The sequence below is a fragment of the Croceitalea dokdonensis DOKDO 023 genome (genome assembly GCF_001306415.1).
Lineage (GTDB): Bacteria > Bacteroidota > Bacteroidia > Flavobacteriales > Flavobacteriaceae > Croceitalea > Croceitalea dokdonensis.
Genome location: NZ_LDJX01000001.1, coordinates 230,686 through 288,356, shown reverse-complemented (window position 1 = coordinate 288,356; position 57,671 = coordinate 230,686). Strand labels below are relative to the sequence as shown.

Annotated in this window: 56 protein-coding genes (2 of these 56 only partly in view); 18 read left to right on the top strand and 38 right to left on the bottom strand. The window is 41.7% G+C overall.

What is annotated here, in order from left to right; genetic code table 11:
• Positions 1 to 970: the 5' end (the start) of an FAD-binding and (Fe-S)-binding domain-containing protein gene (locus tag I595_RS01225; RefSeq protein ID WP_054558002.1), read on the bottom strand. The gene continues 1,940 nt to the left of window position 1, outside the view; the window shows 970 of its 2,910 coding nt (coding positions 1-970); it begins with the start codon at positions 968 to 970; its stop codon lies off the left edge, out of view.
• Between the two features lie 81 nt (positions 971 to 1,051).
• On the opposite strand from I595_RS01225, the gene I595_RS01220 reads away from it, so the two are divergent.
• Together I595_RS01220 and I595_RS01215 are read left to right on the top strand one after the other, a co-directional pair.
• Complete coding sequence (locus I595_RS01220) at positions 1,052 to 1,546, top strand: hypothetical protein (RefSeq protein ID WP_054557566.1); 495 nt, start codon at positions 1,052 to 1,054, stop codon at positions 1,544 to 1,546.
• Between the two features lie 124 nt (positions 1,547 to 1,670).
• On the top strand, positions 1,671 to 2,789 hold the full coding sequence (locus I595_RS01215; RefSeq protein ID WP_245628200.1) for a TlpA disulfide reductase family protein: 1,119 nt from the start codon (positions 1,671 to 1,673) through the stop codon (positions 2,787 to 2,789).
• 75 nt (positions 2,790 to 2,864) lie between these two features.
• Here I595_RS01215 and I595_RS01210 read toward each other — a convergent pair whose 3' ends face one another.
• Together I595_RS01210 and I595_RS01205 are read right to left on the bottom strand one after the other, a co-directional pair.
• Positions 2,865 to 4,496 carry an LVIVD repeat-containing protein gene (locus I595_RS01210; RefSeq protein ID WP_054557565.1) on the bottom strand — a complete coding sequence of 544 codons (1,632 nt, stop codon included), beginning with the start codon at positions 4,494 to 4,496 and terminating at the stop codon, positions 2,865 to 2,867.
• Between the two features lie 148 nt (positions 4,497 to 4,644).
• Complete coding sequence (locus I595_RS01205) at positions 4,645 to 5,298, bottom strand: rhomboid family intramembrane serine protease (RefSeq protein ID WP_054557564.1); 654 nt, start codon at positions 5,296 to 5,298, stop codon at positions 4,645 to 4,647.
• A gap of 51 nt (positions 5,299 to 5,349) precedes the next feature.
• Between I595_RS01205 and I595_RS01200 the strand changes: the two genes are divergently transcribed.
• The 3 genes from I595_RS01200 (at position 5,350) to I595_RS01190 (ending at position 8,837) form a co-directional block, all read left to right on the top strand.
• A complete protein-coding gene (locus I595_RS01200) occupies positions 5,350 to 6,252 on the top strand; it encodes a lysophospholipid acyltransferase family protein (protein WP_054557563.1) in 903 nt (300 codons plus the stop codon).
• Positions 6,253 to 6,282: 30 nt separating this feature from the next.
• Entirely contained in the window at positions 6,283 to 7,950 is a 1,668-nt protein-coding gene (locus I595_RS01195) for a formate--tetrahydrofolate ligase (protein WP_054557562.1), read from the top strand.
• Between the two features lie 80 nt (positions 7,951 to 8,030).
• Positions 8,031 to 8,837, top strand: coding sequence for a DUF1853 family protein (locus tag I595_RS01190; RefSeq protein ID WP_054557561.1), 807 nt, complete (start codon positions 8,031 to 8,033; stop codon positions 8,835 to 8,837).
• A 145-nt stretch (positions 8,838 to 8,982) separates the two neighbouring features.
• Here I595_RS01190 and hisIE read toward each other — a convergent pair whose 3' ends face one another.
• The 20 genes from hisIE to I595_RS01090 form a co-directional block, all read right to left on the bottom strand.
• Positions 8,983 to 9,597: a bifunctional phosphoribosyl-AMP cyclohydrolase/phosphoribosyl-ATP diphosphatase HisIE gene (gene hisIE / locus I595_RS01185; RefSeq protein WP_054557560.1), complete on the bottom strand. Its 615-nt coding sequence runs from the start codon at positions 9,595 to 9,597 to the stop codon at positions 8,983 to 8,985.
• 120 nt (positions 9,598 to 9,717) lie between these two features.
• Positions 9,718 to 10,473, bottom strand: a complete 756-nt coding sequence (gene hisF, locus I595_RS01180) for an imidazole glycerol phosphate synthase subunit HisF (protein WP_054557559.1) — start codon at positions 10,471 to 10,473, stop codon at positions 9,718 to 9,720.
• Between the two features lie 228 nt (positions 10,474 to 10,701).
• Positions 10,702 to 11,220, bottom strand: a complete 519-nt coding sequence (locus I595_RS01175) for a DinB family protein (RefSeq protein WP_054557558.1) — start codon at positions 11,218 to 11,220, stop codon at positions 10,702 to 10,704.
• 1 nt (position 11,221) lies between these two features.
• Positions 11,222 to 11,992: a 1-(5-phosphoribosyl)-5-[(5-phosphoribosylamino)methylideneamino]imidazole-4-carboxamide isomerase gene (locus I595_RS01170; RefSeq protein WP_054557557.1), complete on the bottom strand. Its 771-nt coding sequence runs from the start codon at positions 11,990 to 11,992 to the stop codon at positions 11,222 to 11,224.
• Positions 11,989 to 12,567 (bottom strand): imidazole glycerol phosphate synthase subunit HisH, encoded by a 579-nt coding sequence (gene hisH / locus I595_RS01165; protein WP_054557556.1) that lies wholly within the window; start codon positions 12,565 to 12,567, stop codon positions 11,989 to 11,991. Before hisH ends, I595_RS01170 begins: the two co-directional genes overlap by 4 nt.
• On the bottom strand, positions 12,567 to 13,745 hold the full coding sequence (gene hisB, locus I595_RS01160; RefSeq protein ID WP_245628199.1) for a bifunctional histidinol-phosphatase/imidazoleglycerol-phosphate dehydratase HisB: 1,179 nt from the start codon (positions 13,743 to 13,745) through the stop codon (positions 12,567 to 12,569). The genes hisH and hisB overlap by 1 nt, the downstream gene beginning before the upstream one ends.
• Complete coding sequence (gene hisC, locus I595_RS01155) at positions 13,738 to 14,790, bottom strand: histidinol-phosphate transaminase (protein ID WP_054557555.1); 1,053 nt, start codon at positions 14,788 to 14,790, stop codon at positions 13,738 to 13,740. The genes hisB and hisC overlap by 8 nt, the downstream gene beginning before the upstream one ends.
• A 158-nt stretch (positions 14,791 to 14,948) precedes the next feature.
• Positions 14,949 to 16,232, bottom strand: coding sequence for a histidinol dehydrogenase (gene hisD / locus I595_RS01150; protein WP_054557554.1), 1,284 nt, complete (start codon positions 16,230 to 16,232; stop codon positions 14,949 to 14,951).
• An 83-nt stretch (positions 16,233 to 16,315) separates the two neighbouring features.
• Complete coding sequence (hisG, locus tag I595_RS01145) at positions 16,316 to 17,170, bottom strand: ATP phosphoribosyltransferase (RefSeq protein ID WP_054557553.1); 855 nt, start codon at positions 17,168 to 17,170, stop codon at positions 16,316 to 16,318.
• A gap of 230 nt (positions 17,171 to 17,400) precedes the next feature.
• Positions 17,401 to 18,216, bottom strand: a complete 816-nt coding sequence (locus I595_RS01140; RefSeq protein WP_054557552.1) for a prohibitin family protein — start codon at positions 18,214 to 18,216, stop codon at positions 17,401 to 17,403.
• 11 nt (positions 18,217 to 18,227) lie between these two features.
• Positions 18,228 to 20,255 (bottom strand): hypothetical protein, encoded by a 2,028-nt coding sequence (locus I595_RS01135; protein ID WP_054557551.1) that lies wholly within the window; start codon positions 20,253 to 20,255, stop codon positions 18,228 to 18,230.
• Positions 20,256 to 20,270: 15 nt separating this feature from the next.
• The gene (gene fabG / locus I595_RS01130; protein ID WP_054557550.1) at positions 20,271 to 21,017 is read right to left on the bottom strand and encodes a 3-oxoacyl-[acyl-carrier-protein] reductase; all 747 of its coding nucleotides are present in this window, start codon (positions 21,015 to 21,017) and stop codon (positions 20,271 to 20,273) included.
• Between the two features lie 27 nt (positions 21,018 to 21,044).
• Complete coding sequence (locus I595_RS01125; protein WP_054557549.1) at positions 21,045 to 24,005, bottom strand: M16 family metallopeptidase; 2,961 nt, start codon at positions 24,003 to 24,005, stop codon at positions 21,045 to 21,047.
• 108 nt (positions 24,006 to 24,113) lie between these two features.
• On the bottom strand, positions 24,114 to 24,986 hold the full coding sequence (gene sucD, locus I595_RS01120; RefSeq protein ID WP_054557548.1) for a succinate--CoA ligase subunit alpha: 873 nt from the start codon (positions 24,984 to 24,986) through the stop codon (positions 24,114 to 24,116).
• 150 nt (positions 24,987 to 25,136) lie between these two features.
• Positions 25,137 to 26,075: a UDP-3-O-(3-hydroxymyristoyl)glucosamine N-acyltransferase gene (locus tag I595_RS01115; RefSeq protein WP_054557547.1), complete on the bottom strand. Its 939-nt coding sequence runs from the start codon at positions 26,073 to 26,075 to the stop codon at positions 25,137 to 25,139.
• Between the two features lie 7 nt (positions 26,076 to 26,082).
• On the bottom strand, positions 26,083 to 26,649 hold the full coding sequence (gene efp, locus I595_RS01110; RefSeq protein ID WP_054557546.1) for an elongation factor P: 567 nt from the start codon (positions 26,647 to 26,649) through the stop codon (positions 26,083 to 26,085).
• 2 nt (positions 26,650 to 26,651) lie between these two features.
• Positions 26,652 to 27,437, bottom strand: coding sequence for an acyl-ACP--UDP-N-acetylglucosamine O-acyltransferase (gene lpxA, locus I595_RS01105; RefSeq protein ID WP_054557545.1), 786 nt, complete (start codon positions 27,435 to 27,437; stop codon positions 26,652 to 26,654).
• 1 nt (position 27,438) lies between these two features.
• On the bottom strand, positions 27,439 to 28,842 hold the full coding sequence (locus I595_RS01100; protein ID WP_054557544.1) for a bifunctional UDP-3-O-[3-hydroxymyristoyl] N-acetylglucosamine deacetylase/3-hydroxyacyl-ACP dehydratase: 1,404 nt from the start codon (positions 28,840 to 28,842) through the stop codon (positions 27,439 to 27,441).
• Positions 28,829 to 29,860, bottom strand: coding sequence for a UDP-3-O-(3-hydroxymyristoyl)glucosamine N-acyltransferase (lpxD, locus tag I595_RS01095; RefSeq protein WP_054557543.1), 1,032 nt, complete (start codon positions 29,858 to 29,860; stop codon positions 28,829 to 28,831). Before lpxD ends, I595_RS01100 begins: the two co-directional genes overlap by 14 nt.
• Before the next feature lie 107 nt (positions 29,861 to 29,967).
• Positions 29,968 to 31,194 carry an HD domain-containing protein gene (locus I595_RS01090; RefSeq protein ID WP_054557542.1) on the bottom strand — a complete coding sequence of 409 codons (1,227 nt, stop codon included), beginning with the start codon at positions 31,192 to 31,194 and terminating at the stop codon, positions 29,968 to 29,970.
• Positions 31,195 to 31,392: 198 nt separating this feature from the next.
• Here I595_RS01090 and porX point away from each other — a divergent pair, with 198 nt between their 5' ends.
• A complete protein-coding gene (porX, locus tag I595_RS01085; RefSeq protein WP_054557541.1) occupies positions 31,393 to 32,937 on the top strand; it encodes a T9SS response regulator signal transducer PorX in 1,545 nt (514 codons plus the stop codon).
• Positions 32,938 to 34,090: 1,153 nt separating this feature from the next.
• Here the strand turns inward: porX and I595_RS01075 are convergent.
• The 5 genes from I595_RS01075 to I595_RS01055 form a co-directional block, all read right to left on the bottom strand.
• On the bottom strand, positions 34,091 to 34,273 hold the full coding sequence (locus I595_RS01075; protein ID WP_054557539.1) for a hypothetical protein: 183 nt from the start codon (positions 34,271 to 34,273) through the stop codon (positions 34,091 to 34,093).
• A 32-nt stretch (positions 34,274 to 34,305) separates the two neighbouring features.
• Entirely contained in the window at positions 34,306 to 34,509 is a 204-nt protein-coding gene (locus tag I595_RS01070; RefSeq protein ID WP_054557538.1) for a hypothetical protein, read from the bottom strand.
• Positions 34,510 to 34,635: 126 nt separating this feature from the next.
• Positions 34,636 to 34,947 carry an HTH domain-containing protein gene (locus I595_RS01065; RefSeq protein WP_054557537.1) on the bottom strand — a complete coding sequence of 104 codons (312 nt, stop codon included), beginning with the start codon at positions 34,945 to 34,947 and terminating at the stop codon, positions 34,636 to 34,638.
• A 156-nt stretch (positions 34,948 to 35,103) separates the two neighbouring features.
• Positions 35,104 to 37,281 carry a peptidase domain-containing ABC transporter gene (locus I595_RS01060; protein WP_054557536.1) on the bottom strand — a complete coding sequence of 726 codons (2,178 nt, stop codon included), beginning with the start codon at positions 37,279 to 37,281 and terminating at the stop codon, positions 35,104 to 35,106.
• Positions 37,282 to 37,285: 4 nt separating this feature from the next.
• Entirely contained in the window at positions 37,286 to 38,449 is a 1,164-nt protein-coding gene (locus I595_RS01055; RefSeq protein WP_054557535.1) for an HlyD family secretion protein, read from the bottom strand.
• 152 nt (positions 38,450 to 38,601) lie between these two features.
• Between I595_RS01055 and I595_RS01050 the strand changes: the two genes are divergently transcribed.
• Positions 38,602 to 38,982 carry a hypothetical protein gene (locus tag I595_RS01050; protein ID WP_054557534.1) on the top strand — a complete coding sequence of 127 codons (381 nt, stop codon included), beginning with the start codon at positions 38,602 to 38,604 and terminating at the stop codon, positions 38,980 to 38,982.
• A gap of 19 nt (positions 38,983 to 39,001) precedes the next feature.
• On the opposite strand, the gene I595_RS01045 is transcribed toward I595_RS01050, so the two are convergent.
• Positions 39,002 to 40,036, bottom strand: coding sequence for a hypothetical protein (locus I595_RS01045; RefSeq protein WP_157449615.1), 1,035 nt, complete (start codon positions 40,034 to 40,036; stop codon positions 39,002 to 39,004).
• 15 nt (positions 40,037 to 40,051) lie between these two features.
• On the opposite strand from I595_RS01045, the gene tsaE reads away from it, so the two are divergent.
• From tsaE to I595_RS01025, 5 genes are all read left to right on the top strand, one after another.
• Positions 40,052 to 40,462, top strand: a complete 411-nt coding sequence (tsaE, locus tag I595_RS01040) for a tRNA (adenosine(37)-N6)-threonylcarbamoyltransferase complex ATPase subunit type 1 TsaE (protein WP_054557532.1) — start codon at positions 40,052 to 40,054, stop codon at positions 40,460 to 40,462.
• 179 nt (positions 40,463 to 40,641) lie between these two features.
• Positions 40,642 to 40,782 (top strand): hypothetical protein, encoded by a 141-nt coding sequence (locus I595_RS17270; RefSeq protein ID WP_157449614.1) that lies wholly within the window; start codon positions 40,642 to 40,644, stop codon positions 40,780 to 40,782.
• An 81-nt stretch (positions 40,783 to 40,863) separates the two neighbouring features.
• Entirely contained in the window at positions 40,864 to 41,433 is a 570-nt protein-coding gene (locus I595_RS01035; RefSeq protein ID WP_054557531.1) for a hypothetical protein, read from the top strand.
• 30 nt (positions 41,434 to 41,463) lie between these two features.
• Positions 41,464 to 42,663, top strand: a complete 1,200-nt coding sequence (locus tag I595_RS01030; RefSeq protein ID WP_054557530.1) for an alanine dehydrogenase — start codon at positions 41,464 to 41,466, stop codon at positions 42,661 to 42,663.
• Entirely contained in the window at positions 42,663 to 43,028 is a 366-nt protein-coding gene (locus tag I595_RS01025) for a hypothetical protein (RefSeq protein WP_054557529.1), read from the top strand. Before I595_RS01030 ends, I595_RS01025 begins: the two co-directional genes overlap by 1 nt.
• Here the strand turns inward: I595_RS01025 and I595_RS01020 are convergent.
• Positions 43,023 to 44,189, bottom strand: coding sequence for a proline dehydrogenase family protein (locus I595_RS01020; protein ID WP_054557528.1), 1,167 nt, complete (start codon positions 44,187 to 44,189; stop codon positions 43,023 to 43,025). The genes I595_RS01025 and I595_RS01020 overlap by 6 nt on opposite strands.
• 99 nt (positions 44,190 to 44,288) lie before the next feature.
• On the opposite strand from I595_RS01020, the gene aroB reads away from it, so the two are divergent.
• On the top strand, positions 44,289 to 45,341 hold the full coding sequence (gene aroB / locus I595_RS01015; RefSeq protein ID WP_054557527.1) for a 3-dehydroquinate synthase: 1,053 nt from the start codon (positions 44,289 to 44,291) through the stop codon (positions 45,339 to 45,341).
• A 92-nt stretch (positions 45,342 to 45,433) separates the two neighbouring features.
• Positions 45,434 to 45,715 carry a hypothetical protein gene (locus tag I595_RS01010; protein WP_054557526.1) on the top strand — a complete coding sequence of 94 codons (282 nt, stop codon included), beginning with the start codon at positions 45,434 to 45,436 and terminating at the stop codon, positions 45,713 to 45,715.
• 9 nt (positions 45,716 to 45,724) lie between these two features.
• Here I595_RS01010 and I595_RS01005 read toward each other — a convergent pair whose 3' ends face one another.
• The gene (locus tag I595_RS01005; protein ID WP_054557525.1) at positions 45,725 to 46,264 is read right to left on the bottom strand and encodes a DinB family protein; all 540 of its coding nucleotides are present in this window, start codon (positions 46,262 to 46,264) and stop codon (positions 45,725 to 45,727) included.
• Positions 46,254 to 46,733 carry an Lrp/AsnC family transcriptional regulator gene (locus I595_RS01000; RefSeq protein WP_054557524.1) on the bottom strand — a complete coding sequence of 160 codons (480 nt, stop codon included), beginning with the start codon at positions 46,731 to 46,733 and terminating at the stop codon, positions 46,254 to 46,256. The genes I595_RS01005 and I595_RS01000 overlap by 11 nt, the downstream gene beginning before the upstream one ends.
• Before the next feature lie 685 nt (positions 46,734 to 47,418).
• Between I595_RS01000 and I595_RS00995 the strand changes: the two genes are divergently transcribed.
• Genes I595_RS00995 through I595_RS00985 form a run of 3 tightly spaced genes read left to right on the top strand, consistent with a single transcriptional unit; the run spans position 47,419 to position 49,039 of the window.
• Complete coding sequence (locus tag I595_RS00995; protein ID WP_054557523.1) at positions 47,419 to 47,796, top strand: helix-turn-helix domain-containing protein; 378 nt, start codon at positions 47,419 to 47,421, stop codon at positions 47,794 to 47,796.
• Positions 47,797 to 47,832: 36 nt separating this feature from the next.
• The gene (locus I595_RS00990) at positions 47,833 to 48,219 is read left to right on the top strand and encodes a hypothetical protein (RefSeq protein WP_054557522.1); all 387 of its coding nucleotides are present in this window, start codon (positions 47,833 to 47,835) and stop codon (positions 48,217 to 48,219) included.
• A 7-nt stretch (positions 48,220 to 48,226) separates the two neighbouring features.
• Entirely contained in the window at positions 48,227 to 49,039 is an 813-nt protein-coding gene (locus I595_RS00985) for a TerC family protein (protein ID WP_054557521.1), read from the top strand.
• Positions 49,040 to 49,241: 202 nt separating this feature from the next.
• Here the strand turns inward: I595_RS00985 and I595_RS00980 are convergent, their stop codons facing one another.
• The 6 genes from I595_RS00980 to I595_RS00960 form a co-directional block, all read right to left on the bottom strand.
• Complete coding sequence (locus I595_RS00980) at positions 49,242 to 50,201, bottom strand: sterol desaturase family protein (protein WP_054557520.1); 960 nt, start codon at positions 50,199 to 50,201, stop codon at positions 49,242 to 49,244.
• A gap of 143 nt (positions 50,202 to 50,344) precedes the next feature.
• Positions 50,345 to 52,963 (bottom strand): DNA gyrase/topoisomerase IV subunit A, encoded by a 2,619-nt coding sequence (locus I595_RS00975; RefSeq protein WP_054557519.1) that lies wholly within the window; start codon positions 52,961 to 52,963, stop codon positions 50,345 to 50,347.
• 33 nt (positions 52,964 to 52,996) lie between these two features.
• Positions 52,997 to 54,847 (bottom strand): DNA topoisomerase IV subunit B, encoded by a 1,851-nt coding sequence (locus tag I595_RS00970; protein WP_054557518.1) that lies wholly within the window; start codon positions 54,845 to 54,847, stop codon positions 52,997 to 52,999.
• Between the two features lie 349 nt (positions 54,848 to 55,196).
• Positions 55,197 to 56,291: a redox-regulated ATPase YchF gene (gene ychF / locus I595_RS00965; protein ID WP_054557517.1), complete on the bottom strand. Its 1,095-nt coding sequence runs from the start codon at positions 56,289 to 56,291 to the stop codon at positions 55,197 to 55,199.
• A gap of 449 nt (positions 56,292 to 56,740) precedes the next feature.
• The gene (locus I595_RS17690; RefSeq protein WP_262485524.1) at positions 56,741 to 56,866 is read right to left on the bottom strand and encodes a hypothetical protein; all 126 of its coding nucleotides are present in this window, start codon (positions 56,864 to 56,866) and stop codon (positions 56,741 to 56,743) included.
• Positions 56,867 to 56,907: 41 nt separating this feature from the next.
• A complete protein-coding gene (locus I595_RS00960) occupies positions 56,908 to 57,261 on the bottom strand; it encodes a 4Fe-4S dicluster domain-containing protein (RefSeq protein WP_054557516.1) in 354 nt (117 codons plus the stop codon).
• An 83-nt stretch (positions 57,262 to 57,344) separates the two neighbouring features.
• Here I595_RS00960 and I595_RS00955 point away from each other — a divergent pair, with 83 nt between their 5' ends.
• Positions 57,345 to 57,671: the 5' portion of an acyl-CoA reductase gene (locus tag I595_RS00955; RefSeq protein WP_054557515.1), read on the top strand. It continues 735 nt past the right edge of the window; 327 of the gene's 1,062 nt are visible here — the first part of the coding sequence; its start codon is at positions 57,345 to 57,347; its stop codon lies beyond the right edge, outside the window.

Sequence of the window (57,671 nt, the reverse complement as noted above, 5' to 3'; positions counted from 1 at the left end):
GTTGTTGCCTATTGTTCTTGGTACAATCCAGAATCACCTTATCCATCATTTCACACATGTGCAATGGATGTTCCATGACAGGGGCAATGTCCGCTAGGCAATCCTCCAAAGTATGGTAGTGGGTGGCCACCAGAGCCGCCTTTTCTGGGGGCAATTCATCTAAGCCCAAAGTGATTTCAGTGGTGAAAGCCAAGGTGCCCTCACTGCCACTTAATAATTTACAAAAGTTGAAAGGTCCTTTATCCGTTCCAAAAACCTCATTGTGTAGCAGTTCATCTATGGCATAGCCGGTATTCCTGCGGTGAATCTCCGGCTTAGGGAATTCGTTTTTTATGCGCAGTTGCACTCCTTCGTCAGAGAGCAGATTGAACACTGTTTGATACAACTTCCCTTCTAAGCCGTCTATTTGCGTTTTTTCTTGAAACTCCCCTTTGCTGATGGGTCCAAATGTTGCTTCGTTTCCATCGGAAAGGATGGTTGTCATCGATACCACTTTATCACGGGTAACCCCGTATTGTATAGAGGTAGTCCCAGAAGAGTTGTTTCCCACCATTCCACCGATCATGCACCTATTGGATGTAGAGGTATTTGGACCAAAAAATAGACCATATGGTTTTAAATACCGATTGAGCTCATCCCGTATCACCCCGGGCTGTACGACAACTTGTCGTTTTTCTACGTCCAAATGCAAAATATTAGTGAAATACCTTGAGGTATCCACAATAATACCTTCACCAACGCATTGTCCTGCTAAGGATGTACCAGCCGTTCTAGGTACAAGACCTATATTATTTTCGTTGGCAAAAGCAATCAGTTTTCTAATGTCACCTATTGTTTTTGGGTAGGCGACCGCCAAAGGAATTTTACGATAAACTGAGGCGTCCGTAGCATAAAGGGCCTTAGTTAGACTATCATCTAAAAAATCACCCTCAAATCCTGATTCTAATGACTGAAATAAAATTTTCTGCAAAGTGAACAATTTTGGCCCCACTTTTGAGTTAAAAAAGCGATGAACAAAATTATCCTTAATTTTTAATTAATAGAACATCTTATGAAAAATACCACAATTTTTATGGTACTCTTGTTTTTAGGAACAATTGGGCTAAGCGCCCAAAGTATCTCGGAACATGCCCTTGGCCTTAGGCTTGGGGATAGTGATGGCTTTGGGGCAGAAATATCGTACCAGAAAGCCATTGGTAGGACAAACAGGGCGGAAATTGACCTAGGTTGGCGAGATAGCCGTGTATTTGATGCCTTTAAACTAACAGGGATTTACCAGTGGGTACAACCGCTGGATGGAAATTTTAACTGGTACTATGGTGCTGGTGGGGGTTTAGGCAGTGTATCTTTTGAAGACCCTTTTGTGGCAGATGACAACGATGGTGTTTTTATATTCGCTGCCGGAAATATTGGGATAGAATATAGTTTCGATTTCCCTTTGCTATTATCGCTGGATTTTAGACCAGAAATTGGTTTGGTAGGGTACGACGGTTTTGATGATGGCTTTGATTTTGATATTGCCCTTGGCATTCGCTATCAATTCTAACCTAATTTTAGTTTTCATCCAAACTTTGGCCAACAAGGGCCGCAATGGAATTAAAGTGTTTTTCTAAGGAAAGCACTTTTTTTTTGCCTACGAAAAGGGCTACCTTTGGTCAAAATCGTATTTTATGTTGAAAAGAATTTTACTGGCAATAGGTTTCTGCTCCCTATTGTTTTTCTCTTGTAACACAGCCCCTGAGGGTTTTACAATCAAAGGTGAAATGACTGGCGATCTTGCCGATGGCACCAAGGTACTATTGCAAAAACCAGATTCATTGAATAGAAGCCTTGTTGCCATTGACACTACCGAGATAACCAACGGACTTTTTGAATTCACTGGGACAGCGGACGAAGCGATGGTGCATTATTTAAGTTTTGATGGTGTGCGAGGCAATGCCCCATTAGTCGTTGAAAACGGTACCATATCCTTTTCTGCCCAAAAAGACAGTATTGGCTTTTCAAAAGTTAAGGGAACGCCACAGAACGACATTTTTATGGCCTATTTGGAAGAAACCAGAAAAATGGGTGCTATTTCCCGTTCTTTTAATGAGGAATTCCGGATGGCCCAACAGAAACAGGATACTGCGGCAATAGAGTCCCTAAGGGCGGAATATCTTGACCTCCAAGAGCGTGCAAAAAGTACGGACGTTGATTTTATCAAAGCAAACCCCAACGGCCTTATCTCTGTACTAATTCTGGAAAGGGCGGTAACCACTAAAGGGTTGCCGGCTAAAGAATTAAAGGAACTTTATGATGGCCTAAGTGCAGAAATGCAGGATACCAAAGCGGGCAAGCGAGTTGGAGAAACCATCACAAAATTATTAAAAACAGCCATAGGAAGTCCCGCGCCGTCATTTTCTGGACCTACACCAGAGGGCCAGACCTTAGCACTCTCTGATGTAAAGGGAAAAGTGGTTTTAATAGATTTCTGGGCAGGTTGGTGCAAACCCTGCCGCTTGGAAAATCCCAATATCGTATCGGTTTATCAAGACTATAAAGACAAAGGTTTTAATGTATTAGGCGTTTCCTTGGATAGAAAGGACTCAGACTGGAAAAATGCGATTGCCGCAGACGGGCTGGAATGGAACCACATTAGTAACTTGCAGTACTTTCAAGGCCCCATAGCACAGTTATACCAAGTAAATGCGATTCCTGCTGCATTTTTATTGGATGAAAATGGCATCATCATTGCCAAGAATTTAAGGGGTTCTGCCTTACGTGAAAAGGTTGCGGAGCTTTTGGATTAAGCCAAAGGATTTAAGAAAAAACAAAAAACGCTATCCGTGAAATGGATAGCGTTTTTTGTTTTCGCTTTAGGAGGACTAAAATTTATCCTGAATGTCATCATAATTACCGGTGACCGCTGCTCCGCTGCCCATTACCACATTTCCAAAGATGTTGGCCCTTGAGGTATCTCCCAAAAATTCCACGGTGGCATTCTCCCCTAAAACCAAATCTCCGTATATGGTAAGATTACCCTCTATTTGTAGTCTGGCATTAGCGCCAACAACTAAATTTCGTCTTCTATTGTTTCTGGCTACAATAAAAGTGCCCCTAATGGCGAAAGAACCATTTGCACTTATGTCCACTTGGTTGTTTACCGTCCAGGTACCACATAGCAATAGTTGTCCATCTACGGAAACATTTCTAAACCTTCTAGAACCACTATAGGCTAGATTCTCGGCCGCACCAACCCTTAGATTCGTACTACCGGCATAGTTTGGGGTATCTGCACATCTGGATGCCAAATCTGCAGAGGGCTTGTTCATTTTTATGATTTGAAGTCCCTCTGTTCCAGAAGCGGCAAAAATATAATCGCCCTTTGTGGCCACATAGTTAATGGAACCATTAAGCTCTATTATTCCGGTAAGGTCCTCTCCTTTTACCTCTTCCGATATACAGAGACCTGCCCCACCATTTGCCATTAATAACACACCATCGTTAAAGGCAGTTGCATTGGTTACCACTTCTTCGGGTAATGCATCGTTAGGGTTAAGGGGTATATCAATATATTGCAACAGGTTTCCTGAATTGGTATCATAAAGGCCAGCACCGCGCTCCCCTTCTGCAACTACCAGAGTTTCATTATAAAAATCCAAGGTACGTTTATCAGCAAGCCTAAAGTCTGAATTGATGGGGATTTGGTTGGTTTCATTTAATTCCGAATCCAGAATACGTACCCCAAAATCTGCATCCAACACCATGATTTTACTGTCTCTAATGGCAATGGACCTTAAATCTTGAAAAGGCGTTTCATTGATAATTTCCAAAGTAGACTTATCAAATTCCGTAACATAACCATCACGGCCACTGGTCATAAACACACTGGTAGCGGTAACGGCCACATCATTTGCATTAAAGCCTTCTTGAAAACCATAGCTGATGCCCGGTGCCAGGTTAAACCTTCCATTCTGTACCATAATTTTTGCCACAAAGGAATTGGATGTTATGGTTGCAGACTGTTCAGAATCAAAACCGCCAACGGCATATAAAAACCCATTACTGAACTTTAAGGAATTGATATCTGCATTGAGATAGTACAATCTGGAAGTAACCCTTGGTCTGTCCGGGTCACTGATATCAACGATATCGAGACCACCTGCATAACCATCTTCAACGGTATTGTATGCCACATAAGCATATTCACCTACAAGGTCTACATGGCTTGCGGTAAGGTTTTCACCTCCGTTAAAAGATGGGGGTCTTATACTGGCCACCAAGCTAAGCGGATAATCCCCAGCTCGCTCCTCTACAAATCTAGCCGATTTATTTGTTGTCAACTCCTCCTCGTAAATATCAAGAACACCGCTATTGTCATAGCTTAAACTGTTTTCCAAAACGGTTGCATTGGTCTCTAACTGAATAAGATTTTCTTCATTTTCAAAAACGGTGGTAGTATCTGAACAGGCTGCAAAAAATAATAGTAATGAGGAATAAAGTAGTATTCGTCTCATAGCATTATAGGTTTTTAAATTTGGGACTTACAAAGAACGGGCAGAATTAAAATATCTTGTAGGAAAAATGCCATATTTCGACAAACTACCTCATTTTAGCAGAATATTTTACAGAAAATAAGAAATCACCTACAAATAAGCAGTTAGTCTAATGAATTTTGCCCATTTTGGTCAACACAAATAAAATGATAATGGGTAACGCCAATAGCAAGACCATAAGGGTGTCCGTAACCAATAGTGCTGGCTTAAAGACGAGGGTGGTCATATATCCCCCAATGGCACCTCCAAAATGTGCCGTATGCCCAATATTGCCCAACCTGCTCTTCATTCCATAAATAGAGTACAATAGATACCCAATACCAAGTACATAAGCTGGTAAAGGTATGGGTATAAACATGATGCCCAATTGCATATTGGGCTGCAGAAGAATAGCAGCGTACAATACACCGGTTACGGCACCACTGGCACCTACCGCACTATACAAAGGTTCATCTTTATGAAAATATAGGGCGAGCAAACTACCGGTAAAAAGACTTATGAAGTAAATGATCAAAAATTGCACGGAACCAAACCAGCCTATGATAACAGGTGCAAAAAAATACAACGTAAACATATTAAAGAACAAGTGGGAGAGGTCTACATGTAAAAAACCTGAAGATATCATACGGTCCTTTTGTCCTGCCTTAATTCCCCCAATACTAAATTTGTAACGCTCAAAGAATCCGTTGTCGTTAAATCCTTTAAATGATGCCAAGGCATTGGCGGCAATCAAAGCTATAGTAACTATATCTAACTGATTCATGAGACAGAATTTGGCTGCAAATATAGCTATATTTGTGTACACGATTTTTCTATGCAATTACTCGTTTATCTCTTGGTTTATCCCATACTGTGGATAATTTCCCGCCTACCTTTCACTATACTGTATATACTGTCCGATGCCCTGTATTACCTGCTTTTCCATGTCATTGGTTATCGAAAAAAAGTGGTGCACGCCAATCTGCAACTCGCATTTCCGGAAAAGGATGGGAAAGATATCATGAGGATTCAAAAAGCATTTTACAGTCATATGTGCGACGTGTTCTTAGAGATCATTAAAACCATGGGGATGACGGCCAAACAAATGGAAGAACGTTTTGAGATGCACAACCATGACATCATCAACCAAATGGCCGCCCAACAAAGGAGCACCGTACTTTTTGCGGGCCACTACGCGAGTTGGGAATGGCTGTTGGCCCTTAACGTGCGCTTAAATCCAAAGGCATATGCCATCTACCAAAAAATAGAAAACCCTTATTTCGACAAATTGGTACAACGTATCCGTGGTACGTTTGGCACTACGTTGTTAAGGACCTATGAGTCCAGGCAACGCATTGCGGATTTGGTGGAGAATGGGCAAACCTTTGTTTTAGGCCTAGCAAGTGACCAATCCCCAATGCTCTCCAAAGCAAAGCACTGGATGGAGTTTATGGGCGTTAGGGTACCCATTCATGTGGGTGCGGAAAAAATGTGTAAAGAGCATGATTTGGTCCCAATATTTTTAAAGGTTGAAAAAAAGAAAAGAGGATATTACAAGGCAACTTTTGAAATTATTACCGAAGAACCAAAAAATATACCGGATTTTGGGATTTCGGAACATTTTATGAAATCGCTAGAGCAGGTAATCCGAAAAAAACCTGAATATTACTTCTGGACCCATAAGCGGTGGAAACATGCCGGCAAAGAACCACAAACAGCTGTAACAAAAACCGACTGATGCCATAACCCCTAACCCATAATTACAAGTATGACCGATTTAGAAATTGCCAGAAAGGCGTCCCTAAAACCTATAGCAGAGATTGCAGCCAAATTAGGAATTCCGCAGCATAGCCTAGAGCCCTACGGCAAATCCAAGGCAAAACTGCCACTTAATCTAATTGACAAAACACAAGCCGCCAAGGCCAAATTAGTACTGGTGTCGGCCATATCCCCTACACCGGCCGGAGAGGGAAAAACTACCATGTCCATTGGTCTGACCGAGGGGTTGAATCTGCTTGGAAAAAAAACTACCGTGGTGCTAAGGGAGCCTTCTCTTGGCCCTGTATTTGGTATTAAGGGCGGTGCTACCGGTGGGGGTCATGCACAGGTATTGCCCATGGAGGACATTAACCTGCACTTTACTGGGGACTTTGCCGCCATTGAAAAGGCGCATAATCTTTTAGCTGCGCTTATTGACAACAATATTCAGAGTAAAACCAATACACTTCAACTAGACCCTAGGACAATTTCTTGGAAACGCGTAGTGGATATGAACGATCGTTCCCTGCGTAACATTATCGTTGGGCTTGGTGGCACGGGTTCCGGAATTCCACGAGAAACTGGGTTTGACATTACCGCTGCCTCAGAAATCATGGCCATTTTATGTTTGGCTGAAGACCTTCTGGATTTAAAAACAAGGTTGGGTAACATCTTTATTGGCTATACTTTTGACAAACAACCTATTTATGCCAAGGATTTAAAGGCTCAGGGAGCTATGACCGCTCTTCTGAAAGATGCGGTAAAGCCAAATTTAGTGCAGACCATGGAAGGCAACCCAGCTATTATTCACGGTGGCCCATTTGCAAATATTGCACAAGGCACCAACTCCGTCATCGCCACAAGGATGGGAATGACCTTGTCTGACTATGTGGTCACTGAGGCCGGATTTGGTTTTGACCTTGGAGCAGAAAAATTCTTTGACATTAAATGCCAAAGTGCTGGTATTTCTCCCAGTGTAGTGGTGTTAACCACCACGATAAGAGCCTTAAAGTATCATGGTGGCGCTGCTTTGTCCGATTTAAAGTCTCCCGATTCGGAGGTGTTGAGAAAAGGGATGCCCAACTTGGAAAAGCACCTAGAAAACATCAAACAATTTAACGTAACCCCCATTATTGCCATCAATAAATTCCTAACGGACAGTGATGAAGAAATAGCCGTTATACAAGCTACGGCCAAGAAATTGGGCGTGGCTGTGGCCATTGCCAATGTTTGGGAACAAGGAGGTAACGGCGCTTTGGATTTGGCGCAAAAAGTAATTGATATTGCGGATGCAGCCCACCAACCCTTTACCCCAATGTATGACTGGAAAAGCCCGGTAAAAGAAAAAATAGAAACCATAGCCAAAAAGATATACGGGGCCAAACACGTAGATTATACCGCACAGGCCAAACAAGATTTAAAAAAAATTGCCGACTTAGGACTGGAACATTTGGCCATTTGTATCGCCAAAACCCAAAAATCCCTTTCTGACAATCCCAAGTTATTGGGTAGGCCAAAGGATTTTATGATAACCGTCCGTCAAATTGAGATTGCCGCTGGCGCAGGCTTTTTGGTTCCCATCACAGGAAACATTATGAGAATGCCCGGATTACCGGCACATCCTGCTTCTGAGCACATTGATATTGACAAAGATGGGGTAATCAGCGGGTTGTTTTAAACTGGTCCGCAAGGTTAAGCAGGCCTGCGACTTAATTACGGCAAAAGACAGAAAGAGGCATAAAAATCAGGATCTTTGTAATGGAAAAGGAACTTTGCCAAGGCTTTTACCAAACACATCCACTGTGGACCAAAGAACAGTTTGGAATCTCCCAATTTAACTTTCCGGAGGTACATCTGGGAAATTTCCTGCCGTATCCCATACCGGAAAAATTACGATTGGGCCACCAAATGGAATATGTTTTTGAACAGCTATTACAGTACTCCCAGACCTGGGAAGTACTGTCCAAAAACATTTTGGTAGACCATGGTAAGACAAGATTGGGAGAACTTGACTTTATTTTAAAAAATAGGCGCACCCAAGCCGTTCACCACGTAGAACTGACCTATAAATTCTATATTGTCAACCCCAATATCACGGAACCTATTCACCGGTTAATGGGCCCAAATAGACGGGATATGTTTTTTTCCAAGTTGGATAAGTTAAGGGATAAGCAATTTCCGTTGTTATTTAGTGCCCCAGTAGATAAGATGCTGCGGCAATTAGGCATTAGTGCGGCATCCGTCCATCAAAATGCTTGCTTTAAGGCACAGTTGTTTACACCCTATGGAGAGGTTACCCCAAAAATTAGGCCTTTGAACACCAACTGTTTTGTAGGCAATTGGTTACCGTTTGATGCCTTTAAGAAAAAAGAGTTTGCAGACGCTCAATACTACATTCCCTTCAAGAGGGAATGGGTAATTTCCCCAGTACCAAACAGAACCTACCTTTCGCATTTTGAAACCTTGATGGAAATTAATCTGCGAATGATACGTGAAAATGCCCCGATGCTCTGGATGAAGAAACCGGATGGAAGCCTTCGCAAAATATTTGTGGTTTGGTGGTAGGCAGAAGTCCTTAACCATAAAAGTCTTCATTTTCAACTAGGAAAACCACAAAAATAAAATAGCTTTTAAACCAAAGCCGTACCTAGGGCTTTGGTAACTAAAACACACTGCCAAACCATCAAATAAAGTGTATCACTTCATGTGCCTATTTCTTTCGTTCCAGTAGCGTAGCTTCTATATCCTTTAGACTAAAACCCTTTGCTTGTAACAATATTAAATAATGAAACAACAGATCGGCGCTTTCGTTCAGAAATAAGGTATCATTATCATCTTTGGCTTCAATAACGGTTTCCACGGCTTCTTCGCCCACCTTTTGGGCTATTTTATTGATGCCCTTTCTAAATAGGGAAGCTACATAGCTGTTATCATCATCTTGATTCGCTTTTCGGGACGCAATGGTTTTTTCCAGCTCCCCAAAAAACCCAAAGCGTCCGCTGTTTTCCTCGTTCCAACAGGTATCCGACCCTTTGTGGCAGGTAGGCCCAGTTGGATTTACGCTCACCAATAGGGTGTCCTTATCACAATCGTTCTTAATACTGACCAAGTTTAAAAAATTACCGCTCTCCTCGCCCTTGGTCCAAAGTCTTTGTTTGCTACGACTAAAGAAAGTCACCTTTTTAAGCTTTAATGTTTTATCTAGGGCCTGGGCATTCATATATCCTAGCATCAACACGCTTTTGGTAGTGGCATCCTGGATGATTGCCGGTACCAATCCCTGTTCCAATTTTTCCCATGCCGGCGTGCTAAAATCCAACCTCATATATTATCATTTTTTATTAATCCTCTTAATCAGCCCAAAAATCAATATCACTTCATGATAATAACCGTTTTGGGCAATGGTATTTTTATGCAAACAAAAACCTCTTGGGTTTACCCAAAACTACAACCTAACGGGTATACCTTGGTCCTTTAACCGCTGCTTTAATTCCACAATTTCAATTTCCTTAAAATGGAAAACACTAGCCGCAAGGGAAGCGTCAGCTTTTCCTAGGGAAAAGGCTTCCTCAAAGTGGGTCATACTGCCGGCACCGCCAGAAGCAATGATGGGAATGTTTACCAATGAGCACAATCTGGCCAGGGTATCATTGGCAAAGCCCTCTTTGGTACCATCATGATCCATACTGGTAAACAAGATTTCCCCCGCTCCACGGGATGCAACCTCTTTGGCCCAATCAAATAACTTAATTTTGGTAGGCACCTTGCCTCCTACCAAATGAACCATCCATTCCCCTTCAATTTCCTTGGCGTCAATGGCCACCACAATACATTGGGATCCAAACTTGGCGACAAGTTCATTGATCAAAGCTGGACGTTTTACAGCGGAAGAATTCACCGAAACCTTATCTGCCCCATTTTTTAGTAGGATATCCACATCTGCAACGGAAGATATACCACCACCCACTGTAAAGGGAATATTCAATTTTTCAGCAACACGATACACCAAGGCTGCCAGGGTCTTTCTTTTCTGCTCCGTAGCTGAAATATCCAAAAACACAAGCTCATCTGCCCCTTCAGAGGCATACCGTTGAGCAAGTTCCACTGGGTCCCCAGCATCCCGAAGGTGCACAAAATTAACTCCCTTCACAGTCCTGCCGTCCTTAATGTCCAAACAGGGTATAATTCTTTTTGTTAACATAGCTTTTGTTATTCCCTACGTGTTTTGAAACCTTTTCAAATTGGTGATTTAAGGTTTCCATGGTTGACATTTTTTGCTTGATTAAATTGGTTTTTCAATTCTAGCAGCAATTTTTTAGTTCTTTTCATTTCCCAATCGGTCTATATGCAAAGTAGTGCTATTCCTGTAAGTCATTCCATACTCCAATTTAAACCGCATCCCGCATCCTAACCTAAAACGGGTTCGGCCTTAGGTTACATTTTTTTTATTCAAATCAACTCCCGCATAAAAGCCAAGCTGCTTATTCTTGAGCAATTTTGCCCAAAAAGCAATTTGCCCGGTATGGTAAGACAAGTGTTCCACTAGGTGAATACAATTGCCAATACCGCTAAATTCAAAACCCTGCACTTTTTGTTTTTGCAAAAAACGTTCTACCGTAGTGGCCGAAATTACTTGTTTGACCTCTGTGACCGTGGTTTCCAATTGTTTGAGCAAGCCTGTTTTGTCATAACCACCGGTTGTGGAGAACTCTATATCTCGGTTCCGGTTGTCTTCCATTTCCGTTAAGGATGCAATTCCGTACTGCCTCATATTGCCACAAAGGTGAAGCACCAAATTACCAACACTGTTTAGGGAAGCGTTTGGTTTTTGCCAAACTTCATCCTCTGTTAGTGTTGAAAGCGAAATGCGTAACATGCGCAGACTTTCATCCATGCGGTAGTGGCAATGCGCTATAAGTTCCTCCTGAAAATGTGTTAATTTGTCCATTCTAAAAGGCGAATTCTTCCAATTGCTTTAAACTTATTTTATTCTCATAAATAGCCTTACCTATGATGACGCCCTCACAACCCAATTCCTTTAATTGTGGTAGTTGGTCAAAGGCAGAAATTCCACCGCTGGCAATTAAACCAATTCCTATTTCCCGGTAATCCTCTACGCCGGCACCCGTTACCTTTGTTTTATGGACCATGGTTTGTTCCAATAGTTTTTGATAAAGCGAAAACGCTGGCCCCTCTAACATCCCATCCTTGGAAATATCTGTACAAATCACATAATTAATGCCCTTTTCCTGATAAGCCTTAACAAAAGGAATCAATTCCAATTCCGATGCTTCCTGCCAGCCCGATACCGCTATTTTTTCGTTCAGTGCATCGGCCCCAAGAATAATTTTATCACTGCCATATTGCGCTATCCAGCGGGTAAAGGTTTCTTTGTCCTTTACGGCAATACTGCCACCCGTTATTTGTTTGGCACCGCTTTCAAAGGCAATATGCAAATCCTTATCGGTTTTTAGTCCCCCACCGAAATCTATTTCCAAAGTGGTTTTTGAGGCAATCCGTTCCAAGACTTTATGGTTAACGATATGTTTTGATTTGGCCCCATCCAAATCTACCAAATGCAAATGGCGTATCCCGTGGTCCTCAAACGACTTGGCCACCTCCAGCGGGTCTTCATTATAAATTTTCTTAGTGGCATAATCCCCTTTGGATAAGCGCACACATTTGCCCTCTATGATGTCTATGGCAGGTATTATTCTCATAAGTCCAAAAAATTTTTTAAGATTTTGGCCCCATAATCCCCGGACTTTTCTGGGTGAAACTGTACGCCATAAAAATTATCTTTTTGTAGGGCAGCACTATATGCCTCTCCATAAGTGCATGTGGCAATAGTTTCATTGCTCTTTGGTGCATAAAAACTATGAACCAAATAAATATAATCTTCTTGAAGCCCTTTAAACAATTCTCCCTCAAGGTTTTCAATCCTATTCCATCCAATCTGTGGCACTTTTACCGCAGCCTTAAATTTCACGACGTCAACATTAAAAATACCAAGTCCTTTGGTGTTGCCCTCTTTAGAGGAATTACACATGAGCTGCATCCCTAGACAAATCCCCAGAACCGGCTGGCTTAAATCCGTAATAACATCTTGCAGTCCACTTTCCCGTAATTTGGCCATGGCAGTACTGGCCTCTCCCACTCCTGGAAAAATAACTTTGTCCGCCTTTGAAATCTCTTGGGCATCATTGCTCAACACTGCTTCAATACCCAATCTTTGAAAAGCAAACTTAATGCTCTGGATGTTGCCTGCGCCATAGTCTATAATAACCAACTTCATTATAAGAGTCCTTTGGTTGATGGTAACACCATTTTTTCCACATCCCTCTTTACGGCCATTTTAATGGCTTTGGCAAATGCCTTAAAAATAGCTTCGATTTTATGGTGTTCATTGGTTCCTTTAGCACTTATATTTAGATTAGCCTTGGCTCCATCACTAAAGGACTTAAAAAAATGCAGGAACATTTCGGTAGGCATATCTCCCACTTTTTCCCGCTTAAACTCCGCATCCCAGACCAGCCAGTTTCTACCACCAAAATCAATGGCGACCTGCGCTAGGCAATCATCCATGGGCAAGCAAAAACCGTATCGTTCAATTCCCAATTTATTTCCCAAGGCCTTGGTAAAAACTTCGCCAAGGGCAATTGCGGTATCCTCTATGGTATGGTGTTCGTCCACTTCCAAATCCCCATCAACCTGTATGGCCAGATCCATCTGCCCATGACGCGCTATTTGGTCTAACATATGGTCAAAAAAGGCAAGCCCCGTATTGATATTGGCCTTCCCCGTACCATCCAGGTCTACTTCAATACGTACATCGGTCTCTTTGGTCTTCCGATGTGTTTTTCCTACACGATCTGAAAGTTTTAAAAATGTATATATTTTTTCCCAATCATTGGTTTCCAATACAATATAGTCAGAAAGGTCAGTCTCCTTTACCGTAATTTCATCGGTACCTAATTGGGTTTGGTCGTTGATAAAGATGCCTTTTGCCCCCAAGTTCTTGGCAAGTTCCATATCTGTAAGCCTATCGCCTATCACAAAACTTTGTGCCAGGTCATATTCCTCTGTCAGAAATCGTTGTAGCAATCCGGTCCTTGGTTTACGTGTAGGTGCATTGTCTTTGGGGAAAGTTCTGTCAATCAGCACCTCACTAAAGTCCACACCCTCATTGTGAAAAGAGGTCAACATAAAATTATGAACGGGCCAAAAGGTATCTTCCGGAAAACCATCCGTACCCAAACCATCTTGGTTGGTCACCATGACCAACTCAAAATCCAATTCTCTGGCAATCTTGCCCAAATAGGTAAATACCTTTGGATAAAATTCCAGTTTTTCAAAACTGTCCAATTGATAGTCCAAAGGCGGTTCTATGGCCAGTGTGCCATCCCTGTCTATAAAAAGAACACGTTTGCCCTGCGCTTTCATAGGGAACGATTTTTGTTTATCGTTAGCCATCTTTCATGATATTGGTTAATACGTTTACTAACTTTTTGTTTTCTTGCGTTGTGCCCACTGTTAGTCGTAAGGTATTTTCACATAAAGTTTGGGTACTTCTGTTCCTAACTACAATGCCGTTTTCCATCAATTGACGATAACGCAAATCGGCGTCATCCACTTTTATGAGAATAAAATTGGCTTCTGATGGATATATTTTACGGATAAAAGAAATGCCTTTCAATTGGTTGGCTAGCGCTGTTCTTTGCCTCACCAATTCCCCAATTTGCTCTTGAACCGTTTGTTGGTCCAAAATCCCGGTCAATGCTCTTTGCTGGGTAAGTTCATTCACGTTATAAGGCGGTTTAATTTTTTTAAGGACGTTAACGATTGCTTCAGACGCAAAACAAAGACCTAACCGAACAGCGGCCATGCCATAGGCCTTGGATAGGGTCTGTATCACCACCAAGTTGGGAAATTCATGGAGACGGGTTGCCCAAGAAGGGATGTCCGCAAAGTCAATATAGGCCTCATCTATAACCACCAGGCCATTAAAATTAGCTAAAATCCATTCTATTTTAGCTTGATTAAAAAGATTTCCCGTGGGATTGTTCGGAGAACAGATAAACAACAATTTGGAGGAACTGCTTTGCGCTTTTTCGATGGCTTCCAAGTTTGGCTGAAACTCCGGTGTCAATGGCAATTGCCTATTTTCAACGGCATTGATGTTGGCCAAAACCCCGTACATGCCGTAAGTGGGCGGCAAGGTAATTACGTGGTCTTTTCCGGGTTCACAAAAAGCCCTAAAAAGTAAATCCAAAACCTCGTCACTACCGTTGCCCAATAAAATCTGCTTCTGTGAAACACCTTTAATATCCGCTATGGCAGATTTTAGGCTGCGTTGGTGAGGGTCTGGATAACGGTTGACCCCATTATTATTAGGGTTTTCATTGGCATCCAAAAAAACCATGTTGGCACCTGTGGCCACATACTCGTCCCTTGCGGAAGAGTACGGTTTTAAGGTGCTAACGTTTTTCCTTATGATGTTGTTTAAGTTAAATGTCATTGCGTTGTATCCATACTTTTGTGAAAAATGTAAGCCAATAACCGGTAAACTAACTGGGCAATAGTCCTTTTCTAGCGTTCTAATTTTGTTTTAACCCTTTTTATTTCCATTCGATGCTAACCCTGCCATCCGTTGTTTCCATACGTTTGCTTTAAAACTTAATCCAAACTCCTAAGACGTAAGGTCACGGCATTTTTGTGGGCGTCCAAGCCCTCTGCCGCAGCCATGTGTTCCACGGCGGTACCTAAATTGCGAATTCCCTGTGCCGATATTTTCTGAAAGGTCATGCTCTTCATAAAACTATCCAAATTTACACCACTATACTGTTTGGCAAAGCCATTGGTGGGTAAGGTATGGTTGGTGCCCGATGCATAATCCCCGGCACTTTCCGGGGTATAGTTCCCGATAAAGACAGAACCTGCGTTGATGGTGTTCTTGAGGTAATAGTCCTCGTTTTCCACGCAAACAATGTAATGTTCAGGTCCGTAGGCATTAATCAATTCCAATGCCGTGCTATCATCATCTACAAAAATGATTTTGCTATGATTCATTGCTTTTTGGGCAATGTCCCTGCGCGGCAAATCCTGAATTTGAATTTGAAGCTCCCGTTCCACTTTTGAAAGTAACCCTTTTGAGGTAGAAACCAAGATGACCTGACTATCTGCACCATGCTCTGCCTGACTCAACAGGTCCGAGGCCACAAATGCAGGATTGGCCGTATCATCCGCAACCACGAGCAGTTCGCTTGGACCTGCGGGCATATCTATGGCCACCCCCAGCTTGGTGGCATACTGCTTGGCAACCGTCACATACTGATTACCAGGGCCAAATAACTTATAAGTCTTTGGAATGGTTTGCGTACCAAAGGTCATTGCCGCTATCGCTTGGATACCCCCTACTTTAAATATCTTGGTAACACCACATAATTGTGCGGTGTATAGAATAGCTGGATGTAACTTTCCTTCTTTATTGGGCGGGCTGCACAATACAATCTCTTCACAACCTGCAATTTGTGCGGGAACGGCAAGCATCAAAATAGTTGAGAACAATGGGGCCGTACCACCGGGAATGTACAAACCCACTTTTTGGATGGGCCTTTTCTCCTGCCAACAAGATACACCGGGCATAGTCTCTACTGAAACTGGACCTGTTCTTTGGGCTTTATGGAATTTTTCAATATTGGCCTTGGCAAGCGTAATGGCAGTTTTTAGTTCCTTATCCAACAAAGCCGTAGCTGCCTCTATTTCCTGTTTGCTTACAGCAGCACCATCCAAGATAACCCCATCGAATTCTTTAGTGTAGCGTTGGACGGCAATGTCACCTTCCGCCTTAACGGCAGTAAACACCTTTGCTACAATAGGTTCTATGGCGTCAAAAGTTTGTGTGGGCCTGGACAATATGCTGGCCCATTGGTCTCTATTGGGATTAATAAATGTTTTCATTGCCTAGTTCTTATTTTTAAAAAGAATTGAGTCCGCTGATTTTATGATCCGATTATATGCTTTTAGAGAAAGACGTTTTAACCCTATAAGACCATTTTTTCTATTGGACAAACTAAGATTCCCTCCGCTCCGGAGGCTTTTAATTCATCTATGACCTCCCAAAACTTGTCTTTATGAATTACCGTATGGACAGAACTCCAACCTTCCTCCGCTAAAGGCAAAACCGTAGGGCTGCGCATACCGGGCAAAAGTTTAAGAATGGCCTCCAACTTTGCATTGGGCGCATTCAACAACACATATTTGGATTCTCTTGCTCGCAATACGGATTGCAACCTAAACTGGAGTTTTTTTAGCAAGCCCGAGCGAATGTCATTGATTTTTGGTGAAACTGCCAGTACGGCCTCACTTTTTAACATCACCTCTACCTCCTTTAAGCCGTTTTTAAACAAAGTACTTCCGCTGGAAACAATATCACAAATACCGTCCGCCAGCCCAATATTAGGGGCTATCTCCACAGACCCATTAATGATATGCAAATCCGCAGAAACCCCATGTTTATCCAAATACTGCTTTACGGTATTGGGATAAGAGGTGGCAATACGTTTACCATGAAAATCCTGAACCGATGTATAGGTCACCGATTTTGGAACCGCAAGGGAAACCTTGCATTTAGAAAAGCCAAGTTTCTCCGCAATGGAAATCCCCTCGCCTTTTTCAATCAACACGTTCTCCCCTATAATGGCGATGTCTACTACCCCATCCCGCAAATATTGGGGAATATCCCCGTTTCTTAAATAAAAGACCTCCATAGGGAAGTTTCTGGCCGTTGCCTTTAATTGGTCTTTCCCATTATCAATGGAAATTCCTGCTTCTTTAAGGATTTTCAAAGAATCTTCATTGAGCCGACCGCTTTTTTGAATTGCAATTCTGATGTTCATACGTTACTCTTCCTAAAACAATAATTTCGCTTTTACCCTATTCCTCTAAGTGCCTTCACAAAAGTGAAAACAAAAAACCCGTCTGATTACTCAAACGGGTCTAATAGTATTTTGAATCACACAAAATATCCTTACCTCGCCTGAGCGCAGTAATGAATATGATGATGTGACGTTCTGTTTTTCATTATGGCGTAAAATTAAAATTTAATTTTTACACAAAAAAGCATTTACTAGTTATTTCCTAGGATTAATGGCAGGCCATCACCTCCAGAGCCTACGACCACCACTTTGGAGTTGGGTGATTTGGAAAGCTCCAAGGTAGCATCAATTCCTTTATCCTTAAGGATTTTATCCGTAAGGGAAGCACTCAAAATACGGTTGGCATCTGCCTTACCCTGTGCTTCAATCCTCACCTTTTCCGCTTCCTTTTCAGCGGTAACAAGCCTAAATTCATATTCCAAGGATTCCTGTTCCTGCTTTAATTTACGCTCAATGGCATCTTTTATGGTTGGGGGCAAGGTAACGTCCCGCACCAAAAACTCATTCAGCTGAATATATTCATCATCCACGATGCGTTTGGTCTCCTCAAAGATTTCGGCCTGGATGGCATCCCTCTTACTGGAATAAAGTTGCTCCGGGGTATAACGGCCAACAACGGACCTTGCCGCAGACCTAATGGTGGGCAACAACACCCGTTGTACGTAATCTTCCCCTTTTTCTTGGTGCAACTTGCCAAGCTCAGCGTACTTGGGTTGAAACCAAGCGGAGCCATCCAATTTAATATCCAATCCATTACTGGAAAGAACATTCATTTTTTCAAATACCTCTTGTTGGCGTACTTCGTAAACATATACTTTGTTCCATGGCGCCACAATATGGAAACCTTCCCCTAAAGGCGGTTCATCCGTAACCACACCACCACCAAAAGTTTTATAAAGCACTCCGGCTTCACCAGATCCAATGGTGATGGCCGATTTTGAAATCAAAATAATAGCTAAAATCGCAATGAAGACCACGGGTAAGGCAATCTTTGGTAATCTATCCATAATTTAAATATTTATAATAATCCGTTATATTTTAATACAAACCATTCCACCGCTAAGGTAATGACCAAGAACAATAAAAGCCACCTAAAATCTATTAAAGATACCTTAATTTTAGTGGTTTTTTGAATAGGTACGTACTTAGAATCGGTTGACAATAAATTAGTTAGCTCAGACACACCATCTTTGTACACCAAAGTACCTCCTGTTGATTCCGCCAATTGTAGGAGTTTTTCATCATTTGCGGAGGTGAACTGCTCTTCCAACGCAAAATCCAAAACTTTAAAACTCCCCTTTTTTGAATAATTGGTATTTTCTACCGTCACGATAAAGGAATAATTACCAGCGGGTAGGTCAGCTATATCCGCGGTATAATTGGTACCGGTCAAAAGCATGGGGAAACTGCGTATGGTAGCCGTTTTTTCATCTGTTATGGAAATCATTACACTTGCATCCGAAACAAAACGATAACTTTTATCAAAAAAAGCGGCCGATATGACCGGGGTCACCTCTGGCCCATACAAACGCTCATAACGCACATTTAGACGTTCTTTTCTTTGGTTATCCGTAAGATAGAGCATCAATTGGTCCACAAAATTATCAAAACTCTCAAAACTCCCAGTATTCCTGTAGGTCTGTACCCTCCATTTCCAAACGTTCTCGCCAAGGAGGTAGGCTTTTTTAGCACCGTCTTCCTTGATAAAGAACAAGGGGGATTCCAAGGTGGTTCCCTTAATGTTTTGGTAGGCCAAAATATCGGGTTTCCCTTCTACGGACAACTCTCCCAAAACCGAGTTTAAGGGTGGGAAACCTTCCATAGAAAACGCTGAAATATCAAAAGATGAAAAACCGTTGTTCTTAACAGGAAGAATTTCCTCATATTGATTAAAGGGGGTTTTGGAAACCCCAGGGGCTATCTGGCTTAAAAAACGCCAATCTGTTTGTGTACCCGTAACAATAAGGCAGCCGGCACCACTTTTTTTGATATGGTCAAAAACAGATTTAAAAGCGTTTGTTGGTTGATAGAGGATAAATACATCGGTTTCTTCCATCTGGCTATCCGCCATGCCGGATTTGTAAACCGTTACCTTACGCTGTTCATTGGCTTCTATGGATTTTATAAATAATCCTAAATCTGGATGTTTGATATCGGAAACAAGACTAACCTTGGTCTTCTCATCTATTACCTCTATTGCAGCCACACGTGTATTGTTCGCCGTATTTTTTTCCTGCGTTAAAGTAGCTATACTTATCTGCAAGTTTTTGACCCCCACCCGCGAAGCCGCTATAAGGGTATTAATGGTTTTGGTATTGTCCTGGGCCGAAAAGTTAAGGGATTCCTTATATACTATGGTATTGTCCAGACGAATGGTGAATTCTTTTTGGACCCGTTCCTCCCCAGAATAGACCACCGTAGCCTCTACCGGAAATTTATTTTTAAGGAAGGCATAGGTATTTACATTGACGTTGGTTATGGAAAGATCATCTACCTTGGTGGTATCACCAATTACCACGGGATAAATGGTAATATTGGGTCTAAAATTTAAAAAAGAATAATCTGCGCCAAGGGTTTGGTTACCATCGGTCAAAAGGACGATGGCTTCATTGCCCGTGCCTCCGGTATCTTGGATGGTCTTTAGGGCCTTACTAATATCGGACACTTGGGCATCAAAGGACAAACTATCTGGTGCACCCAACTTGTCACCAAAAACAAAGGAATTGAGCTGAAAGCGTTCCTGCAAATCAGCGTCTTGGGTAAGGCTTTCAAAAACTTGTGCTAAGCTGTTCTGCCCCTCCAAATAGGCTATGGACTCGGTATTATCCGCAAGAACGGTTAACATGGGTTTTTCTATGGAAAACTCATTTTTTTCCAGTTGCGGATTGATGAGCAATAAAAGTAAACCCAGCACACTAAAAAAACGAAGCCCGGCCAGTAACCGGGCCAATTTTTTGGGTATGGCTTTTTTTGAATATTGAAACCAAGCAATTCCAAAAGCCAACAAAACGGCTAAAACGACAAAAAACATGGAGCTTGCTTGCATTAAAATTGGTTAGTTTTAGGTGAGCATTCCACCGTCTACGTTCAAAACTTGTCCTGTAACGTAAGCGGAAAGATCAGACGCAAAGAACAAACAAGCGTTGGCCACGTCTTCTGGCGAACCCCCGCGTTTTAGTGGAATACCTTCCCTCCAACCCTGTACGGTCTTCTCATCCAATTTGTCGGTCATTTCCGTTTCTATAAAACCTGGGGCTATGGCATTGCATCGGATGTTACGCGAGCCCAGTTCAAGGGCCACTGATTTTGTAAAACCAATCATTCCTGCCTTGGAAGCCGCATAGTTGGTCTGTCCCGCATTACCTTTTACCCCTACCACACTGCTCATGTTGATAATGGAGCCTTTGCGTTGTTTTAAAAAGGTACGTTGCACAGCCTTGGTCATGTTAAATACGGATTTCAGGTTTATTTCTATCACCGTGTCAAAATCGTCCTCAGCCATGCGCATCAAAAGGTTATCCTTGGTAATACCGGCATTGTTGATCAACACATCAATTCCCCCAAAATCATTTAGCACCTCTTGTACCAGCTGTTCCGCAGCTTCAAAACTTGCGGCGTTGCTTTTATATGCCTTGGCTTTTACCCCTTCTTTAGCTAGTTCCTTTTCAAGGGCCAATGCAGGGGCTTCGCTGGAACTGTAGGTAAAGGCGACGTTGGCACCGTTGGAGGCAAAGACCTTGGCAATGCCCATGCCTATGCCCCTACTGGCACCGGTGATGATTACGTTTTTGTCTTGTAATAGTTTCATAGGTTGTATATTAATTCGTCTTTTGTTTTAATCCTTGATGGGCAATGGCTTTTCATAGTTAAAGAGATAATCTACATCCAGCTCTTGTACTTTACCCAAAGCCGTTAAAGTTTGCACATCAACATCATTTTTGTTAGCGATGACCATGACGTCATAACTACCATCTTTTATACTTTCCCTAAAAAATTGCGAAAGGTCCTCAAAGGTCATTTCCTTAATGGCGTTATAAATATCCTCGCTGTTGTTTTGTTCTATCCCTTGTTTTTGTAACGACTCATACTGCCAAAAGATATCGGTCTTGGTCGTACGTTTGGCAGCCATTTGTTTTAACATGGATTCCTTGGCAGCCTTAAAATTATCTGTGGCCTCTGGCATATTTCGCATCAGCTCCATCATGGAAGAAACCGCCTGTTCCAATTTATTGGCCTGTGTTCCAATGTAGGCATAGGTGTAATTTGGGTCTCCTGCCACCCTTGCACTGCTGTGTTGGGCAAATGCGGAATAGGCCAAAGACTTGGATTCCCTAAGCTCTTGAAATACAATAGAAGATAGCCCACTGCCAAAATATACATTAAAAAGTCTGGCAGCCGCTTCCTTTTTGGGGTCAAAGGTTGGACCCTTCGCCAAAAAGAGCAGTTCTGCCTGTACCATATCATAATCCACAAAAAACACATTATCGCCAGTTTCTCGATAGTCAAATTCCCGTTTCTCTGGATATGGCATAAAATCCCCCGTGTTGTGGTGATTGGCCAACGCATCCTGTGCCTCTGCCAAATCCTTGCCATAATACAGGAACCTGTGCCTGTATTTCTTAATCATTTTTATCTTCTCTACCAATTCTGATGGGTTCATGGCTTTTAATTCCGCTATGGTATAAATATCACGTAGTCTTGAAGCTTCCCCATAAACACCGTAATTGAAGAGCCCATTCCATAGAATCTGGTCCTTGTTCGCTTTAATATCCTCTCGCTCTTTTGCAATCGACAGCACCAATTTATCATAAGTGGCTTGGTCCGCCACAGCATTATCCAAAAGATTTTCTAACAACTGAAGACCTTTGTCCAAATTTTCCCTAAGGCCACGGAGATAAATTACCGTTTGGTCCCTACGAGGGTTTACACCATAATCCACACCAAGCTTGTAAAACTCCTTGCTCACCTCTTCCGGTGAAAGGGAATCCGTACCCAAATAAGAAAGGTAATTCATGGCCAATCCAAGCTTTTTGTCATGGTCCGTTCCCATATCAAAAATAATATTCAGCTCCATTAGGTCGTTGACCTTATTTTGGATGTAGGCCATTTCTAGACCTGAACCAACGGATGAAGTGACAATAGCCTCCTGAAAATCTATAAAACTTGGTTGGAGTTCCGGCATCTCCATTGCTTCAAACTCGGCTACAAAAGCGGATTTTTTATCCCTGTTCAGCTCAATTGGGGTGATTCCTGGGTTTTCTACCTTGACCAAATCTTTCACTTCCCCTTGTCGCTTATACACCACAGCGTAATTGTCCGCATAAAAAGAATTGGCAAAATCCACCAATTCTTGTTTGGATATTTTTTTCATCGCCTCAAATAGGCCTACTCTATCTTTCCAATCTTGAAAATGGACAAAGGCATTTACATAATCATAAGCCACGTTGGAGGCCTCCTCATAGCTTTGCATTTGGCTTAATTTAAGGTCATTGATGACCGCCTCTAACAACCAATCTTCAAAATTTCCTTTTTTAACCTCCTCTATCTGTCCAAGAATCAAATCCCTCACCTCTTCCAAAGACTGTCCAGATTTTGGATTTCCATAGAACATATGCATTCCATAATCATTTAGGAATTGGGTATAGGAACCTGCTTGCTGTACTTTTTGTTTTTTATTGAGATTAAGATCAATAAGGCCCGCGGCAGAATTGTTCAAAATCATATCAATGAGCTTTATCTTTATCTCATCCTCGGAACCTATTCCTTTTGACCGGAAGGCAAGATTCAAACTCTCATTTTCAGGACCAAATACCTCACGTTCCACAATCTCGGCAATAGGTTGTTCCGTTGGCCGTATTGGATGGTTTACCTCTTTATGTTCAAAATTCCCAAAGGCATTGTTCACCTTTTTAATGGTTTCTTCAAAATCCAGATCTCCCACAAGGATTACGGCCATATTATTGGGCACGTAATAGGTGTTAAAATAATCATGGATAGCAACCATGGACGGATTTTTTAAATGTTCCGACGTTCCAATGGTAGTTTGCTGGCCGTAAGGATGTGTAGGGAACAATGCATCGTTCATGGCATAATTGGCCCTTCTAAAATCGCTGTCCTGACCCCTATTGAATTCTTCATATACCGCCTCTAGTTCCGTATGAAAAATACGAAGTACCAATTTGCTAAAGCGCTCACTTTCCACATGAAGCCACTTGTCCAAGGCATTGCTTGGAATTTTGTTAACGTAAACGGTTTCCTCATGCCAAGTCCAAGCATTGGTACCCTCTGCACCCAAGGAACTCACCATTTTATCATATTCGTTGGCAATGGAAATGGTAGAGGCCTCTAAAGAAACTTTGTCAATTTGCTTGTACAATTCAAGCTTTTTGTCCGTGTCCGTGGTAGCCTTGTGCAGTTCATACAAATGGGAAATACTATCCAACAACACCTTCTCCGCCTCCCAATCCTGTGTGCCTATTTTGTCCGTGCCCTTAAACACCATATGCTCCAGATAATGGGCTAGACCGGTATTGTCCTTTGGATCGTACACAGAACCGGCACGCACGGGGATAAATGTCTGGATTTTTGGTTCCGACCTGTTTTGGCTTAGATACACCTTTAACCCATTGTCCAAGGTATACAAACGTAGACCTGTTGGGTCATTGGATACCGTTTCATAGCTAAAGCCGTTTGCATCCGTATGGGAAGTGGCTTCAAATGAAGCCTCTGATGGTTGTTTTTTGCAACTTAAGGCGATAAGCATCAAAATACAAAACAAAGAAAGAGTTGGTTTCATATAGGTTTATGGATGAATTAATATTAGCTACGATAACAAAAAACCATTAACTGAAATACAATTAATGGTTTGTTCTTTGAAAGTATGGATTAGTGCGTCACCTACCAATTAACTTACCACTTCTTTAACTTTTAATCCAATTTCAGCAGGAGAATCCACTACATGGATGCCACATTCCCGCATGATTCGCTTTTTAGCTTGGGCGGTATCGTCACTTCCACCTACAATGGCACCTGCATGTCCCATAGTCCTTCCTGCAGGAGCGGTTTCACCCGCAATAAAACCAACAACGGGTTTTTTGCTTCCGCTCTCTTGATACCATTTGGCCGCATCGGCCTCTAGTTGACCACCAATTTCGCCGATCATCACCACACATTCCGTTTCTGGATCATTGATTAAAAGCTCAACAGCCTCCTTGGTCGTGGTGCCAATAATGGGATCACCGCCAATACCAATGGCCGTAGTAATGCCCAAACCTTGACGCACCACTTGGTCTGCGGCCTCATAGGTAAGGGTCCCAGACTTGGATACAATTCCTACGCTTCCCTTTTCAAAAACAAAACCAGGCATAATGCCCACTTTAGCTTCACCAGGTGTAATCACCCCCGGACAATTAGGCCCTACAAGGGTACAGTCCATGTTTTTAATGTAGTTGTTGGCCTTAACCATATCTGCGACGGGAATACCCTCCGTGATGGTAATAATCACTTTGATTCCGGCATTGGCTGCCTCCATAATGGCATCAGCGGCAAACGCTGGGGGCACAAAAATGATGGTAGTATCCGCATTTACCTTTTCCACGGCCTCCGCAACGGTATTGAATACTGGTTTGCCCAAATGTTCCTGCCCGCCTTTTCCTGGGGTTACACCACCCACGATATTAGTTCCATAGGCTATCATTTGTTCCGCATGAAAGGTGCCCTCGCTTCCTGTAAAACCTTGTACAATAATATTGGAATCCTTATTTACTAAAACGCTCATAATTATTATTTGTTAACTCGTTGATCGAGATTTAATTTCTTTTATTTCGGATGCTTTGCAGAGACAAATTGGATGACATCCATCCCTGCTTTCCAAAGCGCCATTACCGAAGGCAAAAATAGCGGTTGAAACTCAACTAGAAAAAGAATCTCAGCTATTTCCCTTCATTTTCTTAATCAAACCGGGCAACATTTTTAAAGTGGCCAGCTCCTTTAATTTTTCGCGTGATTCCCGAGCCGGACTGCCAAAATAAGTTTTACCGCCTTCCAATGGTCCAGCAACGCCAGATTGGGCCAAAATTACGGCCTTCTTACCAATGGTGATACCACTGGTTACGCCCACCTGCCCCCAAATCGTAACCTCATCTTCCACTACCACACAGCCCGCGATGCCCACATGTGAGGCGAGCAAGCATTTTTTTCCCAAAACGGTATCGTGCCCAATCTGGATTTGATTGTCCAGCTTAGAACCTTCCCCAATGGTGGTATCGCCGGACACACCACGATCAATGGTACAACCTGCGCCAATATCCACACCATCCTCAATGACCACGCGTCCGCCGGAAACCAATTTATCAAAACCAGCATCCCGTTTTTTATAGTAAAAGGCATCGGCACCTATAACGGTACCTGCGTGTATGGTGACCCCATCACCTATACTACAACCATCGTAAATACTGACGTTGGAATGGATAAGACAATTTTTTCCAATATGGACATGGTTGCCAATAAAACAGTTGGGCTGTATTACGGTGCCCTCACCAATATGGGCGGTATCGGATATGGCAGCACTGGATGCCATAAAGGGTTTAAAATGATTGGTAAGTTGGTTGAAATCCCTAAAGGGGTCGTCCGAAATCAATAAAGCCTTACCCTTGGGGCAGTTCACTTCTTTATTGATGAGTATTACGGTGGCCTTGGATTCCAAGGCTTTGGTGTAATATTTGGGATGGTCTACAAAAACAATGTCTCCCTCCGTGACCACATGAATCTCATTCATCCCAAGCACGGGAAAATCCGAATCACCAATGAACTTTGCATCAATGATGCCAGCAATGGTTTCTAAAGTATGGGGATTGGGGAATTTCATGGATTCCCTATTCTTTTACGCGCTCTAAGTAAGCTCCTTTCTCGGTATCTATTTTAATCTTATCCCCTTCATTGATAAACAAGGGAACGTTGATTCTTGCCCCTGTTTCCACGGTGGCCGGTTTGGTGGCATTGGTGGCCGTATTCCCTTTGACGCCTGGTTCTGAATGGGTGACCTCTAAGATGACACTGGCAGGCATCTCAACGGAAAGCGGCATGCTGTCTTCTGTGTTAAAGAGTATTTTTACCACTTCACCCTCTTTTAACAAGTCTGGTGCATCCAAGGTTTCCTTTTGCAAGGTGATTTGGTTGTAATCGTCCGTATTCATAAAGTGGAAACTATCCCCCTCTGGATATAGGTACTGATAGGAACGGGTCTCCACCCGTACGTCCTCTATTTTATGTCCCGCTGAGAAGGTGTTGTCAATCACCTTTCCCGTAGTGACACTTTTTAACTTGGTTCTCACAAAAGCAGGGCCTTTCCCGGGTTTCACATGGAGAAACTCAATGATTTTATAAATATCGTTGTTGTACTTGATGCACAATCCTTTTCTAATATCTGATGTACTTGCCATAATTAATTTGAGCTAAAATATCCTTTCATGATTCCCCTTTGGGAATCCCTTATAAACTGTAAAATTTCATCACGTTCCGGGGTGGCCTCCATTTCTGCCTCGATAATGGATGCCGCTTGGGAATTGTTATAGTTTTTTTGATATAAAATCCGATAGATATTCTGGATTTCACGAATTTTATCGGACTCAAAACCCCTTCTTCGCAGCCCTATGGAATTGATGCCCACGTAGGACAGTGGCTCCCTAGCAGCTTTGACAAAAGGCGGTACATCCTTACGCACCAAGGAACCCCCGGTCACAAAAGCGTGCTTTCCAATGGATACAAACTGGTGCACGGCCACCATTCCGGCCAATACCACGTTTTCACCAATGGTGACATGGCCCGCTAAGGTGGAATCATTGCTAAAAATGCAGCCGTCCCCCACAAAACAGTCGTGGGCAACGTGGCAGTAGGCCATAATAAGGCAATTATTGCCAATGACGGTTTTCATCCTATCCGCAGTACCCTTGTTTATGGTGGCACACTCCCGTATGGTGGTATTATTTCCTATGTGGACGGTAGTCTCCTCCCCCTGATATTTTAAATCCTGAGGTGGGGCCGAAATCACCGCTCCTGGAAAAATATTACAGTTTTTTCCAATTCTGGCACCTTCCATTATAGTGACGTTAGAACCTATCCAAGTACCCTCGCCAATGGTGACATTGTTATGGATGGTGGTAAAGGGCTCAATTACCACATTTTTGGCAATTTTAGCGCCTGGGTGCACATAGGCCAAGGGCTGATTCATACTACGCTTCTTTTGTTTTTACAATCTGCGCCATCAATTCCGCCTCGGAAACCAACTTGCCATTGGCATAGGCATAGGCCTGCATATGGCAAATACCCCTTCTGATGGGTGAAATTAAATCACATTTAAAAATTAAAGTATCTCCTGGAACAACCTGTTTTTTAAATTTCACCTTGTCTATCTTCATAAAAAAGGTGAGGTAGTTTTCCGGATCCGGAACCGTACTCAACACTAAGATACCGCCGGTTTGTGCCATGGCCTCTACCTGAAGTACGCCCGGCATTACGGGTGCCCCAGGAAAATGCCCTACAAAAAACGGTTCGTTCATGGTAACGTTTTTAACCCCTACTACGTGCGTATCGGACAATTCCAGTATTTTATCCACCAATAAAAAAGGTGGTCTATGCGGCAGCATTTCCATAATCTGGGTCACATCCATGAGTGGGGTTTGGTGCAGATCATAGGACGGTACTTTGTTCCTCCGCTCAATTTTGATAATTTTCTGCAACTTTTTGGCAAACTGGGTATTGATGTAATGCCCAGGTTTATTGGCAATTACTTTTCCTTGGATACGGGTGCCCGTTAAGGCCAAATCCCCAATGACATCCAGCAGTTTATGTCTAGCAGCCTCGTTGGGCTGGTGTAGGGTCAAGTTATCCAGGATTCCATTGGGTTTAACGGAAAGTTTTTTCTTATTAAAGGCCTTTTCCAATTTTTTCATGGTGGCGTCGGAAATCTCCTTGTCCACATAGACGATGGCATTGTTTAAGTCCCCCCCCTTGATCAGGCCATGCTCCAGTAGCATTTCCAGTTCATGCAAAAAACTGAACGTCCTTGCGTTCGCAATCTCCGCCTTAAAATCTTTGAGCTGTTCCAAAGTAGCGTTTTGGGTGCCCAATACCTTGGTGCCAAAATCTACCATAGTGGTGACTTGGTAACCCTCCGAAGGTATCACGGTAATTTCGCTGCCTGTGGCATCATCCTTTAAGGAAATCACATCTTTTACCACGTATACTTCACGCTCCTCTTCCTGTTCCACAATGCCCGCCTTTTCCAAAGCCTCTACAAAGTATTTGGAAGATCCATCCATAATCGGTGGTTCCGGGGCGTCCAGTTCAATAAGCACGTTGTCTATATCCATACCAACTAGGGCCGCAAGCACATGTTCGGAAGTCTGAATTTTCACCCCATTTTTTTCTAAATTGGTTCCCCGTTGGGTATTGACCACATAATTGGCATCTGCCTCAATGATGGGCTCTCCCTCCAAATCTACCCGTTTAAAAGCAAAACCGTGATTGGCCTTGGCAGGGACAAAGGTCATTTTTACATTTTCGCCCGTATGCAACCCTACCCCTGTTAAGGTCACCGCTTTGGCAATGGTTTTTTGTTTATTAGCTGTTTTCATTGTCAATGTTCTTTTCTAGCTCAGAAATTCGGTTAACAATTTTTGGTAAATTTTTAAAGTGCACATAAGATTTGTTGTAATCACCATAGTTTAATGCTGGCGAACCTTGTAGCACCTCATCATCCTTAACATTTCTTCCTATCCCTGATTGGGCTTGTATCTTTACCCGGTCACCTATGGTAATATGGCCTACAATGCCCACTTGGCCCCCAATAAGGCAGTTTTTGCCAATTTTAGTTGAACCGGCTATACCTGTTTGGGCCGCGATGGCGGTATGTTCGCCAATCTCTACATTATGGGCAATCTGGATTTGATTGTCCAGCTTTACCCCTTTTCTTAAAATGGTGGCGCCCAAGGTAGCCCGGTCTATGGTGGTGCCTGCCCCTATGTCCACATGATCTTCTAAAATAACGTTTCCCGTTTGGGGCACTTTACTGTATTCCCCTTTTTCATTGGGGGTAAATCCAAAACCGTCCGCCCCAATGATAGCCCCACTGTGCACTACACAATGGTTGCCAATGATACTTTCTGAATAAATCTTGGCCCCTGCAAATACAGATACATTGTTGCCAATCTTCACATTGTCCCCTATATAGACATTGGGATAAATCTTTACGTTATCGCCAATCTCCACGTTTTCCCCTAAATAAGAAAAGGCGCCCAGGTAAAAACCCTCGCCGTAGCGCGCCGTGGAAGACATAAAATGGGGCTGCTCAATACCCACCTTATTGTTTTTTACCTCATTGTAGTATTCCAATAACTTGGAGAAGGATTTATAGGCATCATCCACCTTAATCAAAGTGGTGCTAACAGCGTTTTCTGGGACAAAATCCTTATTGACTATGGTAATGCTGGCCTTGGTGGTATAGATAAATGACGTATACTTTGGGTTGGCCAAAAAGGTAAGGGAACCGGCTTCCCCCTCTTCAATTTTTGATAGTTTATGGACGGCCGCTTCTGGGTTACCCTCCACCTGTCCTTCTAAAATTCCTGCAATTTGGGTGGCTGTAAATTTCAAGCGGTATTCATTTTAAGTTTAAATGGCGAATTCGTTGCGCATCGCCTGTCAAATCCAAACTACGGTATCTTCCTCATGGCAGACGAACGCAAAAGTAAGAAAATTTGTCAAACGCTTTCCTTAGGATAGCACAAGTAATACTTGGTTACTTTTTTGGAGAGGGCTTTTAAATTTAAATGGTCCGATGCATTGGCAACGTCAATCACTTTTCCGTTCTTTTTATAGATGTTGATATTTTGCTGTCCGTTGTCATAGGCCCGGTTGGAGACCTCCCCGCTAAAAACAAAATAATGTAGGTCTTCACGGTCCAAACCATAGTTTTTGTGTACCCAATCCTCTTTTTGGCGCAACTTTTCCACATCTATTGGTTTATTTTTTAGTTTGATGTGCAACAGGTTTCTGTTAAGCAGCATCGCACTTAGCCTGGCCAGAATTCCATCTTCATGATGTTGCCATATTTTTAAGGCCGATAGCATATCAACATCGTCCAAGGCGGTAAAAAATTCCAGTTCCTCCGCGTTTAGGACCACAGGCGCTTGTTTTTTTAAAAAGTACGCCAAGGGTGCGGAGCACGGTACCTGCTTCCCTTTACGCTGTAAATATTTGGCCCTTTGGATGATCTTGACCAGTAATTTTTCTGCCACCAAGCTTGTTTTATGCAGGTACACCTGCCAATACATAAACCTTCTGGCCATTAAAAACTTCTCTACAGAATAAATTCCCTTCTCCTCCACCACTAAATTTCCGTTGGAGATGTGGAGCATACTGATCATCCGTTCAGAGCTAATGTTCCCCTCGGTTACCCCGGTGTAGAAACTATCCCGCTTTAGATAATCTAGTCGGTCCATATCCAACTGGCTAGATACCAATTGATTAAGAAATTTTTTGGGATGTTCCCCTTTAAAAATGGTGATGGCCTCCGCCAACTCACCATGGAATTGTGCATTAAGGTCTTCCATGATTCCCAAGGATACCGTCTCATGGCTTATTGCCGGGAGCAAGGTATATTCCAAGGCATGGGAAAAAGGCCCATGACCAATATCATGTAAGAGAATAGCCGCCAACAGTCCTTTTTCCTCCCTATCCGTAATTTGTACCCCTTTGAGCTTGAGCACCCGTATGGCTTGGACCATGAGGTGCATGCTGCCCAAAGCGTGGTGAAAACGGGTGTGGTGCGCCCCTGGGTATACCAAAAAAGAAAGGCCCATCTGGGACACACGGCGCAACCGCTGAAAATATTTGTGGGCGATAAGGTTAAATATCAACTCATTTGGAGTGCCAATAAAACCATAAATAGGGTCATTAAAAATCTTGAGCTTGTTACCTTCGGACAATGGAACTTGTTTTTTTGCTCCGCAAATGTATACATTCGTACTTAATTGCTTCCGCTAACTAACCTTGAAACTGATGTGATTTGATCAGTGGCAAGCCCATTGGGCCTGCTTAGGAAACCACATCAATACCCACCAGAGCCTTTTGGGCCAGGGGTACAAGGTAACGCTGCGGATAATTTGTTTAAATGAAGGGAACCTATGGCCGCTATTAAAATTCTTTGGGTAGATGACGAAATTGACTTGTTAAAACCACACATCCTTTTTCTTACCAAAAAGGGGTATGGGGTCACTACCTCCCAAAGTGGCCAGGATGCGCTAAACGAATTAAAAGATACCAACTTTGACATTGTTTTCTTGGATGAAAATATGCCGGGCCTTTCCGGTTTGGAAACCTTGGCAGCCCTAAAGCAAATAGACCCAAGCCTACCCGTGGTGATGATCACCAAAAGTGAGGAGGAATATATTATGGATGAGGCTATTGGCAGCAAAATTGCGGATTATTTGATCAAGCCCGTAAATCCTAACCAAATTTTACTATCGCTCAAAAAAAGTCTGGACAATTCTCGCTTGGTCTCAGAACGCACCACGGCAAACTACCAACAAGAGTTTCGGAAAATTGCCATGGACCTATCCATGGTAAACTCCCCTAGCGAATGGGCAGAGCTGTATAGAAAATTAATTTATTGGGAGCTACAGCTCCAAGAAATTGAGGATACCGGTATGTTCGAGATTTTGGAATCCCAAAAGGTTGAAGCCAATGCCCAATTCAGCAAATTTGTGGAAAAAAATTATCAAGACTGGTTTACGGACGAGGACGCCCCCACCCTTTCGCATACCCTTTTTAAGAAGAACATTCTGCCCGAACTTAAAGGCAGTAAGACCTTGTTGGTGGTTATTGACAACCTACGTTACGATCAGTGGCTTGCGTTTGAGGATACGATATCCAACTTTTATAAAAAGAAGTCGGAAACCCCTTATTTCAGTATTCTACCAACGGCCACACAGTATGCGCGAAATGCCATATTCTCCGGTTTAACCCCTTTGGAAATGGAAAGAAAACACCCAGATTGGTGGAAAAACGACACTGATGAAGGTGGAAAGAACCTATTTGAAGCCGACTTTCTAGGAGCCCAATTGCAACGATTGGACATAGACCTGCAATGGGACTACCATAAGATTAGCAGCCAAAAGCAAGGCAAGCAACTAATGCAAAACTTTAAGGCCCACAAAGACAATGACCTTACCGTGATCGTATACAATTTTGTGGACATGCTCTCCCATTCCAAAACGGAGATGGAGGTCATCAAAGAATTGGCCAGTAATGACAAGGCCTACCGCTCGCTAACGGTGAGTTGGTTTAAAAATTCGCCCTTACTGGATATCATACAGCAAGCCCAAAGTATGGGGATGAAATTGATTTTGACCACAGACCACGGCACCATTAACGTCAAACAGCCCTCAAAGGTCATTGGCGATAGGGAGACCAGTCTTAACCTGCGTTACAAAACGGGTAAGAGCCTAACGTACAACGAAAAGGAAGTGCTGGCGGCAAAAGACCCAAAGGACATTGGATTGCCCAATATTAATGTAAGTAGTTCTTTTATTTTTGCGAAAAACGACCTGTTCTTTGCCTATCCCAACAACTACAACCACTATGTAAGCTACTACAGAAACACCTATCAGCATGGTGGCATTTCATTGGAGGAAATGATTATTCCGTTTGTGGTGATGGAGGCGAAGTAATAAAGCTGATGCGAATTTGTTTGTTTAATAATAGATTAATTGTTGACATCATTGGATTTCGATGTTTTCTAAATCTGATTCTTTTTAACCTCTTACCTAGGCAGTAATTAGGTTTACAATAGTCTTGTAAATTTTCAAATTAATTGTTTAAATGGTTAAAACGTAATACTTTTCAATGAAAAGCTTACTGTTTTTTATTATTAGTTAAGTAATACATCTGTCTACTTTCTACTTCGACTTTTGTCGGAATGAGTATTATACGCATGCTTACTAAAACATAACTAAAATGTAATTTACCTTTAATCAAAACTCCAGTCGATTTATAAGAAAAACTTAATGCTAACTGAGATTTACGGACAAACGAATCTTTAAAGTTAATCACATACTTGTCATTAGTTGGCCCCACCCAAATATTAACCCGTTATGCAAAGAATGAAAGAATATCACATACCAAATGTTTTTGCCAAGTCTAACGTAGCTTAAATAAAAACCGAAGAATATCTGTAACCAAATTAAAACTGGAATAAAAAAATAATGGTTGAACTCAAAAAATGAAAAATTAGAAACATGTAAAAAGCTAAAAGCAATTATGTTAAAATATACAAACGAATTAAACTTTTTGTTTAAAAAGTGGCTCAGTTTCTCACCTATAGTAAAAAACAAAACTACTGAACAAACTAGGATCATTAAATACCTAATAAAAAACGAGACATTAATCAGATTTAATACGTTAAGATAGATAATGATCTGTATAGATATACTAACGGATACAGTTAATTTGTTGATTTTTAAACCGTACCTAAACGCTAACTCCTCTATTAAAGGTGCCAAAAGTACAGTTGTTAGAAAAATATTGGTTGTAGAACTCTCAATACGTGCTTTGCTTTGGAATACGAGTCGAAAGTCATCAGAAATGACCGTAAGTAGACCAACAATAAAAGCCCATAAAAAGGTAATTGCTAAATCAAAAACTAAAAAATTCACAAAAGCCTTTGGAAATTTCCTATGCTCTTTTCGCGAATTTTTTGGATCTCTTAGGAAAGCAAATAAGTCTGATATTAACTGCATTAATAATTGTGTATATAAATTGAATAAAGAAAACACCTATTATCAATAGGTGTTTTCCTGTAACAAAAAATTACATATTTATCTTCTATTGAAGCAGTTCATGAGTTACAATATGTGCTGCTACTACAACTGTACCAGTAACAAAGCCCGCTGCGTAACCTACAGCGTAGCCTACATCTTCGGCTAAGTCAGTTAACCAACTTCCTCCATTTATTGCTGCCAAATCTTGATTGTTAAGTTCTTGAACGTTTAATAATTCTATTTTCATTCTTTAAATTTTATTAATTTTAATCTGTAGTATTAATGATGGGTATTAACGTGTGCTTCCGCAACTGCATTTGCACCATCTCCAAAGCCGGCAATAACCGCGGCAGTGAACGTATTAAGCGTCACAATGTAAGTTACTGCCGCCTCAACAAAAAAATCACGGAAGCCTCCTCCTCCTATATTAACCAATTGCTGTGAGTCTAATTCTTGAATTTTTAGATTTTGTAAATTCTCCATTAATTTTAATTTTTAAGTTAAACATAAATATCTAATCAAATCTAATTGTGTTAGCGCGCTATTTTAATTAGATTATAAAGATGGAGACGTAAACTCTCATTTTTTGAGAGTATAAAGGTAAAAATGTTAAAATTTCAACAATCTTTGAATGTTCTTAAAACCATAGCCACCCGTTAGATCACGCTGTGCCTCTTCATCAAGAGCTTCTACAAAAAACCCACATTTAAAAGCCGTCGGTTCTGAATAGGCATAGCTCTGCCTGGCCAGGTCATAATAGACCGGGGCATTTAGTTCTTTCATGGTCTCAATCATCCTAAACACAGTGGCTTGTGATACGTTTAGCCGTTCTGCCAGGTTCTTAGGCCTACCCGTTGCCTTTAGGCGTATCAGTTGGTCTACGCGCTCCAGTAATGCAATTTGTTTTGTCAATTGTTTCATAGTATTCTTGTTTTATTTGTCATCTTGAAATACCGATGTTTGCTCTAGTGTTTTGATTGTTATTTGTCTTTCCTTTTCCTAACAGCGGTTGGCTTTACGCTAGATTGCTATCAAGTGGTCTTTTTGAATTTAACAACCCAATGCTATGCCAATCTGTCAACTGGCAGATTTTAACCTAAAACTTAACCTAGGCAGCTGCTGTCTCCATAATTGATAGTACCCCTGTTTTCTTAGGTATAGTGTTTCATGGGACCCTTGTTCTACCACTGTTCCATTTTTAAGTACGACAATGGTATCCGCATTCACCACGGTACTTAACCTATGTGCAATTAGTATTACCGTTTTACCAGCTTCCCTCAGCTGATTTACCGCTTTTTTAACATAGGTTTCGGAGCTGCTGTCCAAGGAACTAGTTGCCTCGTCCAAAACCAAGATTTCTGGTTTCTTGTAAAGCGCTCTTGCAATGGCGATACGCTGTTTTTGGCCACCAGAAAGGCTGGCGCCATTTTCACCTAAATAAGTAGCAAAACCATTTGGAAGTTTTTCAATAAACTCAAGGATTCCAATATCCGTGCATATCTGTACAATACGTTCAACATCTGGGGCTACCTCACCCACAGCAATATTTTCAATAACGTTACCAGCAAACAAATCTATCTTTTGTGGGACAACCGCTACCAGTTTACGCAAGCTTTCATTGCTGATATATTCCAAATTATTCTTTCCAATGGATATGCTCCCCTGCGTAATGGGATATATATTTTGTAGTAACGACACTAAGGTAGATTTGCCTGACCCACTTTCACCTACAAAAGCGGTGATTTCGCCTTTTTTTATGGTGAGGTTAAAGTCTTTAAACACCTCTACCCTGGTGCCATAGCTGAAACAAACCTTATCAAAGACAATATCTCCCAACTTGGCGGGGGTGATGGCTACCTTATTATCCTCTTCCTCACGCTCCAAATCTAAAATCTCAAAAAGCCTATCTGGAGCAATCATGGCATTTTGAATTTCCTTATTAGCGCTGACCAACCCCATCAATGGGCCGGTAAAATACCCAACAATAGCATAAAAAGATAGTAATTCTCCAGGGGTAATTTCTTTGTCGATGACAAAACCAGAACCGGCCCATAACAATACAATAACAAATACTTGGGCTATTGTGTTGGAGGAGGTTCCAGAAAAGATACTGTTCAACGCGGACTTATATCCCGTGTTCAATAAACGTACAAAGCGGGTTTCAGTCTTTACATTGGAAAAACCTTCCAGACCAAATCGTTTAATGGTACCTACGGAATTAAGGGATTCTACCAATTGGCTCTCTAAATCGGCAGAATGCTCCATGACCTTACGTTCCACTTTTTTGTTCAATTTATTAACAATGAAATAAATAGTCGCGTAGATGGGTACTATGAGCAACATGATCATCGCCAGTTTCCAGTAATAGGTAAACATAAGTACAAAAGAAAACAAGACGATAAGAATGTTCACCGTTAACGTTAAGGCCACCCCGTTGATGAAATGCCTAATCTTAACGGCATCACCAATACGCGAAATAATCTCACCCACACGCATGGTATCAAAAAACTGTTGTGGAAGTTTTAAGAGGTGCTTGTAATATCCTAAAATCAATCTTGCATCTATTTGCTGCCCGGTTTTAATTAAAAAAACATCCTTAAAAACACCAATAAATACTTTAAGCACCAATAATAGAATCATGATGACGCTCAAAAGATTCAATAATTTTAAGTTACCGTCTATCAATACATAATCCGTAATCTTCTGAATATAAATTGAAGTTGAAAACCCTAGCAAGGTATAGGCGACAGCACCAAAGAATGCCTGTGCGAGAACGGTTTTGTGTGGCTTTAATAAAAACCAAAACCTGCTGAACACGGACACTTTTTCATTTCCGGTTTGAAAAGTCTGACTCGGAACCAGCAGCACCAAAACACCTGTCCACTCCTTTTTAAAGTCCTCATGGCTGCGCTTTTCCATTTTTCCGGTACCTGGGTCCATCAGTAGGATATGCTTTTTTGTTGCTCCGTAAATCACAACATAATGATGTAATTTTTCTTTTACGATAACATGGGCTATAGCAGGTTTGGGAATTTTAAATAAACTGTCAAAATCTCCACGCACCCCTTTGGCGTCAAAGCCTAATTTTTCCGCGGCTTTTATCAATCCAAAAACGTTGGTGCCTTTTTTATCCGTTCCTGCAAACTGACGGATACGGGCTATAGGAAAGTTCAATTTATAATGGGCGGCAATTGAGGCCAAACAGGCAGCGCCACAATCTGTAATATCATGTTGTTTAATCGTCTTTTTTGCCATCTTATTAGTTTAGTGCTAAGTTTTCTCCTGCATTTGGGTTGAGCCAGTCATCCATTTTATCATACAATAATTCGTATACGGACCGCTCGGCAATTTCAAAGCGGGCGTTTAAGGTCATTCCTTTTGTAATTTCTCCCCGATATCCGTTCTTAAGGGTGAGAAAGTCTTTTTTTAGCTTACATTTCACCTTGTAAACGGGTTGGTTCTCCAAAAACTCCACATCCTTTCCTATACTTAGGATTTCACCTGTTACAAAACCCCACTGATTGTAGTTAAAAGCATCAATCTGAAAATTTACCGTCTTATTCTTATCAATTAAACCAATATCCGTTGTAGATACATAGCATTCTGCAATTAAATCTGTATCGGGTGAGATTTCCCCTAGCATTGCACCAATATTGACGGTGCTTCCCTTTTCAAGGTACGGCGGCGCCAGAAGTGTACCAGTGACAGGCGCAGTAATAACGTAGTTTTCTTTATCCAGTTCTAAGCGCGCTATGGAAGAGTTAATTTCTGCTATGGTATTGTTAATCTCGGTTAGATTGGCTTGCCACTGGTTGGTAAACCGTTTTTTTAATTGATAAAATGCTGTTTTTGCCAAATCATAACTAAGCTTAATTTCATCAAATTCTGCCTTTGCTATTACCCCTTTTTCAAGTAGTGTTTTATTACGGTCATAAGTCAAAGTCAATTGTTTGATTTTTAAATAATGCTCATCCAATAAGGATTCATACTCTACATATTGCTTTTGGTATTTTGCGGTAGCTAAGCGGTTTACCTTAACACCGCTACCCTTGATTAACAACATAAGGTCTTTCTGTTCATTTTTTGCCTGTAGTAGTTGCGTTTGATGTAATTGTACTTGCTCTTGAAGAACAGCTGTTTTTAAAATCAGTAGGGTGTCACCAGATACTACTGTGGTATTAGGCTCCAAAGTTGCACTTTCTACAACGCCTGATGTAATTGCTGTTATTACAATTCTTTCACTAGAAGGCTTCACAAATCCTCTAGCAGAAGAATAAATGGTAATGTGGATAAATGGTAAACTTCCGAGGGCAATAAAAATGAATCCTAATATTATCCCATAAATCACTTTGCTTCTAATAGCGTTTTTCGGTATGAAGTATTGGGTAGTACTCTCTATAATTTCTTTAGGGAAAAGTTGCATTTATTTTTTCTTTAAATGTAGTAAATAATCTATATTGTAGAATATTTTATATATTTTTTAACGAAAGAATTTCTTAAAACCCTAGTTTTTATGTGGATATTCTATAAAAATCCTTACTTTTGATTTTTATTTTGTAAGTAAAATACCACTTTGTGAAAGCAATAGATCGTTTACTAGAGTTTATAACCTATACCGGAATCAGTGCCAGGCAGTTTGATTTAAGCATTGGTGCCAGTAATGGGTATACGCTACGGATGAAAAAGAACCATGCATCCATTGGTAGTGACATTATAGAAAATATTATCAAGACCTATCCCAAACTCAATTTGATTTGGTTATTGACAGGTGAAGGCGAGATGCTTAATCCGGATAAAAGTATACTAGAAACAGGTGAGTTACCCTTAAGCCAACAAAAAGAAATAGAACGCATCGTTGAAGCCAAAATCAAAAAGCGGCATGAAGAGGAATTAAGGGATTTACTCGATGAGGTTACCAAAGAAATAGAAAAGCGTACTTCTAAAAAGAGTCCCTAGCGATACCTAGGGGTAGTGTTTATTCTTTGTGCAGTTGCACTTCTAGCTTCTTTTTTAAATCCATCAATTTTTTTAAATCCGTCTCTTTTCCTGTTCTTTTAAGGTGATGAAGTTCTTCTTTAGCCTTTTCTATTCGTTGCATTTCCTTTTGGTTCTTTCGTTGCGCTTTGCGTTCAATCAACATTACGGTTTGGTCAAAAATAGCCCTAAATATATATTTGTCTTTCGCAGTTTTGGAAAGGACAATCAACAATAAAGCTAAGAAAGTTAATAAAGGCAGGGCTTCTATAATTTCGTATTCGTCAAAAACATCTTGGTTTGGATTTAATAAGTTGCGTATTTGAAATATCGTAATTAATATCGGGCTAAGCAATGCATATTTCCACCATTTGTTTACCGAAAAAAACCAAAACACTAAAACCAGTAACAAACAAATTTTTAATCCGTAAATCCAAACTGTTAACCTTAAATCATCAATGATAAGATTAGATAAATCAAATCCAAGGAGTTCTAAATCTAGGATATCTTGAGCAATGAATCTATAAAAACTAACCGTCAATAAAACCAAAATCATAAAAGATAAAAATCTTACCTTTTCAAAAATTGATGTACTATTCAATTTGGTCAGGATATTTCTCCGATTCTTAAACTCTGGAACAAAAAGTAATACTATCAGAACCGATGAACATAGAGCACTATAAAACATCCACTCTTCAGTAACTTCCCTAATTTGCCAAAAAACCTCACCAAATAGCTCAAAAAATAGCCACCAAATAATTGGAAAAGACGCAATTCGATGTTGTGTGACCCCATGATAAAACATCAAAATTAGATAGCACAACGGTAAAATCATAACTAAAAAGCTCCAAACCAAAACCTGATCGCTATTAGTCTTGTTCACAAAATTTAAACCTAATATTGTAAAATTGTTAACACTATTATCACTGAACAATTTATGTACCAGAAGAATCAAAGGAAGAAAAAACAATAAAATCGCAAAGACCACCTGTTTAAGATAGTTTGATAATGCGATAGTTGGTAGAACTAACATCATATAAATATAACATTTTTGAAGAATATAATCTATATTAAGAAGGATATTCCCGATATTTCAGAATTCATATTAAGAAAAACAGAGGATAACGTTTACTGTTTCCATGGTCAAATGGGCGTTGGCAAAACCACCTTGATCAAGGCCATGCTACAAGGATTGGGGGCAAAAGACGCTGGCCATAGCCCTACATTTGGCTTGGTGAACGAATACCATGATGTGCACGGCCAGCCGCTTGCCTATCATTTTGACTTTTATCGTATACATAGCGAGGAAGAAGTATATGATATGGGGTTTGAAGACTATGTGAACCGTGGGGCCTATGTATTTATTGAATGGCCAGAACGCATTCCAAATCTGCTTCCTGAGGATGCGGTTCACATAAAATTGCAGCTTGTCGATGAAAATACCCGTCGTATCGAGTTTTAAGTGGGTTAATTCAGTTCAAAGAAACCGTTTAGCACTTTAACCTATCATTCATAGCTTCGGTGAATGGTGCAAAAAGTCAGTTGAAATGCATTTTTTTTCGATGAAATACATTGTTTGTGGCTTATTTTTCCTACATTCGTTGTTGAATGAATTCATTAATTAACCCAAAATTTAGTACGATGAACACTAAACGATTAATTTTTGGAATCTTGGCTGTTGTGATGTTGGTAGCTACTTCAGTTTCGACCATCACAATTGACAGCGAAGACAATGGGGTAAGAAAAGGACATACCATCCGCAAGGGAAGTATTGGTAAATAACCTTACCTTTCATTAAAGTTTAAGGGATAACATACTATTGTTATCCCTTTTTCGTTTATAGTTTTCTACCAAACAGTTGCAATGCCCGTAAAGACGCGATTTAATAAACTTGCGAAAAAGCGAATTATCATAGAATCGTTCGTAGCGTTTTTAATTATTCTTTCGCCCTTTGTCTTTAAAAGTCATGAATATTTACCGGAGGACGAAAACATAGAAAGTATTAAAATTCTTTGGTTTGAAATGGGTCAGAATGGATTTGGTTCCATAGAGGGGCACGGCTGGTTTATAATGGGCAAATTAGTGCCATTGTACCTGTTGGTCATTTGGTTTTTTACCTGTAAACATTGGTGGTATCATATCATATTGCTTCCTATATTGATGTATGCATTTCAATTGTTTGAATTATTTTTCACTCCGGCGGAATTGAACGCAATAACAGATAGCCAAAATTTAATGTGGTTACTTCCCGTTTGTGTCGTGGTCATTCCCTTTGTCTACTTTATCCGCTTAAAGCTGTACGACAAACATGTACATGGAATAGACCTAGAGGCCATGGATGAGGAGCTTAACATTATAAAAGCCAAGGAAGAACTTCGTAGAGAGCGCGAAAAGCTGGAACAACTAAAGAAAACGCTAGAGAAAAAAATGTAAATTTGGAAAGAATTGCATTGCTAGCTTTTTATGAACCAACCGTCTTCACCGTTTAGTAAACAACAACTTTTACCACAGGAAGAAACCCTAGAGGTTTTAAGGCAAAAAGGAGAGCTTTTTATTGGCCTCCCCAAAGAAAACCAATACCAGGAAAAACGCATTTGCCTTACCCCAGATGCCGTAAACGCCATTACCGCCAATGGTCATCGGGTGATGATCGAGGCTGGGGCGGGGCAAGCCTCCAATTTTTCAGACAAGGATTACACGGAGGCGGGCGCTGAGATTTCCAACGACACCAAAAAGGTGTTTGCCTGCCCCCTACTCTTAAAGGTAGAACCGCCCACCCTGGCAGAAATTGAAATGATCCATCCGCAGACCACCATCATTTCCGCACTGCAGATCAAAACCCAGACCAAAACCTATTTTGAGCAATTGGCCAAGAAGAGAATCACCGCCATCGCTTTTGAATACATTAGGGATGAGGATGGCAAATATCCCGCCGTGCGCTCCCTGAGCGAAATTGCGGGCATCTCCTCCGTACTTATAGCATCGGAACTAATGGCTACCACCAACCAAGGAAATGGATTGATGTTTGGTAACATCAGTGGTGTACCGCCGGTGGAAGTTGTGATCATAGGGGCCGGCACCGTTGGGGAGTTTGCGGCACGATCCGCTTTGGGACTTGGGGCCAACATTAAAATTTTTGACAACTCCATTACCAAACTGCGTAATATCCAGACCAATCTTAAACAAACCGTTTATACCTCTACCATACAACCAAAGAATCTATTAAAGGCGCTCAAACGCTGTGACGTGGCCATAGGGGCCACCAGGGGCAAGGACCGATCCCCCGTGGTGGTCACTTCCACCATGGTGGAGCATATGAAAAAAGGTGCCGTAATCATTGATGTGAGCATTGATATGGGGGGCTGTTTTGAAACCTCTGTGGTCACCTCCCATAAACATCCTACGGTAGAACATTTTGGAGTGATCCATTACGGGGTACCCAATATTCCGTCTAGGTACCCAAGGACCTCCTCCATTTCCATAAGCAATATTTTCACGCCTTACCTTTTAAAATTGGGGGAAGATGGCGGATTGGAAAATTCGCTCCGTTTTGATCGTGGGTTGCGCAATGGCCTGTATATGTACCATGGCATCCTTACCAATAAATCTGTTGGGGACTGGTTTGCACTATCCTACAGCGATATTAACTTTTTGATATTTTAATGGCATTTATAAAACGCTTGGGCTGGTATTTGGTCGGCCTTTCCATTGGCATTATTTTTCTTTCCATTTTTTTAAAAAAGAAATCGGAGGAAACAGGGACCGAGTTTTGTTATTTTCCCAATTGCAGGGTATTAAAGGATATCCGCTCCAAATCCTTTTCAATAGAAGGGGCTCCCGATACGCTCTACACCTATGAACAATTGGATAGCCTTACCAAGGACATCCTAAAAAACGGCGAAATTGATTTTAAGTCCAGTGACACCAAAACAGCGCCCTGCAAGACCTATTTAATTTTTAGTGATGGTAAAGAGCGCAGCATCCGGATAAAAAATTGCCCAGAAAAGGCCTTTCTGGAACGCTTATAGTTTTCTGCGTTCCTTTTCCTTTTTCAAAAGTTGGAGTTCCCGGGACGTTTGTCCGGCCACGGACGTATTCTCCTCTGCCCTTCTGATAAGATAGGGCATTACATCCCTTACAGGTCCATAGGGCAAATACTTGGCCACATGATAACCTTCCTTGGCCAAGTTAAAACTAATGTGGTCACTCATTCCAAAAAGCTGCCCAAACCAAATATGGTCGTTACCTCGCTCAATTCCCATTTCCTCCATTTTTTCCATCAACATATTGGTGCTTTGCTCGTTATGGGTACCAGAAAAAATGGAAAAAATAGCAAGATGTTCCAGCATGTAGGTGATACCCGCATCAAAGTTTAAATCCGTGGCCTGTTTAGAGGCACAAATAGGCGTTGGATAGCCCATCTCATTGGCGCGTTCATTTTCTTTTTCCATATAGGCCCCACGAACCGCTTTGATACCAACCTTAAAACCCTGCTGTTCCGCAAGTTCCTTAAGCTGCTTTAAATAAGCTACCCTGTCCCAACGATACAATTGTGCGGTATTGAACACCACCGCTTTTTGTTGGTTGTATATTTTCATCATGTCATGCGCAAGCTCGTCTGCGGCATCCTGTATCCAACTTTCCTCGGCATCAATCAACAGGGCCACGTCCAAATCATAGGCCTTTTTACAGACCTTGTCATAGCGGTTGACCACACGTTGCCACTCTTCGGCTTCATCTTTATTAAGTTCCAATTTGGCACTGACTTTTTCTAGCAGGGCAAATCGTGCGAATGCAGATGGCTTAAATACCGCAAAGGGGATGGCCTGTTTTTCCTTTACAAAATCCAGCACCCTTAGGATTTTCTCTAGGGCACTATCCAATTGGTTTTCTACCCGTTTTCCCTCCACGGAATAATCCAAGATGGAAGATACGCCATGGTCGTACATTTTGTCTATGATGGGCAGGCAGTCCTCCTCATTTACCCCGCCACAAAAATGGTCAAAAACCGTGGCCCTTATTAGCCCTTCCACAGGCAACCTGGCGTTAATGGCAAAATTGGTAACCGCGGTGCCTATGCGAACCAAGGGCTGATTGGCAATCATTTTGAATAAAAAGTAGGCGCGCTCCAATTCGGAGTCGCTTTTTAACCGAAAGGCGGTTGCGGTATCCTCAAAAATAGACCTCATATTTATCAAATTCACAAGGCTGCAAAGATAAGCTCAAAAAGAACACAGAAATATGTAATTTAAACCTTTATTTTGCGAGGGCTGAAAATCAACTAAGACGTGACGGAGAACACCACACACGAGATTTATTACACGGAGCTGGCAACTGCGGCCCTTAACCAATTTTTGGCGGCAAAGGCCTATTCTAAAATATTTGTATTGGTAGACGAGAATACCAAGCACCACTGTTTGCCTATTTTTTTGGATAAGCTGGAAATAGCTCCGGCGGCCATTTTGGAAATCAAAGCAGGTGAAATCCATAAAACCATCCAAGCTTGCATCAACGTTTGGGAAGCTCTTTCACAAAAAGGCGGTGACAGAAAAAGCATTTTAGTAAACCTTGGTGGCGGCGTGGTTACGGACCTAGGTGGTTTTGTGGCCTCTACCTTTAAAAGGGGGATTGATTTTATCAACATTCCTACCACTCTTTTGGCCATGGTAGATGCTTCCGTTGGCGGTAAGACCGGGGTAGATCTTGGGGTTCTAAAAAACCAGGTTGGGGTAATCAACCAACCCCAAATGGTATTGCTGTTTCCAGAGTTTTTAAAAACACTACCAAAGAACGAGCTTTATAGTGGGTTTGCAGAAATGCTGAAACATGGATTGATCTGTGACCAGAATTATTGGAATGCATTGAAGGAGGGCATCGATTTTTATAATGAACACCATATTAGAACCTCCGTTGACATCAAAAGTGCCATTGTCACCAAGGATCCCACGGAAAAAAATATCAGAAAAAAACTGAATTTTGGGCATACTTTGGGACATGCCATTGAGTCTTATTTTTTGGACCACGTCTCCCTAAAAACTTTGCTTCACGGCGAGGCCATAGCCATCGGAATGGTGTTGGAAGCCTATCTGTCCCACCAGCTCACCGGGCTGTCCGGCCTAGACCTTCAAGAAATAAAACGGACTTTCCTAACTTTTTTTCCAAAGGTGAGCTTTACTGCAAAGGACATTGACATTATTATCCATTTATTAAAGCACGATAAAAAGAATGTTAATAATGACATCAATTTTGTGTTGTTAAAAACCATTGGAGAGGCCACCATAGATGTTAAAGTACCTCCTGCCCTATTTCCAGATGCCTTTGCTTACTACAAAGAACCATAGTTACATATACTGTTTTTAGGGTTTTACAACTCTAAAGTTTTACGGTCATTGAAAATGTGTAGTTTAGGTATGACTAATCCAAACCAATACCCATGAGGAGAATTATCATAGACTACAAAAAACTGGACCATAGCCTAGCGGCCAAGCTAATAGACACCTATCCGCACGGATATGGGGATGATGACATCATTGTCTTAAAAAAACCAGGAGGTGAGTTAGTGGAAGCCGTGGAAATCACCACCGATGATACCGTTTACTTGGTTAAAATCAGTAAGAGCCTATCCAGTTTTATCGCCAATTTTGAAGATAGTATGGAGAAGGAACTGAACGACGACAAGTTATTGGAAGAAAATTTTGAACCTGAGGACAACTAAGTTTACGTTTTAGCAATAGCGTTCCCTTATGATTTTAAAGTGGTGTTTCTGATGGCCACAAATTAAAAAACCTAGGGCCCTTACGCTAATTTCCGAACCACTTGCCACCCCACGTTTCTTTAATTCCTCGTCATTAAACATCTGGAACAACAATAGAGAGGAATTCCTAACCGCTAACATTAACTGCCTGAGTTCTTCCAAGTTTCTGCCAGAAGCCCTGCTTTGTTGTACAAATTCATCTTGGTCAAAACCCGCCAAGTTGGTGGTATCCCCCCTAGCAATCCTTAAGGCACGATATTGAAAAATAATTTCCGTATCAACGAGGTGCTGCCAGATTTCCGCAACACTCCATTTTCCCGCTTGGCACCTATGGTGCAATACGCTTTGGGCGGCAACTTTATCGGCAAGGGAAGAAATCTCGGAAAGGCTATCCAACAAAGCCTGCTGTAAGCTCAACCCACTTACTATTTGTACATAAGGGCCATAATAGGGGTCAAACTCCCCAGTGTCCAAATCCATGGCCGTAATATTGGCCAAATTAAAGCTCATTAAAAATAGTATGCATCAAACGTTTTTTGTCGTTGATGCTCTCCTCCAAGGAAATCATGGTTTCTGTGCGGCTAATACCATCAATATCATCTATCTTAAAAATAATATTTTTGGCGTGGGTAGTGTCCTTGGCACGTATTTTACAAAAGATATTAAATTTACCTGTGGTTATATGTGCTACGGTCACGTAGGGTATTTGGTTAAGCCGCTCCAATACAAATTTGGTTTGATGGGTTTTTTCCAAAAATATCCCCACATAGGCAATAAAGGAATAACCCAGCTTCATATAATCCAGGGTCAAGGAGGATCCTCGGATGATACCTGCCTCTTCCATTTTTTTTACCCTAACATGCACCGTACCGGCAGAAATCAATAATTTTTTGGCAATATCAGTAAACGGCGTTCTGGTATTGTCAATGAGCATATCTAGTATTTGATGATCTATTTCATCTAATTTAACCTTATTCATCTCTTCATTATTTTTCAACAAAATTAATGAATTAAGAAATAATATATAACATAACCGCTATTTTTTTGAATATACTGTAAGAAAAGGCTTTCGATATGCTATTTTGATTCAAAGAATCTCCTTTTTTGGCATTTTTGGCCAATAGGGCATCAATACACCAAACTTCCGCTAGGCATATCGCTTTCTAACCTTACGGGTAACTCCCAAGCGATGTTGCCCTAAAATACCTAATCCTTAGATAGGCATTTTTTAATATAGACCTCCAGACCACACCCAATTCATTGAAATCATAAACATCATTGATGGTCCAAGGACTACCTTATTTTGTCTGGAATACTCTTGACACTATCCTCCTGTTAGCGTCTATTTGAGCGAAGCACCTAGGGTAAAACCTTCCTATGGGAACATCTGATTAACCATGATTTTAACGTCAAAAACAACCAACAAACCGTAAGCTTTTGTTCTTATAAAATTACAATTGTAACTAAAATAGGTAATGAAACCTAGAAAAAATCACTATCTAAGCGAACTAAAATTTACAATTCTAATCTTATGTATATAATATAAACAATATCAGTACATTATAATTTATTATATAATGTTATTGTTTCTGCTTTTGGCGAGAAACTTTATAAATAATTGACTTTTACCCGTAATTTAGTCACATTAAAAATTTACAATTGTAATGTCTGGATTTATAACGCGATTACAACAGCTGCTCACTCACTACAACCTCTCCCCGTCGGCTTTTGCCGACAAGGTAGATATCCCAAGATCTAGAATGTCCCATGTCCTTTCAGGAAGAAATCGTCCTAGCCTTGATTTTGTGATGAAAGTGATACAGGCCTATCCTGAGGTAAACCTCTATTGGTTGTTAAATGGCAAAGGATCGTTTCCATCCAACACACCATCCCAACCATCGGAAGCACAACCAAAATCCGCAGCAACAGAGGGAACCAATCAGAACGAAACCGATAGGTCCACAACCTTTGGGAAAAACATTAAACAGGTCATCATTTTTTACGAGGACGGCACGTTTACGGCCTATAAACCTCAAGAATGATTTTTTAAGCTGTGCCGTATTTGCTAATTTGCGCCCATGAAAAATAGTGTTTCCCTTATGGTGGCTTGTATCCTTTTACTTGGCTGCCAAGCACCACCAGAAAGGAATTGCCAGGCTTTTAAGACCGGTAGTTTTGAGTTCCAATCCGTGATAGACGGCAAAGAGACAAAGAGCAGTTTTACACGGACCAAGGATTTGGAGATTGAATACTTTGAAGGAAAACAGGATTCTGCCACCGTTAGATGGGTAAATGACTGTGAATACGTGCTTAAACGCATAAATCCCCGCAATAAAGCAGAGGAAAAACCCATACTCATTAAAATATTGACCACCTCCGAGACCTCCTATACGTTTGAATACGGTGTGGTGGGCGACGCCAAACGTTTACGGGGCACTGCAACCAAAATAAATAAACAACAATAAGCCAACCATGTTTGAAATTTTTACGAATCCAGATGCTTGGATTGCCCTATTGACACTGACGTTTTTGGAGATTATCTTGGGTATTGACAATATTATCTTTATTTCCATTGCTGCGGGAAAACTCCCAGAAAAAGACCGAAAAAAAGCTACGAATCTAGGTCTTGTCCTAGCTATGGTCATGCGGATTGTCCTATTGTTTGGTATCACCTGGCTAGTTTCCCTTAAAAAACCGTTTTTAGTACTTACGGAGTCCTGGATTCATGGAGGCATTAGTTGGCAGGCCCTTATCCTGTTTCTAGGTGGACTCTTTTTATTATACAAGAGCACCAAGGAAATCCATGAAAAAGTAGAGGATCGCGGGCATGATGAACGCGAGGTAAAAAAAGGACGCTCTTCTTCTTTTAGTAATGCCATTGTTCAAATCACTGTCATCAATATCGTGTTTTCGTTCGATTCCATTCTCACGGCCATAGGGATGACCAATGGCATCTCCCCCAACCCAAATGACGCTCTGGTGCTTATGATTGTTGCAGTGGTCATTTCTGTAGTGATTATGATGCTGTTTGCTAATCCTGTTGGGGAATTTGTGAACAAGCATCCTTCCATCCAAGTGTTGGGGCTTTCCTTTTTAATTTTGATAGGTTTTATGTTGATTGCCGAGGCGGCCCATTTATCCCATTTAGTGATCTTTGGCAATGAAGTGGGTGCCATACCCAAAGGTTATCTCTATTTCTCTATCGCCTTTTCACTTATGGTAGAATTTTTGGACATGCGGATGCGCAGAAACAAGAAAAAACCAACGGCGGAGCTAGAGGATTAGAACAGGTGCCGAATTAGATTTGAAGGTATTTATTTGAACAATCCAACTTAAAAAATCCAATTTTAGGTTGGGTTCAGATAAACATAAAAGAATCCTCGGCTTCATTTAAACCTTGAATAACTCAGCATACTTATCCCACATAGATACCTTTAGCAGTCGTTTTACAACATTTGGCTAGGTCTAAAATAGAGCCAAAACAAGGCTAATTAGGTCGGCTAAAGGCCATATCCGGGTTGGCATCCTTTTGTTTTTTAAACAAGGCTTGTTGTTGTTTTACCGTCATGGTACTGCCATCATGGCTCCAACCTGGTGGGCCAAAAATATACATCAGCTTGTGGGAGAGTTTGGGGGATTTTTTCATATCGTTCCAAATGTCCTTAAACTCGTGGGTAAGAATGACAATTGGGTTATTGGAGTTGGGTGCATGGATTACCCCATATTTTACGTCTACACTGTCGTCCAGCGGTAACCAAGTACCGAACATTCGGTCAAAAATATTTAAAAACCCTCCGTGGTTCTTATCCAAATATTCCACGTTTTGGGCGTGGTGCACCTGGTGCATGGTATGGGTATTCATGAATTTTTCAAAAATGCCCAGCTTGGGTAACAGCACGGTATGCAGTTGAAACTGCCATAGGGCCTCAATGCCCAAACAGAAGACCACCATTTCCGGGGCAAAACCAATGGCCGGCATCCACATATAAAACAATGGCTTGTACAAAAGCGTAAACCACCCGTTCCTTACCGCCGTGCCCAAGTTAAAATTGTCCGAGGAATGGTGTACAATATGGGCCGCCCATAAAATACGAATCTCGTGATTGGCCCTATGGAACCAATAATAGGTGAAATCGTCCGCCAATTGGCAGAGCAACCACACATACCAAGCGTAGCCAAACGCCTCATACCCCATAATGTTCGTACGCACCCCATTCACCTCCGGATTAAAAAGGTCGTACACAAAAGTAAAGATGACAATGGCGGAAACCACTTTTAACAAGGCCGCCAATACCGCCGAACCCAAGCCCATAAAACCACTAGCAAAAAGGTCTTTCCAATCATACAGGTCATGATGTTCATCATGGGTTTTGCTATAGGCCAATTCCAGTAAGATAAAAATGATAAAGCACGGTCCACCGTACACTAAGGGATTGGTAAAATCCATAAATAAGATAATTTTTTAATCAAATATAACCAACTTCAATACCCAATCGCAAACTGTTCAATAATTAAGTGGTAATGCCAATAATTTAGCCTTAATGGCTAAACAAAGCACTGGGGTTTTGTTGGCAAGGGGCTTAAAAAATATCAAAACAAGGTGGGCTGGTCGTCCGTACCCCCCTTTTGTTTTGGGCTATTGTCCACATTTTCCTCGTCCACCACCTCAATGTCCTCGGTATTTGGGGTATCCGGTGCTTCAAAGGGTAAAGGCTCCAACGCATTTACATTTTTAACCTTTTCCGGAGTTAATTGATTGCCCATGGCCTTAATGCCCTTAATGGCAATAAACTCCTCCAAATTTACTTCTTGGTCCGGTTTTGGGTCTTTTCCCCTTGGTTTTACAAATTGCAGCTGCACCATGGGTCGCCAATCGGTAGAAATCAGTTCTAACTGGGATTTAGGGTGCTCGGTGATTACCAGCTCCTCTTTGTTGCTGTTTTCGATCAAGAAACGTTTTACGTAGTAGCGTTCTTTTTCCCCATCAAAATAAATGGCGGAAATGGGCTTCTCCGGTATCCATTTTTCCAGCACAATCATATCATCATCAAACCTGCTGTTGAGGTCCGGTGTTATGGTTTTTACGTAGCCTTTTTGGTTTACCACCAGCAGCATATCATCTGGCCTAAACTCTCCCAACAGCTCTCCCCGTTCATCTACGTTGAGTCGTCTAACGATATCATCAAACCAAATTTTCCTTGGTTTTAGGGTAGACAGGCCCTTTTCCTTTAGCTCGATGCGTTTTACCGGATATTTGGTCACAATATTGCCCTTAGAGCTCCTGCCCTTAATCAATACATCCGCAAAATCTATATCCCATTTTAATTTTTTGATGCTTCCGGATTGCCTTAGGTGCACCGTCACCACCTCTGCTTCACCATTAGGGTTGGCGGTAAAATAAAGGACCTCTGCACTCGCTTTTCCGGTGGTCAAGGGGTATAGTTTATCACGGGTTATGCTGGTGACATTAAAGCGTTTAATGTAGCTTGGGCCGCCCCTACCTTCCTTGTAAATCATATTGTAGGTGGTGCGTTTGTCCTTCTTTTTAAAGACCGCCACATGGATGATGTTTTTATCGACAAAGATTTTGGAATCCACTTTGGTCACCATCATCTCCCCTTTTTTGGTAAAGACGATGATGTCATCAATATCCGCACAATCCGTTACATACTCATCTTTCCGAAGTGAGGTGCCGATAAAACCCTCTTCCCTATTGACGTACAGTTTGGTATTGCGTATCACCACCTTGGTGGCCTCGATATCATCAAAAATCCGGATTTCGGATTTCCGTTCCCTTCCCTCACCATATTTCTTTTTTAACTCTTGGAAGTAGGCGATGGCAAAGTCTACCAAATGGGCCAAGTGGTGTTTGGTCTCTGCAATTTTTTCCTCTAAGGTTTCCAAATACTGTTTGGCCTTGTCCAGATCAAATTTGGAGATGCGCTTAATCCGTATTTCCGTTAGCCTAACAATGTCATCCTTGGTCACCGGTCTGCGTAAGTGGATAATGTGGGGCTGCAATCCTTTATCAATGGCGGCAATTACCCCTTCCCAAGTTTCCTCTTCCTCAATTTCACGGTAAATGCGGTTTTCTATAAAAATGCGCTCCAAGGAGGCAAAATGCCATTGTTCCTCCAACTCGTGCAACTGCAGCTCTAATTCTGCCTTCAGCAGTTCCAGCGTGTTCTCTGTGGAACGTTTGAGCATCTCTGTCATGCCCATAAAAATGGGTTTGTTGTCCTCAATAATACAGCCTAAGGGCGAAATGGAAGATTCACAGGCTGTAAAGGCATAGAGCGCGTCAATAGTCTTGTCCGGGGAAATACCGCTGGGCAAATGCACCAAAATCTCCACTTCTGCCGCCGTATTGTCCTCAATTTTTTTGATTTTGATTTTGCCCTTGTCGTTGGCCTTAAGAATAGAATCAATTAAACTAGAGGTATTAGTTCCATAAGGTATCTCCCTAATAACCAATGTGTTCTTATCCAAGTTTTCTATCTTGGCACGTACGCGTATCTTACCGCCGCGTAATCCATCGTTGTAATTAGTGACATCTATGATGCCCGCCGTGGGAAAATCAGGATACAACTTAAACCGCTGTCCTTTTAGGTGTTTTATGGAGGCTTCTATGAGCTCGTTGAAATTGTGCGGTAGCACCTTTGTGGACAAACCTACCGCGATGCCTTCCGCCCCTTGAGCCAGTAACAATGGAAATTTCACTGGCAGGTTCACTGGTTCTTTTTTACGACCGTCATAAGACATCTGCCATTCCGTGATTTTTGGGCTAAAAACAACGTCCAAAGCAAATTTGGACAATCTTGCCTCAATGTACCGGGAGGCTGCCGCCCTATCGCCAGTAAGAATGTTGCCCCAGTTGCCTTGGGTATCTATCAAAAGGTCTTTTTGCCCAATCTGGACCATGGCATCAGCGATACTCGCATCCCCATGGGGATGGTATTGCATGGTATGGCCAACCACATTGGCCACCTTATTGTACCTGCCATCGTCCAGTTCCTTAAGAGAATGCATGATCCTGCGTTGCACCGGTTTAAAACCATCCTCAATGGCCGGCACTGCACGCTCCAAAATAACATAAGAGGCGTAGTCCAAAAACCAGTCTTTGTACATGCCCGTTACCCGGGTCAACGCATCACCACCCCCCTCCTCGGGAGCTTGGTTATCTGCTGTAAATTCGTTTTCCTCTTCCATAAATCAATAACTAATTATTCTTTTGATTCATAATTAGTTGTCTTCAACCAAATCTAGTTCTACTTTAAGATTTTTTATAATGAAATCCTGTCGGTCAGGGGTGTTTTTGCCCATGTAAAATTTAAGTAACTCTTCAATGGACATGGCCTTATCCAACATTACGGGCTCCAAGCGGATATCATCCCCAATAAAGTGTTTGAATTCGTCCGGGGATATTTCGCCGAGTCCTTTAAAACGGGTAATTTCTGGTTTTCCGGCAAGCTTTGCGATGGCCTCCCGGCGTTCTTCCTCACTGTAACAGTAAATGGTCTCTTTTTTATTACGCACCCTAAAAAGTGGGGTTTGCAGGATATACAAATGGTTTTCCTTGATTAACTCAGGAAAGAATTGCAGAAAAAAGGTAATCAACAACAGCCTAATATGCATCCCATCTACATCCGCATCCGTTGCAATGACAATATTATTGTACCGCAGGTCTTCCATGGAATCCTCTATATTCAATGCCGCCTGTAGCAGATTGAATTCCTCATTTTCATAAACAATTTTTTTGGACATCCCATAGGAGTTCAAGGGCTTGCCCCTAAGGCTGAATACCGCTTGGGTGTTCACGTCCCTGGATTTGGTTATGGAACCGGAAGCCGAATCCCCTTCTGTTATAAATAAGGTAGAATCTAAGCGGCGGTCTTTTTTCATATCCTGCAAATGAATGCGGCAATCCCTAAGTTTTTTATTGTGCAAGCTGGCTTTCTTGGCCCTGTCCCTAGCTAATTTCCGTATCCCGGAAAGTTCTTTCCGTTCTTTTTCTGCCTGAACGATCTTTTTTTGGATAGCCTCTGCAACATTGGGATTTTTATGAAGGTAGTTATCCAGGTACTTTCCGATAAAATCGTTAATGTATGTCCGCACGGTGGGCAAATCCCCGCCCATATCCGTAGAGCCTAATTTGGTCTTGGTCTGACTTTCAAAAACAGGCTCCATTACTTTGATGGCAATGGCAGAAATGATGGATTTCCGAATGTCCGAAGCGTCATAGTTCTTGTCATAATGTGCGCGGATGGTCTTAACCAAAGCCTCACGAAACGCAGCTTGGTGCGTACCCCCTTGTGTGGTATTCTGGCCATTTACAAAAGAATGGTACTCCTCGCTATATTGCGTTTTGCTATGGGTAAGGGCAACTTCAATATCGTCCCCCTTTAAGTGGATTATGGGGTAGAGAAAATCCTCTTGGTTGTTGTTATCTTCCAGTAAGTCCCTGAGCCCATTTTCTGAATGGAATTTTTCCCCGTTAAAAACAATGGTTAGGCCCGGGTTTAGGTAGACATAGTTCTTGAGCATGCGCTCAACGTACTCGTTTCGGTATTTAAATTTTTTAAAAATGGATTCGTCCGGGATAAAGGTAACCTTGGTCCCCTTTCGTTTGGTAGATTCTGTCAGGTCTTCCTTGACCAAATTTCCAGCTTTAAACTCTGCCGATTTATGTTGTCCGTCCCTAACGGATTCCACCTTAAAGAAATTGGAAAGCGCATTGACCGCTTTGGTACCCACCCCATTTAACCCTACCGATTTTTTAAAGGCCCTGGAATCATACTTGCCGCCTGTATTCATTTTAGAGACAACATCCACCACTTTACCTAGCGGAATTCCACGGCCATAATCACGGACGCGAACCTCATTATCTTTTATATTGATTTCAATGGTCTTGCCTGCTCCCATCACAAACTCATCGATACAGTTATCAATGACTTCCTTCAATAGGATATAGATGCCATCATCCGCGGAAGAGCCATCGCCCAGTTTACCAATGTACATACCGGGACGCATACGAATATGCTCTTTCCAATCGAGCGATCGTATATTATCTTCGGTATACTGTGTATTTTCCATTAAATCTAGGATATCATGCTAATATAGAATTTAGGAGGATAATTAGAAATGGATGGATGGGAAAGTAATTAACAAAAAAGCGTAAACCTGTTGATACCCGCCGTATTGTGTGCCTTGGGCTGTTCGGGAACAAATTTTTCGGAGAAAATCTTAGGCGCAACCACGTATTTTCTTAAACTTTTGAAACAACACCTGTTTTTAAAGAACCCTGTAGTGCTGATGTCTTTGAAATTTTCCAAATACAACCGCAATGGTAGTTTGTGCAGGTCCTTCTTCCAAAGATATAGTTAAAGCGATACCTCCCCATCCAAGTATCGTTTCCTGTAATACGGTAAGCCCCCAGAATCACTTATACATTAAACCTAAAATGCATCACATCACCATCCTTTACAATGTAGTCCTTTCCTTCGACCCGCATTTTTCCGGCCTCCTTGACTTTTGCCTCACTGCCATAAGCCACGTAATCATCATATGAAATCACCTCGGCTCGGATAAACCCTTTTTCAAAATCTGTATGGATGACCCCTGCTGCCTGTGGAGCGGTGGCTCCCACGGGAATGGTCCATGCCCTAACTTCCTTCACGCCCGCGGTAAAGTATGTTTCCAGATTCAATAAGCGGTAAGCGCCACGAATCAATTTTGCGGAACCCGGCTCTGACAGTCCCAAATCTTCCAAAAATAGCTGCCGCTCCTCAAAAGTTTCGAGTTCCGTAATATCCGCTTCTGTTCCAACGGCCAAAAAAATGACTTCCGCGTTCTCGTTGGCCACTGCTGCCCTAACATTTTCTACATAAGCATTACCGCTATCGGCCGCCCCTTCATCAACATTACAAACATACATGACCGGCTTGTCCGTGATCAATTGTAAGGGTTTTGCAAATTCCGTCCTTTCCTCTGGAGAGAGCTCAATCGCACGGACGGATTGGCCGGCCTCCAACCCCTCCTTAAGTTTTAGGAGTACCGCTTCTTCTTTTTGCGCCTCCTTATTGCCTGTTTTTGCAGCTCTTTTAACCTTGTCCAGCTTTTTGTCCACACTCTCAAGGTCTTTTAATTGCAGCTCCATATCAATGGTTTCCTTGTCCCTAACGGGGTCTACGGAACCGTCTACGTGTACAATATTATCGTTGTCAAAACAGCGCAGAACATGAAGTATGGCGTCGGTTTCCCTTATATTCCCAAGAAATTGGTTGCCTAGTCCTTCCCCTTTGCTGGCCCCTTTTACCAAACCGGCAATATCAACAATTTCTACCGTTGCAGGAATTACTTTTTCTGGGTTTACCAAAGATTCCAACTTTTCCAATCTTGCGTCTGGTACGTTCACCACCCCTATATTGGGCTCAATGGTACAGAAAGGGAAATTGGCACTTTGTGCTTTGGCATTGGACAAACAGTTAAAAAGGGTGGATTTACCTACGTTGGGCAATCCTACGATTCCTGCTTTCATAAAAATAGCGTTGACTCAAGATATTAAACAATGGACTAAAACAGCGTGCAAATATAAGCCTAAGTTTAGGATTGGAAGTCATGGTTTTTTAGAGAGGTATTGTCTATTAAAGTACCGTAATGTATACCATACGTCCATAGGAAGTTGAGCAAAAACCCACAATCACCTCTAAAATAACACGATTATATCAGAGGTGTTTAGTAGTAAAATTAACCCATTACGCATTGTTGCCAGCGTAATCCACAATATGTCAAATCGGTAGATTTTGAGGTACGAAAATGAAGGACCAGAATGTTTTTTTTCGCTGAGATTTACAGGTTTCGTTTTACCCGTAATCAGACGGTTACATCCAACTCTACTTTCATCAAGAGATTCCTCCCAGATATAAAAATTTTAAAAATACACTATGGGTTACCGGATAAGCTTAGGCGCATAACTGTAAACCATTATTAGGCCCCGGAGAAGAGCTGGTAGGCCAAAATGCCTAAAAATACCACCAAAGCTATGATGGCCACTGCACTTAATATGCAGCCAATATTTTTCCAAATTCCCGAATATTCTTTTTCTTCTTTCATAAAAAACCCGAATCGGAACGATTCGGGCAATTTTAAATTCGTTAACCGTCTGGATGCATAAACTTTTGCTTGCCCAATAATTCCTCCTCGGTTTCCACGATATCCTCATCAGGAACGCAACAATCCACCGGACATACGGCAGCACATTGTGGCTCTTCATGGAATCCCATACATTCCGTACACTTATCCGGTGCTATATAGTATACCTCATCACTTACAGGTTCTTGAACTTCATCCGCATTTACCGCCTTACCGTTAGGCAAGACCACATCACCTTCTAAAGAAGTACCATCACTATATCTCCACTCATCCGCACCTTCATAAATAGCAGTGTTTGGGCACTCCGGCTCGCAAGCACCGCAATTGATACACTCATCTGTTATTATAATGGCCATAATTCTCTTTTTTTACGCCACAATTGCGTGGCATTGCTATTTTTACACAAAAATAACCCCAACCCACTTAGTTTACAAATATTATGGCCAATCAACCCCCTATTTTGCAACCACTTCAGGAACTAGGTTCATTTTTAACAGGTTTTTGTGACCCTACGGAAACAAAAGAAGGCCTTTGGCACACCAAGTTGGAAGATGCCATCCGCATTGCGCAGCATAAAAATAGCTGGTTTACCAGGGAAAATGTGCTGTTTGCCCTTCATCAATGGGGCAACCTGCTCACCAAGTCCAACTTGGAAAATTGGATGGCCTCATACCAAATACCCGTTAATGGCGCACCAAAAACCGTTGCTGTGATCATGGCAGGTAATATCCCCTTGGTGGGGTTGCATGATTTTCTAAGCGTTCTG

What these genes read in the sequence shown, in the direction of transcription:
- I595_RS01060 (WP_054557536.1), bottom strand. Translation starts at nt 37,281, where the DNA reads ATGGCAAAAAAGACGATTAAACAACATGATATTACAGATTGTGGCGCT.
- I595_RS01030 (WP_054557530.1), top strand. Translation starts at nt 41,464, where the DNA reads ATGAACCAACCGTCTTCACCGTTTAGTAAACAACAACTTTTACCACAG.
- I595_RS00985 (WP_054557521.1), top strand. Translation starts at nt 48,227, where the DNA reads ATGTTTGAAATTTTTACGAATCCAGATGCTTGGATTGCCCTATTGACA.
- I595_RS01000 (WP_054557524.1), bottom strand. Translation starts at nt 46,733, where the DNA reads ATGAATAAGGTTAAATTAGATGAAATAGATCATCAAATACTAGATATG.
- I595_RS01020 (WP_054557528.1), bottom strand. Translation starts at nt 44,189, where the DNA reads ATGAGGTCTATTTTTGAGGATACCGCAACCGCCTTTCGGTTAAAAAGC.
- I595_RS01100 (WP_054557544.1), bottom strand. Translation starts at nt 28,842, where the DNA reads ATGAAAACAGCTAATAAACAAAAAACCATTGCCAAAGCGGTGACCTTA.
- I595_RS00980 (WP_054557520.1), bottom strand. Translation starts at nt 50,201, where the DNA reads ATGGATTTTACCAATCCCTTAGTGTACGGTGGACCGTGCTTTATCATT.
- I595_RS01045 (WP_157449615.1), bottom strand. Translation starts at nt 40,036, where the DNA reads ATGATGTTAGTTCTACCAACTATCGCATTATCAAACTATCTTAAACAG.
- fabG (WP_054557550.1), bottom strand. Translation starts at nt 21,017, where the DNA reads ATGAAACTATTACAAGACAAAAACGTAATCATCACCGGTGCCAGTAGG.
- I595_RS01115 (WP_054557547.1), bottom strand. Translation starts at nt 26,075, where the DNA reads ATGAAATTCCCCAATCCCCATACTTTAGAAACCATTGCTGGCATCATT.
- sucD (WP_054557548.1), bottom strand. Translation starts at nt 24,986, where the DNA reads ATGAGCGTTTTAGTAAATAAGGATTCCAATATTATTGTACAAGGTTTT.
- I595_RS01140 (WP_054557552.1), bottom strand. Translation starts at nt 18,216, where the DNA reads ATGGATAGATTACCAAAGATTGCCTTACCCGTGGTCTTCATTGCGATT.
- I595_RS00975 (WP_054557519.1), bottom strand. Translation starts at nt 52,963, where the DNA reads ATGGAAGAGGAAAACGAATTTACAGCAGATAACCAAGCTCCCGAGGAG.
- hisB (WP_245628199.1), bottom strand. Translation starts at nt 13,745, where the DNA reads ATGGCTAACGATAAACAAAAATCGTTCCCTATGAAAGCGCAGGGCAAA.
- hisC (WP_054557555.1), bottom strand. Translation starts at nt 14,790, where the DNA reads ATGACATTTAACTTAAACAACATCATAAGGAAAAACGTTAGCACCTTA.
- porX (WP_054557541.1), top strand. Translation starts at nt 31,393, where the DNA reads ATGGCCGCTATTAAAATTCTTTGGGTAGATGACGAAATTGACTTGTTA.
- I595_RS01200 (WP_054557563.1), top strand. Translation starts at nt 5,350, where the DNA reads ATGCAATTACTCGTTTATCTCTTGGTTTATCCCATACTGTGGATAATT.
- I595_RS01135 (WP_054557551.1), bottom strand. Translation starts at nt 20,255, where the DNA reads ATGCAAGCAAGCTCCATGTTTTTTGTCGTTTTAGCCGTTTTGTTGGCT.
- I595_RS01170 (WP_054557557.1), bottom strand. Translation starts at nt 11,992, where the DNA reads ATGAGAATAATACCTGCCATAGACATCATAGAGGGCAAATGTGTGCGC.
- I595_RS01125 (WP_054557549.1), bottom strand. Translation starts at nt 24,005, where the DNA reads ATGAAACCAACTCTTTCTTTGTTTTGTATTTTGATGCTTATCGCCTTA.
- I595_RS01055 (WP_054557535.1), bottom strand. Translation starts at nt 38,449, where the DNA reads ATGCAACTTTTCCCTAAAGAAATTATAGAGAGTACTACCCAATACTTC.
- I595_RS00995 (WP_054557523.1), top strand. Translation starts at nt 47,419, where the DNA reads ATGTCTGGATTTATAACGCGATTACAACAGCTGCTCACTCACTACAAC.
- I595_RS00960 (WP_054557516.1), bottom strand. Translation starts at nt 57,261, where the DNA reads ATGGCCATTATAATAACAGATGAGTGTATCAATTGCGGTGCTTGCGAG.
- hisH (WP_054557556.1), bottom strand. Translation starts at nt 12,567, where the DNA reads ATGAAGTTGGTTATTATAGACTATGGCGCAGGCAACATCCAGAGCATT.
- hisF (WP_054557559.1), bottom strand. Translation starts at nt 10,473, where the DNA reads ATGTTAACAAAAAGAATTATACCCTGTTTGGACATTAAGGACGGCAGG.
- ychF (WP_054557517.1), bottom strand. Translation starts at nt 56,291, where the DNA reads ATGAAAGCAGGAATCGTAGGATTGCCCAACGTAGGTAAATCCACCCTT.
- hisG (WP_054557553.1), bottom strand. Translation starts at nt 17,170, where the DNA reads ATGAACATCAGAATTGCAATTCAAAAAAGCGGTCGGCTCAATGAAGAT.
- I595_RS01175 (WP_054557558.1), bottom strand. Translation starts at nt 11,220, where the DNA reads ATGGACAAATTAACACATTTTCAGGAGGAACTTATAGCGCATTGCCAC.
- I595_RS01025 (WP_054557529.1), top strand. Translation starts at nt 42,663, where the DNA reads ATGGCATTTATAAAACGCTTGGGCTGGTATTTGGTCGGCCTTTCCATT.
- I595_RS01070 (WP_054557538.1), bottom strand. Translation starts at nt 34,509, where the DNA reads ATGGAGAATTTACAAAATCTAAAAATTCAAGAATTAGACTCACAGCAA.
- I595_RS00990 (WP_054557522.1), top strand. Translation starts at nt 47,833, where the DNA reads ATGAAAAATAGTGTTTCCCTTATGGTGGCTTGTATCCTTTTACTTGGC.
- I595_RS17690 (WP_262485524.1), bottom strand. Translation starts at nt 56,866, where the DNA reads ATGAAAGAAGAAAAAGAATATTCGGGAATTTGGAAAAATATTGGCTGC.
- lpxA (WP_054557545.1), bottom strand. Translation starts at nt 27,437, where the DNA reads ATGAATCAGCCCTTGGCCTATGTGCACCCAGGCGCTAAAATTGCCAAA.
- I595_RS01205 (WP_054557564.1), bottom strand. Translation starts at nt 5,298, where the DNA reads ATGAATCAGTTAGATATAGTTACTATAGCTTTGATTGCCGCCAATGCC.
- I595_RS01035 (WP_054557531.1), top strand. Translation starts at nt 40,864, where the DNA reads ATGCCCGTAAAGACGCGATTTAATAAACTTGCGAAAAAGCGAATTATC.
- I595_RS01215 (WP_245628200.1), top strand. Translation starts at nt 1,671, where the DNA reads ATGTTGAAAAGAATTTTACTGGCAATAGGTTTCTGCTCCCTATTGTTT.
- hisD (WP_054557554.1), bottom strand. Translation starts at nt 16,232, where the DNA reads ATGAAAACATTTATTAATCCCAATAGAGACCAATGGGCCAGCATATTG.
- I595_RS01210 (WP_054557565.1), bottom strand. Translation starts at nt 4,496, where the DNA reads ATGAGACGAATACTACTTTATTCCTCATTACTATTATTTTTTGCAGCC.
- I595_RS01195 (WP_054557562.1), top strand. Translation starts at nt 6,283, where the DNA reads ATGACCGATTTAGAAATTGCCAGAAAGGCGTCCCTAAAACCTATAGCA.
- I595_RS01190 (WP_054557561.1), top strand. Translation starts at nt 8,031, where the DNA reads ATGGAAAAGGAACTTTGCCAAGGCTTTTACCAAACACATCCACTGTGG.
- I595_RS01065 (WP_054557537.1), bottom strand. Translation starts at nt 34,947, where the DNA reads ATGAAACAATTGACAAAACAAATTGCATTACTGGAGCGCGTAGACCAA.
- I595_RS01075 (WP_054557539.1), bottom strand. Translation starts at nt 34,273, where the DNA reads ATGAAAATAGAATTATTAAACGTTCAAGAACTTAACAATCAAGATTTG.
- I595_RS17270 (WP_157449614.1), top strand. Translation starts at nt 40,642, where the DNA reads ATGAACACTAAACGATTAATTTTTGGAATCTTGGCTGTTGTGATGTTG.
- I595_RS00970 (WP_054557518.1), bottom strand. Translation starts at nt 54,847, where the DNA reads ATGGAAAATACACAGTATACCGAAGATAATATACGATCGCTCGATTGG.
- efp (WP_054557546.1), bottom strand. Translation starts at nt 26,649, where the DNA reads ATGGCAAGTACATCAGATATTAGAAAAGGATTGTGCATCAAGTACAAC.
- I595_RS01010 (WP_054557526.1), top strand. Translation starts at nt 45,434, where the DNA reads ATGAGGAGAATTATCATAGACTACAAAAAACTGGACCATAGCCTAGCG.
- I595_RS01005 (WP_054557525.1), bottom strand. Translation starts at nt 46,264, where the DNA reads ATGAGCTTTAATTTGGCCAATATTACGGCCATGGATTTGGACACTGGG.
- I595_RS01220 (WP_054557566.1), top strand. Translation starts at nt 1,052, where the DNA reads ATGAAAAATACCACAATTTTTATGGTACTCTTGTTTTTAGGAACAATT.
- hisIE (WP_054557560.1), bottom strand. Translation starts at nt 9,597, where the DNA reads ATGAGGTTGGATTTTAGCACGCCGGCATGGGAAAAATTGGAACAGGGA.